The sequence below is a fragment of the Desulfopila sp. IMCC35008 genome (assembly GCF_010646885.2).
Taxonomy (GTDB): domain Bacteria; phylum Desulfobacterota; class Desulfobulbia; order Desulfobulbales; family Desulfocapsaceae; genus Desulfopila.
The window spans coordinates 1,247,501-1,305,171 of the sequence record NZ_CP050700.1 but is presented as its reverse complement, the minus strand read 5'-3'; the positions used below and the strand labels follow the sequence as shown (position 1 = coordinate 1,305,171).

Sequence of the window (57,671 nt, the reverse complement as noted above, 5' to 3'; positions counted from 1 at the left end):
TTCAATATCTATAGGCAGAGATTCCAGCGGTGTACCCGGCTGCAGCTCCTCGATCATTGCTTCAAACAGTTCCAGTGCTGCAATGCGTTCTTTAAAGTGAAGTTCACCTACGGCCCCTAGCGGCCATCGTCCTTCTGACTGTAACCTCTTCAACAGGAAAGAAGCGCTCACCCCACGGGCCCTGTCTTCAAGCAACTCCCTGTCGATAATATATTTTTCCAGAGCGTTATGGGTGAAAGTTTCACTCTCGGGGACAACCGTTATCTCATCCCTTACCCTGACACCGAGACAATCCCGCAGGAACCACTCTTGAGGATGGTTAAAGAACTTCTGGAAATCAAGCCAACCCACCCCATCAATTTCAACATCCCGCCTGCCCCGCCACCACGATTGAGCCGCCCGTGGAGGCTGCCGAAGTTGTTCAGCCACCCGACAATAATCGGAATCGTAGCTAAAAAGGGTAGGTTCCTCACCGGTAAAATATTTTGGGCTATATGGCTGCAACGGATGGTGAATCACCAATTTGGTTGCCTTGTATGACCCGGCCAGAACATCAAGAAGTTCAGCCAATACCACCGAAGGCGGAATCTCCTCATTACTTTTTATTGATTGTCCCACATAACTTAAATAGAGGCGCTCGCGTGCAGCCAGTATTGTTTCAAGGAACTGGTAACGATCGTCTTTTCGCCTCGACCTGTCACCAGGCCGATGGGCTATGCGCATCAAATCAAAGGTCGGCCGGTAATCATTTCCCGGAAAACGGCCTTCGTGCAACCCGAGCAGGCAAACATTTTTAAAGGGAATGGAGCGCATGGGCAGCATGGAACAAAAGGTAAGTTGCCCCCTCAGGAAGCCGGAGCTGGAACGGGTCTCACGAGTAACGCTCTCCAGCCAGGCCCGGATAACAGAAAACTCCACCTCACCATGGTGCAGCCCCTTTACATTCTCACCAAGCCCACTCAAAATCTCCTGTAGATCAAGAAATTCCCTAGTCCCATCACGGTCTGATATGAAAAGCAAATTGCTGTACAAGACCAGCAGTTCAGACCAGCGCGCCAGATCGTACGTGTTACTGAAATCGACCACGGCCTGCTCAATAATTGAGATAAAGCGGCACAGCCCCCCAAGTGCGGCACCATTGCTCCCCTCAATATCTCCGAACGGGATAATATCGTCGACAATCCCGCTACTGCCTGTGGCATACCCCATGAGCATTCGCTCCAACCCGTCCTTCCAGGTCGACTCATCAAAAACCGGCAAGCCTGAGGCCTCTTTCTGGGCTCCGGACAACCCCCAGCGGATACCGGAACCAAGTACCCAGTTACGGATATTGTCCAGGTCCCCAGCTGACAGCTGCATCTTCTCTGCCACCGCCGGTTCTTTCAGCAGATCGAAAAGTTCATCCCAACCGAACCTGCCTCCAAAAAGGCCCAGAAAGGTACTGAAAGCCTTAATCATGCTGTTACGTCGACGCAGACTGCGATCGGCTATAGAGTGCTGGATATCGTGAAAAACAGCTGGAATCAACGTGCTGTATTCCTGGATATCAGGGGCCATGACAATAATATCACGTAACTCAAGCTCTGGATTGTCATACAGCCACTTGAGGATCTGGTTTTTCAATACTCCCAACTCGCGTATTTTCGAGTGACATGAGACGATACAGATAGAATCATCGTCCTCCGGCCAATCAGTATCACATGGTTCCACCTCCCCTTTTAAAAGGTCGGATTGAAGCCGTGTGAGCAAACTCATACCAGCATCAGCAGCAGGATCCTGGTAACTGGAAAAGTCCTGTTCATAGCTCACATCGTCATAAAGAAGATTTTGAAAATCCCTGCCCTGCTCTCCCATTGAGACAAGGAGCGGATGCCCTTGCACCGACTGTTCCTGTCCCCGTCGTCTAGCCATATCTCCCCAGTACAAGCTGCAAGGGGAGAGTACATACAGGTGGACCTGGCAATGACCTGCCAATCCCTGCAGGAAACGGAGAAAAAGAGGTACCATGGTGGTGAGCCCAAAAACATTGAGCCGGGCAGGGAGCGATGCCGAAAGATTAGTGCCATCGGACAATTTACCGATAACCCTTGTCAGAAGTTCCCCCCGGTGAGGGACCTCCGGGCACTGTTCCTGAAGTCGCAGCCAAAGGGCCATCTGCCACGGCTCTGCGGCTTCTTCTGTTACCGTCCTTCCCCTCTGCCAGGAAGCAATCATCTCCGGTCGTGACACTTGATACTGATCGAACAGGTTTGCCAACTGCCCAGCAAGTTGAAATCGTTTGAGAGGCCCATCCCCACCGGCCAGATAATGATGCAGTTGTCGGTAAACCTCTTCATCAATGCTACGAAGTACTACCTCGATCCTCCAGAGCATCACACTTCGTTCATAGACCTCAGCAGCAGTTTCCAATTCCAGTTTTCTGGAACAGTAGTCCAAAAACTGCATGGGCAACATGAACCGGAAATTACACCAGCTGGTGAAATGATCCGCCATAGTCTGGGAAATAATCCGTTCCATACCCTGGCTCTGGACAAGAAAGAACTCCGGGTCGAAAGGATGTCGTCTGCCTGATGAGCGGATTACCTCGGCCAGGTGCTGCAAAAGGTTCTCGGTGCGATTTGAGACGTGGAGGAACAACATTATATAGATGTGTTGTCGGCTCTTAGGATATTAAAGTAAAACAACACTTCCCCGTTTACAGCAGGGAAGGCTGTATGTATTATTGGAGACCGGGGCCTTGACCGGCATATTCATAAATTGCCTGCACCAAGGCAGCCATGATCCCGATTGCAAAGAATAAGCGTAAACGGCGGTCCCAGGGCACTTTATGTCCATCAGCCATATATTGCAGCAAGGAAATGACAAAAAAGGTTCCACCGGCAACATACGGCGCCGTCTGTAATAGCTGCCAGCCAGTTGCTTTCAACGTTCCCATAAGATCGTTTTCAACAGGCCGCATGTTGAAAACAAAATACAGAACAGCGGATAAATAGAATGTTACATTCTCTCTAATTGTTGACATATGAATACACTCGAAGCGTTATATTTTCCAGGAACAGAGATTTACTCCGCAAGCCAGTTTCCGGTTTTCCTGCTGTTTGGCAAGCTCCACCTGATCAAACCGGTCGAAGAGCCCGAACAAGGAGACGATACGGCAGATATATTCACAACAGCAGGACTCTGTCAAGCACATACGCCCTGCCCCCTTGGCGATCAACGAGAACGATTTGAGCACCTGATCCGTGATATCCGCGAGCGCAAGGACGATTACGCAGCCCAACTGAGTAATCTGACCGTTTCCTCGTTTTCGGCAAAGAAAAAGTCGGTGGACGATTCAAGTCGCTCTATTGTTTCTACCCTGCTTGGTAAAACTGAAACAAAAGAGGATGAAGACGATATCAGGAACAATGAATTATGGCAATCACGGCTTATCCTTAAAATTGGCGAACAACTGGATCGCGAAGAGGAAGAGGTTGCCGTCCGCATGGCCCTTCTGGATGATGATGAACAGGGACTCTTTAAAACCCTGCAGGGTGAACTTGATGAAGAAGAGGAAACCCTGTTTGGTGAATTACTTGACCTGAAAAGCAGGCTGAACAAACCGAGTGCCACATCAGTAGCCACCCGACTCAAGGCCTGGAGTAGGATTTACAGGGAAAGCACGGCATCCCTTCCAACGATATATCTTACCCACCTGGAAGACGCTGCAGATCACCTGCTTGAAGAATATGAAAATAAAATGCAGCTTCCCCCTGTGGAACTTCTCCATCTTCTCCTACCAGGGAATATTGGGTGGGATACAGAAACAGCGATAAGCAGCTTCCGTGATTTTCAGGAAAAGGAACCCGAACTTCTTGAAAAAGTAGCCACTTTTATTACTGGAATGGATCCACAGCTTCAACGTGAATCCCTGGAAGATGAATGGTCAAAGTCTCTGGAGAGTCATTTTCCAGCCGCCGATACAGGCCGCTTGAACCTGCACTTCCATACCATGAGCACCATTACTTGTGCGAAGATGCTGGGCGGAAAGACAAACGGAGCCTCCGATATACTCGCAGTTGTACGCTGGCCGGAATAAAAGTTTGAAACTCCTGCCAGCGCACAGCCTGGTTGGCACTATTTTACAGGAACCTACTCTCGACCATCTTCTTCAGTGCAACAGGTGTATGGGTTGATGGTCAATACGGGGCAGTGGGCAGCACGGACAACTTTATCGGCAACACTACCGAACATGATTTTCTCCAAACCTTTATAGCCATGGGTGCCCATGATAATAAGATCACCTTGGATTTCAGCTGCGAAATCAACGATCTGCTCGGCGACATCACCCATAAAAACCCGATGTTCCAGGCTGACAACCCCGGCAGCGTCACAAATCGGCTCAAGCTCTTTACAGAAACTGGTCATTTTATCTTCGGCTCCCTCAACCAGTTCCCCTTCGAGGTTTGGCATACTCATCTGCGGCACGAAAAAACCAGAGTAATCCTCAAAATTCTGAACCACAAAGACGAGGTACATACCCGCACCGAACTTTCCCGCCATATAGGCGGCAGACTCAGCAATGAGCCTTGAATTATCTGAAAAATCAATCGGAGTGATAACACGCTGCACTTCATGTAGTTTCCGCATACAGACCTCCTATGTTGAAGATAACTCTTTACTCCTGCTTAAATTTTGTCACAGGAAAGTTGAATAATCAAGGGAATCTCTACAGGCTCAAAACGCACCGGATACAGGGAAATACAAACTGAATACCTGCAGGACACATGTCTGCCCGGTAACAAAAAGGCAGGTTGATTATCACCAGGCAGGGTTTCACCTTGCAATAATATCAAGAACCCCTATTTTTGTTGCAGGAAATCGAAGTACGGCGGAGTATCACACCATAACGGTATACGGAGAATCAACATGCCGCATATAAAAGCTATTTCAATCAGCGACCGGAAAGGGATTCGCAAGAAAAACATAGAAAGTGTCAACCTTATCGAGAATTTTGGTCTGGAAAACGACGCCCACGGTGGCAAATGGCACCGGCAGGTCAGCTTTCTTGCAGAAGAATCGATCGAAAGCATGCGCCAAAAGGGGTTGCAGGTCGTAGCCGGGAACTTTGCTGAAAATATTACAACAGAGGGCATTAACCTGTGCAGCCTCACGGTCGGCACCCATATCCGTGTCGGCAGCACCGAATTGATTATTTCTCAACTGGGGAAGGTCTGTCATTCGCCCTGTGCAATTTATCATCAGGCCGGGGATTGTGTGATGCCGCGGGAGGGTATTTTCGGAGTTGTCAAAAAAGGCGGCTTAATTCGGGTAGGGGACCCAATAGAGGTCCTTGATGAACACTCGGATTCCGTGGCAATCATCGGCTCACAATCAACAGAAAAGGAATTGGGCGAAGAACTGGTGAAGTTGGTGGCTGAGAAGTGGCAACCCGGTTTTATCCGCTTTGATACCCTTAAGACCAAAGAAGATAACCTGCTGCCCGTACTTGATGATTTAATCGACGCCCAACATGTCTCCAGAATTATCCTGTTCGATCCTTCAGGAAAACACGCACTGGCCATGGCCGGAAAAAGTTCCGGGAGTTGCGACCTCTTCTATTGCAAAACAATTGAAGAACTCAAGGCAACCTGAGAACTCCTTATTTACACAAATAAGAGAAAAACTTTCATTATTTACAAATAAACGGGTTGCAAGCTACAGGGGACAGCCATTACAATCATGCTGTTTTCATTACTGTTTTCAACACTACTAAAGACAACTTCTCGATTTATATACAGGTTTCAAACATATGGCTGTTTACCGCGTACACTTTACCTGGAAGGAAAAGGAATATACTCTGAAATCCACGAGCCTGGATATGACCCATCCCTATTTCGTGGCCATCAAGGATCTTGTCCTTCCACAAGAAAAAAGCTACCTGATCAATCCGGCAGATGACGAAATCCGCAAAAACTTCGAAGGGGTTCGCCAGTTAATGCTGCCGTTTCAGTCTGTCTCCCTTATTGAAGAGTATCGTGAAGATCCGGACAATAGGGAAAATGATGACGAAGTGCCACGAGGCAAGATCATTTCAAACACCATCTTCAACAAACCATGAGACCCCTATTTAACACTGTCCCGGTATAAGGGTACCCTATTATGCAACGATTCCTCGTCATATCTCTAGCCGCAGCCATTGGAACCGGTTTCTATTTCTGGTTTTCCCAGATGGTCAAGAAAGAATCTTTTCGGAATTACATCCACTCGCACCTTTGGCTGCTGCACCCGAACGCTATCTGCTATTGGCGTGGGGGGGTGGCGATTATTGCATTTTTTATGTACTTCTTTTCACCGTATCAGTCGATACCGATCCTTTTTTTCACCTTTGCTGCGATTATGGATGGGGTTGACGGTGTTGTGGCACGAAGCTGTAATCTCGGGACCAAGTGGGGAGAATGGCTTGACCCGATGTGCGACAAACTGACGTATCTTCCGCCGATGCTCGGGTTTGCCTACACCGGTCTTTTGGACATACGTCTTGTATGGATACTGGTCGTTATAGAATTTGCCGGACAGTTCTTTGCAAGACATATCCTCAAGCTGCTGAAGACCTCAGGCGCCGCGAATAATTTCGGCAAGATAAAGGCGATCATGTGTTTTGCTCTTGTCATCTTCTGCGCCCTGATTCAGGAAAACCCATGGATAACAGATTTAAGCAACGAGGTGTTGACCGCCTGTATCATCCTGGCCGCCGCTTCTATCGTTTTTAAGTTCATACCCAACAGGCTGTATGCAGATTTACTCTCCACCCTCAATTTCATCTGTGGGGTTACCAGCCTGATACTCACCCATCAGCATCGTTTTGCCTGGGCGATCTGCATCATTATCGTGGGGCAGCTTTTCGATCTTTTTGATGGCAGGATGGCGGAAAAGCATGGAGGAACCAAGTTTGGGCCATACCTCGATGATGTTGCAGATTTTGTCAGTTTTGGGCTGGCGCCTGCATATGTGGTCATCCAGTCGGGTGGAAACCTGGCCTGGATATTCGGCGCGATTTTTGTAGCCGGCGTGGCGTGGAGGTTAATACGTTTTGTGACGGTCGATAAGAAGAGAACGGATCTCCCGGATGGAGTTTTCAACGGCTTACCAAGCCCGGCCGGAGCTCTCATTGTGTTAGGATCTGCATTGATCGTTTCTCCTAACCTGCTCTCTTTTGTTGCTGTTTTTTCAGCAGCCATCATGGTAAGCCATATACGCTTCGCTCACTTCGGCAGGATCATACTACGGCAGACTCCACGTCCTCTCTTTTTCGTGATAAGCTCAGCGATTATCGTAACACTTGCTTTTGTACTGAAGACGAAAAATGCAGAACTCTTCGGTTATTTCATCCTGACTTCGGTAGCACTCTACTTTATATTGGGCAGAAAACTTATCCCAAAGCCAGAAGAGGGACCTGTTGAAGGCTAAACCTGTTTTTGATTGAAACAGGTTTAATGCAGCAAATCGTTGATAAGCTTTTTGTAGTTTTTTTCGATGACATGACGTTTCTTTTTCAGGGTATTCGTTAACTCCTCCCCGAGTTTGAACTCTCTTTCGAGAAAGGCGATTCCCTGCAGTTTTTCATACGGTTTGAATCCCTGCTTCGGCATAAGAAGCCGGTTAATTTCCTTCCTGATGTGATCCAGAACGTGGGAATCGGCCAGCAATTCACCTTTTTCTTTTTTGAGATCGCTGAACCGCTTTCCAAGATGTTCCTTTAACTCCTCAATATTAGGTACAACAAGAGCTCCAAGACCCTTTTTGTCCTGACCCACCAGAATGGCATCCTGAACGAAGGGGAACATAGTTATCGTATTCTCGATCCTGGTAGGGTCAATATTCTCACCACTTGCAAGAACAATAATCTCTTTAGCCCGGCCGGTAATAACGAGCTCTCCTCCCGTGGTCATCTTGCCCAGATCACCCGTCCTGAAAAAACCGTCTTCAGTGAAAGCTTTCTCGTTCTCTTCCTCATTATGATAGTACCCCTTGGTCACCTGGGGTCCCCGCACCTCGATAAGACCTTCTACACCTGTCTGCTGCTCCACACCCTGCTCCGATACGATACGTACATCCGTATTAGGAACCGGTGGCCCCAGAGTGCCGTAGACACGGCAGGTAAGTCCTCTTCCGGCAATAGCAGGCGAACATTCCGTCATGCCATAAGCATTAACAATTCGGATCCCTACAGCATCTATCCACTCTTCAAGATACTCGGCCAAGGTACCTCCGCCACTGACGGCAAGCCGCAAGCGCCCGCCAAAACGCTCCTGCACCGCTGATAGCTTTCTGGAGGCAAGCAGATATAATGGAGACAGCAGAACGACCTTGCAGGTAGCAACCATTTTCTGTAACCAGGCAGCACCAAACCATGGATCGCTATAACGGGGGAGCCGATCCAGCATCTTCCGTTTATTCCGCCGAAAAGAACTTGATATCCAGACCAGGGAGCTAAAAATACGTGCTGCCGCCGGTCCTTTTTTACGAATTGTTCCCTGAACCCGGGAATAAAGTGATTCCCAAACCCTTGGCACAGTTGCAACAACAGTGGGACGATAGTTCTCCAGATCCTGGGCAAAGGTTTTCACCGAGGAATAGACAAGAGTTGTCCCCTTCGATAAAGCAACATATTCAGCAGTGCGTTCAAAAATATGCCAGCTGGGCAGTATGGAAAGCCACGAATCCTGCTCTGTCAGCTTGATTATGTCCGGTATCACCCGTACGTTATGCATGATGTTCCCGTGGGAGAGCTGCACCCCCTTAGGCCTGCCGGTGGTCCCGGAAGTATAAATCAGGGTCAACAGGTCGCTTGCTCCGATATACTCACCCAACCCGCGAAACCACTCGACATCTTTGAGGCTGTACTTGCGATTTTCAAGAAGATCCGTGTAGGAAAACGTCCGACTGAAGAGAGTATGCATGGACGGTCCTGTCATAACAAAAATCTCTTTGATCTGTTTCGCCCCTTTTATGTACTCGTTGTGATAATCGAGCAACTCAGGAGTTTCTACGACCAGGTAGGAACTCTCTGAATGACTGATAATATATTCCAGTTCCTGGGTCGGAGTATCTGCCCCTCTCGGCACATTCACCGCACCAAGGGCCATGACAGCCAGATCAGTAACAATCCAGGCATAGCGGTTGTCCGATAACAACATAACCTTGTCACCCCGACTGACACCTCGCTGCCTGAAGGCACGCGCAAGCAGCAGGACATCCTCAAACAGCTTGGCATACGTTACCGTCTGCTCCTCATCTCCCGCCCGATATCCGGATCGATAGATAAATGCGGTATGATCCCAGTAAACATCTGTTACTTCGATGAAAAGTTCAAAAATAGTATGCAAGCGGGATAAATCTGAATTGGTTCTCCGGCTACTTTCCCGTCTTACAGCCGGTACATCTTGTTTCTCCTTGTTCACTTTTTCCCCCAGTGTACACCAATGGTTCCCATCATGAACTTCCTGTACCCGACATCAATCAACCCTGCCTGCTCGAACAGTTCAGCCAGCTGATCGGCAGAGTGAAAATCCATCGTTGATCCTGTCAGGTAGGCATACGCTGCCTCATCATCCGCAATCATGCGTCCCAATAATGGTATACCAAAACGAAAATAAAACCGAATAAAAGGATACAACAGATTTTTCCTGGGGGGAGTTGTATCAAGGCAGACAACGCGGCCTCCCGGCTTTAGCACGCGGTAAACCTCATTCAGCACCGCCTGGCTGTCGTCAACATTACGCAGCAGGTACCCGAATGTCACTGACTCAAAACTGTTGTCGGGATAGGGCAGGTGGTTGGCGTCACACACCTGCCAGTGAATATGCCTATCCTGAAAACGAGTACCCGCCTCCCGCAACATATTATGGGAAAAATCTCCGCCAATGACGTTGGCATTAGGGTACACCTCATATGTAAGGGCGGCAATATCACCGGTTCCGGTTGCCAGATCCAAAACCCAGCCATTATCAGGATTTCCTGCCTTCTCAACCACAAAACGCCGCCATTTCTGGTCCTGCCCCATAGTCATGACCCTGTTCATCAGGTCATAACGACCGGCGATGGCATCAAACATCTTCCTGACACCGGGGCCTTTACCGGTTGGAGTACCCGCTTCCATTCTCTATCCTTCCATAAATATATAGTTGGTCTCTGACCCGAATACCCTGGTTAGCAGGGGGCTGACCCAGGTGTCCTTGGGAACGGTATTACCTCACGGATATTTGCCATGCCTGTTGCAAACTGAACCAATCGCTCAAAACCCAGCCCAAAACCGGAATGAGGCACGGTCCCGTATTTTCGCAAATCGAGATACCACTCGTATTCATCGATCTCGATTCCGGCTGCAACCATTCTCTCTTTTAAAATATCATAACGTTCTTCACGCTGACTTCCGCCGACAATTTCCCCGATTCCAGGAACCAGGATATCCATTGCCGCAACCGTCTTGCCATCCTCATTCACCCGCATGTAAAAAGGTTTAATGGATGCCGGATAGTCGGTTACAATCAGGGGGCACTTGTACAACTCCTCGGACAGGTATCTCTCGTGTTCTGATTGCAGGTCAATTCCCCACTCCACCGGGAATTCAAATTTTTGCTTGGCCGCCAGTAAATTCTCAACAGCCTCGGTATACGTGATATGGGCAAAATCTTTTTCAATCACGCCCTTTAGTTTGGCGATAATACCTTTCTCAATAAATTTATCGAATAAGACCATATCTTCCCCACAATTCTCGAGGATATCGGCAAGAACAAATTTCAACATATCTTCTGCAAGCTGCATATTGCATTCCAGATCGCAGAAGGCCATTTCCGGCTCAATCATCCAGAACTCTGCAAGATGACGGGAGGTATGTGAATTTTCCGCCCTGAATGTAGGTCCAAAGGTATAGACATTGCCAAGTGCAAGTGCATACACCTCGGCCTGTAACTGCCCCGACACGGTGAGACCTGCCGTCTTACCAAAAAAAGCATCTTCGGGTTTGACGTTGCCTGCACTTTCCTCGACAGTCATCACCTGAAACATTTCTCCCGCACCCTCGCAATCGCTGGTGGTAATTATCGGAGTATGAACCTGATGAAACCCTCTCTCATTAAAAAATCGGTGGATACCAAACGACAGTCGTGAGCGGACTCTGGAGACAGCGCCTAAAGCATTTGTACGTGGCCTGAGATGACTCATGTCCCGCAGGAACTCAAAAGAATGCCTCTTTTTTTGCAAAGGATAGGTTTCTGGCTCTGACCAGCCGACAACCTGAACTTTTGTGCAGTGTAACTCTACTTTCTGCCCTTTAGCCGGAGATTCCCTCAACTCCCCTTCAACAGAGATACTGCAACCGGTCGTGAGGTTTTTAATCTCACTCTCGTAATTTTCCAGTTCCTTATCCGCAATCAACTGCAGGTTCCCCAGACACGAACCATCATTTAATTCCAAAAATGAGAAAGATCCTGTATCACGCCTGGTACGTACCCATCCATCCACCTGTACTTTTTGCCCTGCAGGTTGCTCCTTCATCAGGAGATTTATTCGCTGTTTCATATAGCCACCTCTTAAAAACACAATAGAATAGTTTCCTGGTACTTTCCTTTGGGTCGAGCACTCCGGTTGTTAAGAGCCGCCGGAATAGTACACCACCATTTCCCCCTTGCCGGCTACCACATTTTCTTTCACACCGGCAATCTCCGCGAGATGTTTACCTACCACGTTGCACTTTACTGTCAAGAGAAAGAATATATCCCTGTTTACCTCAGAGAGCGTCTCAAAATTCCCCTGCCCCTTGGATATAACCAGATCGGCAGAGAAGAAATGTTCCTTAAACTCTTCAGAACACTGATCAAGAGGACTACCCGGACAAACCACACCGCTCCTGATTAAACTGGCAGCCCTGTCCAGACCGGCAACTTGGGCATCTTCGAGTAATGCATCATTAATTATCGCATCTTCACGAACCGCGACAGTCACCTGCAACCCCTTTTGGGCTAATAGCTCAACCAGCAGAGAGTCATAGATGATTTCACCACAGTTATCAGCGAGGTAAAAAACACTATCTCCCTCAACTAACTCGTTTATCGCCGCTTCAAGCTGCTGATAGTGATCGAGGCTATACTGGAATTCGTCCGGACTTGACAGGGCTTCCTCGATCATTCCCTGGGAAAATGCACCGTAATCAATAATATTACCGGCTATGGCGTATCCGCAGGCTACCCGCAATGGCTCAGTGCTCTCTCTCACCTCTTTCCTGAGAGTCTCAATACGCCCTAAAGCCCTCCTGTTTTCCATTCTCTTGACATCGAAATAGGGATCCTTACAACCGATGATTCTATTAATGGTTTGATAGACAGGCATGGAGTTGGCCGGCGGCGTCGCTTCCATATCGAGTTGCGGCAGCAGTCGTCCCAGCTCCTGAACAACCTCACGCTGGACGGTTTCACTGCATCCATACATTCGAGCCACTCGCAATCCCTGTCTCACAAAACAGACCAGACAATCCACGGAGGTTTTCACAACAGGTATCCTTCCCTCACGTTTGACAGGGAAGCGAATATGGATTTTTTTGCCTCCGGTTCCTGCTTGTAAATGCCTTCGAGTATTTTTCGCACCTTCTTCCGCCTTGTCTTATCTTCAAGGGGACAAAGATTTGCAACCGCCTTGAGCCCCTGTTTATTCCCAATCACCATCACCTCACTCTTTTCCAGGTAGGCAAGGGGGCGTATGATGTGAAGATTACCGTCAAACAACTCCTGCCTCGGAACCATGGTTGAAATGTTTCCGCTATACAACATATTGAGGAATAAAGTCTCTACAAGGTCGTCACGATGGTGACCAAAAGCAATTTTGTTATAATCATGTTGCCGGGCATATTCAAACAGCTGGCTTCGTCGATTTCTGGCACATTGATAACAGGTTCTTTCCTCCTCAGCCAGTTCCCAACTCTTCTCCACATGATATTCGACCTGCATCCCCTCAACCTGGCTGCCGATTGATTCCTGCGGGCCAACACCATTTTCCACCTCTCTCCAGAACTCGTGGTCAATAGTTATAGCGCTAAGTGAATAGCTAATCGGGGCCTTTTTCTGCCAACCGGCAAGTACAGAGGTCAGTACCAGGCTGTCAATCCCACCCGACAGACCAATCAGTACCCTATCTCCATCGGCAAGCATCTGATAATCATGCATAGCCTGGCCGATACGACGATTCATTGTTGCCGGTATTTCCAGCGTAACGGTGTTCTTCAACAAACAGTACCTTGGTGCAAGTGAAAAAAGAACGCCCGCTGATATGCCTTTGGGGCACAATCACGGGCGTTGTAAAAAAACTGATAGCAAGACTGGCAATACCAAACTACATATATGGAAATTCAGCCAAACGCTCCTTTATTCCCTGGGTCATCAACTCTTCAACTGTAATCCATTTAAAGCCTCTACTCTGAGCCTTCCCAAAAGAAAAAATATTCTCCATAAGCGACTCTTGGGTTTCGTTAAAATCAGCCACCCAAAGAACGCGCTGGTCATCGGTTGAGATGAGTGTCATCTTAAAAGAGACAGAAGCGGGAGCATCAACGGCATACTCCCCACCCTGCCGCTCTTTGTATCTTCTCAGAGTGGTAACGAGAACCCCATCACAGCCAAGCTGTCTGCCCAATTCTGCAATTGTGGCACCGAGCCCACCCGTCACACCACTGCCAATTTTATTGAGTTGAGCAGTGCTAACCACCTGTATCGTAGCTTTTCCACCAAGTTCGTCACGTAGCAGGCTATTTGCAATCATCGCACCTTTTTGCAGTTGCTCACCACCACTATCAGTTCCTTCCTCGGCAAGAATTCTGACAGGTAACAGGGCTATTGCGGACAGCGGCGCAACTTGTTGGGGACTATCGCCGCTCGCAACTGGCTGTTTGGAGGAACATGATACAAGCGCAAGAAGCAGGCAGCACGACAGGCAGACTGACAATATCGGTTTCACGGAGAACTCCTCCTCATGTGTTAAGTATAAAAAAGACTCGTTTATTATTTTATTCCGGAAAGGGTCAGTTCCACTTGAAGCAGGTACAGGCAGGAGTAGCCTCACTTGCAGTCCCCGGCCAAATGACCAAATCCGGTTTTTTTCATTACCTTCAACTACGTCTACAAACACCCTTTAGAGGACATCACACCAATCCCGATAGTCTGGGTCGCTTCATTCATTGCCCGTCCCAAAGCCTTGAAGAGCGCCTCTATAATATGATGGGCGTTCTCTCCATGGAGCATATCCACATGCAGCGTTACTCCGGCATGCAGGGCAAAGGCACGGACAAACTCCTTTGCCAGGCAGGTGTCGAAACTACCGATTTTCTGGTCTCCCGGATCAAGCTCATAATGAATGTAGGGCCTGTTGGATAAATCAACAACCACGCGCACCAGAGTCTCATCCATGGGCATGTAACAGCTGCCATACCTTTTGATACCTTTCTTATCTCCCAGTGACTTGGCGAAAGCCTGTCCGAGACAGATGCCTATATCTTCCACCGTGTGGTGGTCATCCACCTCCGTGTCACCATCGGCTTCCACTATAATATTGAAAAAACCGTGAACAGCAAAAAGAGTTAACATGTGGTCGAGGAAGGGAACTCCCGAATCAATTTTATAATCGCCCTTACCATCAAGCACCAGGTCAAGTTGGATATCGGTTTCCCCTGTTTTCCTATTAACGGTCCCCTGTCGGATGCTGGTAACTGGATCTGTCATAAAAAAGTGATCTCCACCTCAAAAAAAATATGCGTTAAACGTAAGTGCTGAATCCACTTAACCGCAGGAAATAAATATTCTATACTGCTGACCAGAACATTTAAACATACCCTATTAATTATAATCGTACTCTATTTTTCGTGACAGATGCAGACAAAAAAAATATAATCAAATTTTGGATGAATCTGAATTTTTTATTGACACAGCCATCCCGAACTTGTATATATGCCGCTGTTTTGGCTTTTACTAAACACATGAGCGGGAATAACTCAGTGGTAGAGTGCAACCTTGCCAAGGTTGACGTCGCGAGTTCGAATCTCGTTTCCCGCTCCATCAGTGACTATAAAAGGTTCGGCACTGCTGAACCTTTTTTTATTAATTGACAGTTATTTCGAGGGACACAATGAAAACCTATCTTGCTCCAGTCAACGAGATCGAAAAAAAGTGGTACGTTGTCGACGCAGAGAACAAGGTACTTGGGCGACTGGCAAGTGAGATAGCCGCCCGCCTGCGTGGTAAACACAAACCGACTTTTTCTACGTTTATCGATAACGGCGATTTTATCGTCGTAACCAATGCGGACAAAATCCAGCTGACCGGGAATAAGTGGGACGACAAAAAGTATTTCCGTCACACCGGTTACATAGGCGGCATCAAGGAAACCAGCGCCAAGGAACTCCTTGAGAAGCATCCAACGGATCTCGTCATGAAAGCTGTAAAAGGCATGCTGCCGAAGAACAAGCTTGGCCGTGCCCAGCTGAAAAAGTTGAAAGTGTACACCGGAACGAAGCATCCGCATGAGGCACAGCAACCCGAAGTACTAGATATATAACCCTGGAGATTTAATAACATGGCTCAAGATCGTTTTTACGCCACCGGCAAGAGGAAAAATGCCATCGCCCGTGTATGGCTCACCCCTGGAAGCGGCAAGGTTGTTGTAAATAAGATGGATGCAGACGCCTACTTCGGCGGCACCTTCAAAACCCAGAAAATTGAAAAACCTTTTAAGATCACCGAGACTGCGGAGCAGTTTGACGTCATGGCGACCCTTAAAGGTGGCGGTAAATCTGCTCAGGTCGATGCGTTGTCCCACGGTATCTCCCGCGCCCTCCTTGAGGTGAACAGTGAGAATCGTCTGCCGCTTAAAAGATCCGGTCTCCTGACTCGCGACCCGCGTGTCAAAGAGCGTAAAAAATACGGACAGAAAGGCGCTCGCGCCAAGTTCCAGTTTTCCAAGCGTTAATCTCCGAATTCCAGCTCTCGACTTTCTGCTCCAGGGAGGTTATGTTACAGAGCTGTTATTACCACGGAATCGCTTTATAAAGGGAATAGCAGCCTATGCTGCTATTCCCTTTTTCTATTTGCTTATCTGAGTATGCACAGGGAGACTCATCCATGATCAAAGCTGCTATCATCGGTGCCTCAGGATATACGGGAGTCGAACTCTCCCGAATTCTGGTAAACCACCCCCACATTGAATTATGCGCCGTTACATCCAGGCAATTTGCAGGCAAACCAATATCAGAAGTTTTCCCAAATCTCCGTTCAAGGGTTGATCTGGTCTGTGAAAATCTGAGTGTCGACGAAATTTGTCAGCGAGCTGATATCGTTTTTACTGCCGTACCGCATAAAACAGCGATGGACCTGGTCCCCCAACTGCTTAAAAACAACAAAAAGGTTATCGATCTGTCCGCAGATTTCAGGTTACGCGATGTCAAGACCTACGAAGAATGGTACCAACCTCATTCGTCGCCCGATTATATCACCCGGGCAGTATACGGATTACCGGAACTGTATCGTGAACAAATCAAGTCAGCAGATCTGGTCGCCAATCCGGGCTGCTACCCCACATCCATTATCCTTGGCCTGATGCCACTGTTGAAGAACAAGGTAATTGACCCTGCCTCTATTATCGCTGACTCCAAATCCGGCACCTCCGGGGCAGGAAGGGCAGCACAACTGGGAACCCTGTTCTGTGAAGTTCACGACGGTTTCAAGGCATATAAAGTAGGAGGAACCCACCGTCATACCCCCGAGATCGAGCAGGAGCTAAGTACCCTGGCCGCACAAGATATAACCATATCCTTCACCCCGCACCTCCTCCCGATAGCACGGGGTATACTGAGCACCATCTACGCACCGCTCCAACCAGGCTTCGACCACGACGATGTCCGCATATTGTATAACCGGGCCTATGATAATGAGCATTTTGTCAGACTCCTCCCCGAAGGAAGTTTCCCGGCAACGCAATATGTTCGCGGTTCAAACTTCTGCGATATAAATTTCACAATCGACAAGCGCACCAACCGGATTATTGTTATTGCCGCCATTGACAATGTGGTAAAAGGTGCGGCGGGTCAGGCTGTCCAGAATATGAACCTCATGCTTGGCTATCAGGAGTCTACCGGACTCGATATCGTTCCTCTCTTTCCGTAAAATAAATCTCAGGCATGACCGCAGAAAGAAAGATACGGCTTCTCATCGCGTTTGATGGAACACCCTTTAACGGCTGGCAGCGCCAAAAGCATGATGTCTCCATACAGGAGGAGATCGAAAAGTGTCTCACTGTTATGACGACAAAAGAAGTTGCACTGCACGGTGCCGGCAGAACCGATGCCGGCGTCCATGCAGAAGGCATGGTCGCACACTTTTCTACTCTCTCCTCGATTTCCTGCCCGGCTTTTCACAAGGGGCTCAACTCAATGCTCCCCTACTCCATTAGAATACTCAACGTGCAGGAAACCGAGAGAGATTTTCATTCACGATTTTCGGCACAAGGCAAGAGATATGAATACACCATATACAATGGTGCGATCATGCCGCCTTGCAAAAGGCTCTATTGTGTTCACATCCCCTATCGTCTCAACTTCCCGGCCATAGACAACTGCTTGCAACTCCTGCAAGGCACCCATGACTTTTCTTCATTTGAGAATGCAGGTTCACGGGATAAGAATTGTGTAAGCCGAAAAGGAGCTGTCCGCACTATCTTTACCGCTGAAAGAAAGAAGACAGGTGATTATCATTCCTTCACTTTCATAGGGGACGGGTTTCTCCGTCAAATGGTACGCAATATGGTTGGCACCCTGCTTACCGCCGGACGCGGACAAATTACAATTGATCAATTCCGGCAGACACTCGAGGCATGTGACAGAAATGCAGGGGGGCCCACCGCCCCTGCTCATGGCTTGACATTAAAAGAAGTTCTCTATTAAGAATATCAACCATGCCCCCTACTATGCCCAAATAAAAAAGGCATCCTCAGTCGAGGATGCCTTTTTTATTTGGGAAAATCGTTTTGAATACTATTTCTTCTGGGCAGAGTGACGCGCCAGCAGTGATTGAAGTTTCCATGGTGAAGAGAGACAGACACGGTCCTCATTACAGGTGGTCATCACGTCACAGAAGTTGATGAATTCAGCAAGTTCGTCGCTAATGTCCTTATCTTTACGCTGGATGACCCGAAGTTGCCGTTTCATATCGAGTCCTTTTACAGGTAAGGCCTTTATCCACCCATGCTCTGTCTCCCTGCAGACACTGAGTGTTGAAAGACAGGCAATGCCTGCCCCTGATTCAACAGCTCTTTTAATGGCCTCGGGGTGCCCCATTTCCATGACAACATTGATCTGCTCGAGGTAATCCCGCATCTTTTCCCTGAAAGTTGCATTAGTACCGGATCCCTGCTCCCGCATAATCCACTTTTTGTCCTTGAAATCCTTTTCGATATCAAAATAATCGTTGTGGGCGAGTGGATCTGTTGGGCCGCACAAGACGACCAACTCATCTTGAAACCAAGGGCGGATTTTCAGGTCAATGGTGTTTTTGCCCAATAGGCCCTCCACGTAGCCTATATCGCTCAATCCATCGATAACCATCTTTTCTGCCATTTTTGTATTGTAGACAAGTAGGTTTACGTGGACTTTAGGGTGAACCCGCTTAAATGCCCCAACAAGGTATGGAAGTATGTAGTTACCTAGTGTTGTGCTTGCCACTACGTCAATATGCCCAACGAGTGTGTCATTTCGCTCCGACATGATGGATTCGATGTTGGAAACCTGACAGGTGATATCTTTAGCTAGCGGGAGAAGGTAACGCCCCCTCGCATTGAGCAATAAACTCCTGCCATGTCTGTCAAAAAGTGACCCACCAAGCTGGTTTTCCAGTTCGGCCAGGGCCATGCTGACTGCAGACTGGGTAACAAACAGCTTCTTGCTCGCTTTGGTGACTTGCGCAGTTTCAGCGACTGCAATGAATATTTCTAACTGCCTTAATGTAATTGACATCTTCTATTTTTTTATTCAGTTAAATTGATGGAGATCATATATAAAACTTCACAACCACTTCTGCCAATCATATCATGAATTCAAAGTTTCTCAAGTTTTTTCAACTTGTAAGGCCAGGAAAATAGCGACTTTCAGGGCTCACAGAGCTGAAGTAAGACTGTTGAAAAAAAAATATTATTGACAGCTCTCTAGCAATTTTCTAAGGTTGGTCATCAGATTATTTGATGTAAATCAATGCTGTCCCACCCAGTTCTACCTAGAAAGCAGTTCGCTACAATAGAAGTTTTAAGCAAAAGGACTCGATTATGGATTATCAGTTTGCTGACTTCATGTACCAAGACAATGTTCTATGGGTAACCGCTTTTACCCTCGGCGGCCTGGCATTCGCGCTTGGCCCCATCGCTATTGTCTACCTTCTCATGCCCCAGAAGACCCGCCAAATTGAAAACAGGGCAAAACAATACATCGAGTGCGGTATGGACCCGATCGGCGATAGCTGGATCAGGTACGGTGTCGTGTTCTATCTGTACGCTCTGATATTTCTCGCGTTCGATGTCGATGTCCTGTTTCTGTTCCCGGTAGCCGTTGCCTATGATTCCGGTATCTTCGAATCATCCATCCGGGACTTTGTTGAAGTCGTCATATTTGTCGGAATCTTAACACTTGCCGTAGTTTACGCATGGATAAAGGGAGTCTTTAAGTGGGAACGGAAAACATACCTTCAGTAACAGAGCCGGTTCCGGATTCAATAGTTCAGTTTGCCGTAGCTGACAAACTGATCAATATCTGCAGGGCTAACTCGCTCTGGCCGCTTACCTTCGGTATTGCTTGTTGTGCTATTGAAATGATGGCCACTGGTTGTGCCCGTTTTGACATGTCGCGCTTCGGTGCAGAGGTCTTCCGACCCTCGCCTCGCCAGAGCGATGTCATGATTGTTGCCGGAACGATTACCAAGAAGATGCAACCCGGTATAAAAACGCTGTACGACCAGATGCCTGAGCCCAAATGGGTTATGGCCCTCGGTAACTGTGCTATCTCCGGCGGGCCGTTTGCCTTTGAGGGACAATATTCGATTGTTCTTGGAGCGGATGAGTTCCTGCCAGTTGACATTTATGTTCCGGGCTGTCCTCCACGTCCGGAGGCCCTGCTTCAGGGTATCATTGAACTTGAACACAAGCTGTCAGACTGGAAACGCTGGAAAAATCCCGAACAACCCGAGCAGGTATAGGGCATAAGGCAGTTGTACCTTTGCTGTTGATTATCAGCACTTCGGAGTAACACGACATGATTGCAGAACAGACGAAAGCGGCCCTCCAGGCCCTTTTTCCAGAGCCAGATGCCGTCCCAGAACCTCCTGTTGCAGAAGAACAGGTTGAAGCTTCACCTGAGACTGATGAACAGCCCGCCGAAGGAGATCAGCCTGTAGAGACCCCGGCTGAGCCTGTAGAAACAGAGGTTGAAGAGGGGCCACGTGAAAACGGTGTTCTTGAACGCGACTACAGTGTCCACGGGTACCATCTCGACGCACAGGTTGATCCGGACCAACTCATCGAAGCCGTCACCATTCTGGATAAGGCGGAATTTTTTATCGAAACCATCACCGGTGTCGACTGGATAGAAGATGACCAGTATGAAATCATCTATGATTTCAGCCGCTATGATTTCGATCTCTGCCGCGTCGTTATACGCACCCGCGTATCGAGGCAAGAGCCGGTAGTTCCGACAATTACACCTGTTTATGCCGGAGCCAACTGGCACGAAAGAGAAACACACGATTTTTTCGGAATTAAATTCTCCGGGCACCCGCACCTTATCCCCCTGTTACTCCCGGAAGATGCGGATTTTCACCCACTTCGAAAGGATTTCAAAGCATGAGCACACCGATACAACTCGGGCCGGACGAGACTTTTGTACTTAACGTCGGACCACAGCATCCTGCAACCCACGGTGTCCTTCGGGTCAAGATGAAGATGGACGGTGAATACATAGTCGATGCGGAAACCGTCATAGGGTACATCCATCGAATGCACGAAAAGATGGGTGAAGTTAAAACCTATCCGCAATTTCTGATGAACCTGAGCAGGATGGATTACCTTGGCGCCCTCGGTTACTCACACGGTCATGTTCTCTGTGTAGAAAAGGCTGCAGGAATCGAGGTTCCTGAAAGGGCGGAATACCTGCGCGCCATCATGGTAGAGTTGAACCGTATCGCCTCCCACCTCTTCTGGTTCGGTGCGTTCGTCATGGATCTCGGCGGTTTTAGTCCGTTAATGTATGCCCTGCAGGATAGGGAATATATTCTCGATATGCTCGAGTCGGTAACAGGCTCCAGGCTGACTTATTGTTACTTCCGTTTCGGGGGGCTCTATAACGATGTGGACGATGAGTTTATCGATGCCGCCAAGAGATTTATTCCCCGCATGCGGAAGTCCCTGAAAAAATACGACACTTTGGTGACTGGGAACATCATCTTCCGAAAGCGTCTTGAAGGAAACATCCCGCTCTCCAAGGAAACCTGCAGAAAATATGGTGCTTCAAGTGCCGTTGCCCGTGGCTCAGGTATCAATTTTGACGTTCGAAAAAACGAGCCGTACTCTGTATATCCCGAATTTGACTTCGACATACCCGTGTACCATGAATGTGATTCCATGGCGCGCTATAAGGTGCGTATGGCAGAGATGGAACAGTCACTCCGAATAATCGAGCAAGGACTCGATAAACTTCCCGGTGGCCCTATCATGCCGAAAAAAGCTCCAAAAATCATCAAGCCGCCAGCAGGTGATTATTATCAAGCGGTGGAGACAGCTCGCGGCTCCTTCGGAGTCCGCCTGGTAAGCGATGGTACCAAAGTACCCTATAGATTGAAATTACGCTCACCCACCTATTCGAACATGCATCTTTTTGATGAGTCGTGCAGGGGGTATATGATCATGGACGCTCTGGCATTCATGGGAAGCCTCGACCTCGTCATTCCGGAGATTGATAGATAAGGAAATCATTATGAGCACAACATTGATCAATGTGATAGCCGCCGTCATCATCGCTATAGCTTTTGCGGCTCTTAATGCCGCTTACCTTGTGTGGTGTGAGCGAAGGGGTGCCGCGCGTATCCAGCGTAGACCAGGTCCCAACATTAACGGTCCGTTTGGTTTATTCCAGCCGCCACTCGACGGTGTTAAACTGATGGCCAAACAGCTGCTCATTCCTGGCGGCGCTGACAAACTCCTTTTTATGACAGCGCCGGTTCTGGCCATGTTCCCGGCAATTATGAGCTTTGTGACGATCCCGTTCAGTGAGGTCATCGTGGCACGTAACATGAATATCGGACTTATCATGATATTCGCTTTTGCCTCCAGCGGGTCCATGGCACTGCTTTTTGCAGGTTGGAGTTCTCGTAACAAGTATGCGATGATGTCCGCAGTCCGATCCGTATCGCAATGTGTCGCCTACGAGATCCCGATGCTTATCACCGCCATGACCGTTGTATTCATAACCGGCTCACTGGACCTGATGGAAATTGTCCGGAGTCAGAGCGGCTCTTTCCTCAACTGGAATGTTTTCCCGCTGTTTGGAGAAGGCCACAATATTCTGATGCCTTTTTCCTTCCTGATCTTTTTCACCTGTACACTGGCAGAAACCAACCGGGCACCGTTTGATCTCGGCGAGGCTGAAAGTGAACTCGTCGCCGGCTTTCACATTGAATATGGTTCTATGGGTTTTGGCCTCTTCTTCATGGCTGAGTACGCCAACATTGTTATCGGCGCCTGCCTTACGACCATTCTTTTCCTTGGTGGCTGGTACGCACCGTTTCCATTTTTAAACTTTATACCCGGCGTCTTCTGGTTCCTACTGAAAATCTACATCCTTATCGCCACATTTATCTGGATCCGCTGGACCTTCCCCAGAACAACCATTTACGGCCTGTTGAATCTCTCCTGGAAGATTCTTATTCCGCTTTCACTTTTTAACCTGCTCTTCACTGCAGGATTACTCAAGGTCTTTTAAACATGGGTACCTATTTCAGCGAAATATTCCAAGGACTCTGGAGCCTCCTGCAGGGTATGGCCATTACCTTCAAGGAGTTTTTCAAACCGGTCGTAACGGTCTCCTACCCCTATGAGACGATCCCAATGCCCAAGCGGTATCGCGGGCATGTGGAACTTATAGAAGACGATGATGGAAAACCGAAATGTATTGTCTGCATGGCCTGTCAACGCGCCTGCCCATCCGATTGTATCTCCCTGAAAGGCGAAAAGGTCGAAGGGTCTAAAAAGAAGGCACTGACAGTCTATAAACTTGATTTCACCAAATGCTCTCTTTGCGGCTCCTGTGTTGAGGCATGCAAATTTGACGCGCTCGACTTTTCCAAGGAGTACAACCTGGCAAGTACCCGCAAGGAAGACTTCTATTTTGATCTCCTGAAACGACTGGAGGACCGTAACAGATGAATCCATCCCTGTTCAGTGGTGACGGCCTTGTAGGGCTGATTTTCATTATCACCATCGGCATCACCATCACCGGTGGCATGATCGCCTGTAATGCCGAACGGCTTGTCCGGGCGGTGGCCGGTCTCATAACCTGCTTTATTGGGGTCGGCGCCCTCTATTATTATCTCAACTCTCCTTTTGTAGCTATGATGCAGGTGCTGATCTACGTTGGAGCCGTAGCTGTCACCATCTCGTTTGCCATCATGCTCGCTGCCCCTGAAGAACAGTCAACACCCAGCCGAATTAAGGCCATCGCCGGTCCCATTGGCTTTATCACAGCGGCATTGCTGACTACAGGCTTGTCTTTAGTCGCCCTGAAAAGCCCCTGGATCAACGAGCCAAAAATCAACGACGGTTCGGTTGAGGTCATCGGTACCCAGTTGCTCACCAACTACTCCATGGTCTTTGAGCTTATTTCCATTGTCCTGCTCATTGCCATTATCGGAGCTATTGTTATTGCACGTGAAGGGAGGAAAAGTTGATGGCTATCTGGAATCTGCATAACTCCATGACCGCATACCTGCTCGTTGCCGCTGTTCTGTTCGGCATGGGCGTATATGGACTGATTACCCGGCGTACGTTGATTGGGATGCTTATTGCGGCAGAGATGATTCTGGTCGGTGCCTCGCTCAACTTCATGACCTTTAACCGCTTCGCGGCACCCGACCCGGCTACCGGGCAGATATTTGCCCTGTTTATCATGGCAATAGCGGCAGCAGAAGCTGCCATCGGCCTCAGTATAGTTATTGCAATCTATCGGCACTACAGATCAATTGATGCCGAAGATGTTGTAAATCTCAAAGGCTAAAAGGATTATCCGGCATGGAATATAACACCGTTCATTCCCCGCTCCTGCTTGTTGCCCTGCTCATACCCCTGATTGGAACCTTGGGGGTCATGTTCCGGGGCAAAGAAGAAAATATTCGTGAGGGCATCTCATCGGTTTCCTCCATATTGCTTCTTGGTACTGTCTGCTTCATGATCAAACCCGTTTTGAACGGACAGACCCTCGTCTTCCAAATGTTTTCCCTGTTGCCCGGCGTCTCCGTCACTCTGCGTGCCGACGCGATGTCCATGATATTTGCCTTGGTAGCATCTTCGCTGTGGACCATCGCAGTTTTTTACTCCATGGGCTATATGAGAGGTTTGAAGGAACATGCCCAGACCCGATTCAATGCCTGTTTCGCCCTGGCGATTTTTGGTGCCATCGGTGTTGCCTTCTCAGACAATCTCTTCACCCTGTACCTGTTCTACGAAGTTGTCTCGGTCTGCACCTACCCGCTTGTTGCCCATCACCAGGACAAGGAAGGATATGACGGTGCAAGAAAATATATTGTTTACCTGACAACGACCGCCAAGATGTTCCTGCTTCCAGCCATGATACTTATCTATGTGCTGACAGGCACTTTGGACTTCCCACATAACATCCACGAAGGTGTTTTCAGTGGTGATGCCAACCGGGCTCTTGTGACCATGCTCTATGTTTTCTGCCTGTTCGGGTTTGCCAAGAACGGCATTATGCCCTTCCATCACTGGCTGCCGGGTGCCATGGTTGCACCAACACCGGTTTCTGCTTTGCTCCACGCTGTTGCCGTTGTGAAGGTCGGCGTGTTCTGCACAACCAGGACAATGCTTTACGTATTCGGTGTTGACCTGATGGAGGCCTTTAATCTTGGTATACCGACGGCCTATTTTGTCGGGTTCACCATTATTATGGCCTCGGTGATCGCGCTTTCAAAAGATAACCTCAAATCACGACTCGCCTACTCCACGGTCAGCCAGCTTTCCTACATTATCCTTGGTGTAGCCCTGCTCTCTGTCCCCGGCATTCAAGGCGGATTGATACATATTGTCAACCACGCATTCTCCAAGATCACCCTCTTCTTCTGTGCCGGTGCTATCTACGTGGTTACTCACAAGAAGTACATCTCAGAGATGGAGGGGCTCGGTAAGGCCATGCCGTTTACTTTCGGTGCATTTGGTATAGCTTCACTCTCTATGATCGGAGCACCGCCGGTTGCCGGTTTCATCACCAAATGGAATTTGCTCGTCGGTTCCGTCGAGGCACATCAGCTCGGCATCCTCTTTATATTGCTGGCAAGTACTATCCTGAACGCTGCGTACTTCGCACCGGTCACATACAAGGCTTTTTTTGGTAAACCGCCATCAGGCACGGAATATACAAAAGTAAAGGAAGCACCCTTATCCATGCTTATCCCGATCCTGATCGCATGTTTCATATCCGTTTTAATCGGCATATTCCCTCAATACATGTTGCAATTCGTAAAGGCGGTGACAGGATGATTGTGAATTTCATCGATTACCTGAAAGAACGTCCACAAACGGTGAAGCAGGTCTTCGTCGGCATGATCATACTGATCATCTTGTGGAGCGCTGTATTTGTTGACACACACCATGCACACACCTGGATGGAGAAGATCCCCGGTTTCTGGTCCTTCTTCGGCCTCATTGCCTGTGTGGTGCTTATCTATGTCGCAAGCTGGATCGGGAAGAGCGGCATCATGACCAGGGAGGACTACTATGACAACTAGTTTTATCCATCCTGCCCTGATCCTGATAGTGGGTGCGATACTCCTGCCATTCATCAAGGATCCGTTCAGGAAAATCTATCTTTTTATGGTACCTCTGACCACATTTTGCGATGTGCTATGGCTCGGTACAATGAAAGGAACGTATGGTGTGTTCACCTTCATGGGGAACTGGACACTGACTTTTGGTCGTGTCGATGATCTCTCCTTTGTGTTCCTGTTTATCATGGCACTAATGTGCGTGATCGGGACACTCTACGGTATTCATGTCAAGAATGACTGGCATCATATCGCCGCCTGGTTTTATGTGGCGGGTTCCCTTGGGGTTATCCTGTGCGGTGACTATCTGGTGCTGTTCCTGTTCTGGGAAATGATGGCCTTTGCCTCTACCTTCCTGGTCTGGTTCAATAAAGAGGACGGGGCTCTTGCCGCCGGCTACAGATACCTGCTGGTACATACCTTCGGTGGCCTTGTCCTGCTGCTCGGATTTGTACTCAGGTACCAGGCAACCGGAGATCTCTCTTTCGTCCACATGGATGAAGGCAACATGCAGACGTATAGCTGGCTGATCATGATCGGACTGATGCTGAACGCTGCTGTACCTCCCCTGCACTCCTGGCTACCTGATGCATATAGCAAGGCGACTATCACCGGCGCCGTCTTCATGTGCGCGTTTACTACCAAAACTGCGATTTACACCTTAGCCAGAGCCTGTGCAGGATTCGACATACTGATCGTGCTCGGTGTTATCATGGCCATTCTTGGTATCATCTACGCCCTGTTCGAAAACGATATCAGAAGACTTCTCGGTTGGGAGATCGTCAGCCAGGTAGGCTACATGGTAACCGGTGTCGGCATCGGTACAGCACTTGCCATAAACGGTACCGCCGCGCATGCCTTCGCCCATATATTATATAAGGGACTCCTTTTCATGGCGGTAGGTTCGGTCGTTTATTCGACCGGCAAATCAAAATTTACGGAACTTGGTGGGCTCTATAAAAAGATGCCCCTCACATTCCTGTTCCTGTTGATAGGATCGCTTTCTGTTTCTGCTTTCCCGTTCCTTTCCGGGTTCGTTTCGAAATCGATGATCATCTCCGCCAGTTTTGAAGAGCACATGCTCCTGGCCGGATTTTTGTTGACCATGGTCTCTGCCGGAACATTTCTTGTGGCCGGTCTGCGACTTCCCTACCTGCTCTTTTTCGGAGAAAGTCGTTGTTCGGAAGAGACGTGGGAGAAAGCCTGCGATCCTCCCGGAAATATGCTCGCGGCCATGGCGACCTCCTCCTTTTTCTGTTTGCTGGTCGGTTGCTACCTACCGTTTCTCTACGACATGCTGCCGTTTCACGATGTGCAGTACCATCCGTACTCCAGTTACCACTTAAGTGAGACGTTGCAGATACTTGCCCTTACAGTAGTAGGCTTCTACTTCTTTAAGGATAAACTCATTGCCCGTCCCACAATCAGCCTCGATCTCGACTGGTTTTACCGCAAGGGCGGCAAGGGTTTTCTCTGGCTCGCAAGTAAACCTATCCAGGCGATTGATAACGCCTGGGGCGAAGTATACCGTGTCGTCGGTCTTGTCTCACTAATGACCACTGCCAAGTTCTGGGGCTGGTTTGACTGGCATGGCATTGACGGGGTTGTCGACGGAATCGCCCGTCTGGTACGAAGCTTTGGCGGTTTTGTAAGCCGCACCCTGCAGCGGGGGCAGATCCAGCACACCCTCTGTATTACGATAACGTTTGCAGCTATCGCTCTGTTTGCGTTTGCCTGGCTCTAATTCAACCGATTAAGGACTACTGGTAATGGATCAGCTTATACTCAATACGGGTGCTCCCTATCTCAGCATCCTTATTTTCCTGCCGATAGCAGGTGCACTTCTCCTGCTGCTGGTGAACAATGAGGATTTCGCCCGCTGGTGGAGCCTTGCCATCACCACGGTGATCGCCGGAATCTCCCTGCCTGTCCTCATAGGTTTTGACCGGACGACCACCAACTTCCAGTTTGTCGAAAAACATAGTTGGATTGAGTCACTCAATATTCAATATGTCATAGGTGTTGATGGTATCTCCATCCTGCTGCTCATCATGACCACCTTCATTATGCCGTTTTGTGTGCTGGCGTCATGGGCTTACATCAAAACCAGGGTACAATCATTTATGATTTGCCTGCTGATCATGGAAGCTGCGATGATAGGTGTCTTTGTGGCACTCGACTTCGTACTGTTTTACATCCTGTGGGAAGCGATGCTGATACCTATGTACTTACTCATTGGTATCTGGGGCGGTCCGCGTAAAATTTATGCTTCTATCAAGTTCTTTCTCTATACCCTTGCAGGGTCAGTGCTCCTGCTGGTTGGTATAATCTGGCTTTACATTACCAACGACTACAGCTTTTTTATCCCGGACATGATGTGGAAGGGATACAGCTCAACAGCCCAGATCCTGCTCTTTATTGCCTTCTTTCTGGCATTTGCTATCAAGGTTCCCATGTTTCCATTCCATACATGGTTACCGGCAGCTCACGTTGAAGCACCGACCGCCGGTTCCGTGGTGCTTGCCTCCATCCTACTTAAAATGGGAACCTACGGCTTCCTCCGTTTTGCTCTGCCCATTACGCCAGAGGCTACCATGACGATGATGCCGTTTGTGCTCTGGCTCTCTATCGCGGGCATTATCTACGGGGGTTTTACAGCCCTTGCCCAGACCGACATGAAGAAACTGATAGCATACTCATCTGTCGGTCACATGGGGTTTGTAACCCTTGGTATCTTCGTTCTTAATGTAGAGGGTATTGAGGGTGCCATCCTGCAAATGGTCAATCACGGTATAACCACCGGCGCCCTCTTCATCTGTGTCGGTATGATTTATGAAAGAACCCACAGCCGGGAATTACGTGACGCCACAGGTGTCGGCCAGTATATGCCTGTTTATGTCACCTTCCTCGGTTTCTTTTCCCTGTCCTCTTTCGGCTTCCCAGGCACCAACAGTTTCATCGGTGAATTCATGATTCTCGCCGGTACTTTCAGGCACAGCGTACTTATAGCCCTTGCAGCGATCCCCGGTGCGGTCCTTGCCGCAGCCTACATGCTGAGGATGCTGCAGAAAGTTGTCTGGGGCGGCACAGATAATCCTGACCAATCCTGGCTCAAAGATCTCAATGCCAGGGAAATTGTGACCCTTGCCCCGTTCCTCTTTTTTGTACTATGGATCGGGCTTGGACCGAAACCGTTTATTAACTTAATGCATACCAGCGTTGTCGGCCTGATAAACGATTTTCAGGCATACTCCAGTCAGGCCCTGGCAATCGCTGAAACCATCGTTCGATAACGAGATACTAAAGGTACACAGATGCTATTTTTACCTGAGTTAATGCTACTGGGCGCCGGTCTGATATTCTTTGGTCTCAGCCTTGGATCTTACCCGGCTGAAACTATCCGCAATACCGCGATCGTTTGTTTCACTGTTGCACTGGCCGCAACACTCGCCACTCTTAATAATAGTGGTGAGCTCTTTTTCAGCGCATACAACGTGGACCTCTTCTCACAGACGTTCAAGGCCCTCATCATCCTGGCAACCCTGTTTGTCGTCATTTTCACTGATAAACTTCCCGGCATAAAGGCCAAGGTACGGGCCGAATATTATATTTTCCTGAGCATGTCCGTACTCGGTCTGGTCATGCTCGTCTCCAGCGTTGAACTCCTGGCAATCTTTGTGGCGCTTGAGCTGTCCTCTTTTGCTGTTTATGTCATGGTTCCTATGAGAGACGAACGTTTCGGCTCAAAAGGGCAGATGGAAGCTGGCATCAAGTATCTGCTTTTTGGTGTGGCAGCCACCGGTTTCATGCTTTTTGGTATGAGCTACCTGTTTGGACTTACCGGTACTACCAGGCTTGCAGATATTGTTGTTAAACTATCGGATATTTACACTGAGCCCGCTGTTGTCGTTGCCTCCACCATGGTATTAGCCGGCTTCTTCTATAAACTGGCCCTGTTTCCCATGCACTTCTGGGTACCGGACGTTTATGAGGGTGCTTCTAACGAGACAACAGCCTTTATAGCTGCTGTACCCAAGATTGCAGCCGTGGCCATGTTAATACGTTTCGTCATACTGGCAAGCGGCAGTGGCGACGCTATCGTAAATGTGCTTATGGTCTGTGCCGTACTTTCAATGTTTTACGGCAACCTCTCAGCGCTAGTACAAAAAGACTTCAAGCGCATGCTGGGTTTCTCCGGTATTGCTCATGCCGGTTTTGTGCTACTCGGTCTGATAACCTTCCATGCAACAGGATATGCAACTTCTCTATACTATATAACAGGTTATGCTTTCATGAACCTCGCCTGTTTTCTGGTTATATGTTCTGTGGCACCACAAGGTGAAAATCTTGCTATCGAAGATCTCACCGGTCTTCACAAAAGATCACCACTTTTGGCCATCACCCTCACGGTCGGTTTATTTTCTCTGGCCGGTATTCCGCCTTTTGTTGGATTTACCGGAAAATTTATGCTCCTGGTCGGTGCCTTAAAGGAAGATTATCTCCTGTTAGTCATTCTGGCTGCTATTAATACCGCTATTGCTATCTATTATTATCTCTCAGTGGTACGGCTTACATTCTGTACCGACCCTGAAGGACGTGAAGCGGTGAATGGCAACTTCCTGACCAATATCGCATCGGTGCTCCTCATCCTGGTGATCATCATAATGGGTGTTGTACCTTCACAGTTCCTTGAGATAGCTCAAAGCACCATGAAAACGATTATGTAAGCGTCAGTTCTCGATCATACTTCTTCATAAACAGATCCGGCGGAATCAATCCGCCGGATCTTTCTTTTTCCACAGGTAGAAAATCTGTGGTATAAACATCTCCTAAAACAGACTCATAATTCTCATCTCCAGACCAGACAATTACTATGAACAGTTGGCTTATTGCTATCCTTCTCATTATCATTATCGGCTTTCTACTTGACAGCTGCATCTCCCTGCTCAACCTGAAGGCGCTTGACCCGGCTCTCCCTGAGGAGTTCAGCAGCGTATACAATCAGGATGAGTATGCAAAATCCCAGGAATATACAAGAGTCACCACAAAGTTTTCCCTCGTTAGTTCGACAGTAAGTACTCTACTCACCCTCGCATTTCTCCTTTTGGGAGGTTTTAATGCGGTTGATATCTTTGCCCGGAGTTTTGAATTCAATGAGATTCTCACCGGACTTGTTTATGCTGGATGTCTGATGTTGCTCAGTTATATCGTCAGCCTGCCCTTCTCTATCTATTCGACCTTTGTTATTGAAGAACGATTCGGTTTTAACCGTACCACCGTTAAAACCTTCATCCTCGACACCATCAAGGGTACGCTTCTTGCCATAGCACTTGGAGGCCCCCTGCTGGCTTTGATACTCTGGTTCTTTAATGCCACCGGCTCAATGGCCTGGATCTATTGCTGGGCTGGTGTAGTTGTTTTTTCCATTATCATCCAGTTTCTTGCTCCCGTACTCATTATGCCGCTGTTCAACAAGTTTTCTCCACTTGGTGAAGGTGAACTCAAGACACGCATCATGAATTACGCAGAGCAGGAGAGGTTTAAGCTCCAGGGAATTTTCACCATGGACGGCTCAAAACGTTCCACCAAACTGAACGCCTTTTTCACCGGTTTCGGAAAATTCAGAAAGATTGTCTTTTTTGACACCCTGGTAGACAAACTTGAGACAGATGAGATAGTTGCGGTCCTTGCCCACGAAATGGGACATTTCAAATTAAAACATGTCCTCAAGATGATGGCAGGATCTATTTTGCAGACGGGATTTATTTTTTTCCTTCTATCTCTGGTACTCGGTAACGAACAACTCTTCGAAGCTTTTTCAATGGAGTATGTTTCTGTTTATGCAGGCTTATTCTTTTTTGGCTTTCTCTATTCCCCTGTCAACTTGCTGGTGTCTGTGCTCTTCAACGCCCTTTCCCGAAAACACGAATACCAGGCCGACGCCTATGCTGTTCGAACAACCGGTGAAAAAGATTACCTTATCAGTGGCTTAAAAAAATTATGCCAGGCCAATCTCTCCAATCTTACACCACATCCGGCGGCTGTTTTCCTGGAGTATACACACCCTCCTGTCCTGGTACGTATTAAGGCCATTCGGGAACTAATTATTAAAGAATGAAACAACTCCAAACAATCAGCTTGACAGCAGAGCCATTTCACGTTTGACTGTATGGGTAGGTTTCTTTATTTGTTCCCACTTTTTGGATATTGATTTTTGTTTATGAGTCGTTATTTTTTGCGAAACTGTAATTTACCCACCATTTTTGTGCGAGTCCGATTTTAGGAGAAAAAAATGAAAAAAAGTGAGTTTCGTGCCCCATTAATCCAATCGGGTGCTATTCTTCTGGCAGTTGTCCTGGTCTTCTCCCTTGTACCTTCAGGAGATTCCATGACCGTAGGCAGTATTATTGGCTTTGTGATTGGCGGATTTTTTAAATTCCTACTGTTCCTGATTGCTCTAGGTCTCGGGTTAGGTATATGCATATCTGTACTGGTAGGAATCTTCTTTGCCGCTGTTGCTTTGCAGGATTCTGAAAAAGCGAACAGTATGTGGGCAGAATTCAAGGTGAAACTTTCAGGACTTTTCTGTCAAACTGACAGCGCCTGTTGTGCACAAAGCGAAACGACTGTATGTGAGCCAGCCATTTCCCAGGAGGAGTATGACAAAATGAAGAGTGAGCTTTCATCCCTGCAGCAGACGAACCAGAAATTACAGAGCGATGTGACTGCACTGTCCGCGGACAACGATAAATTCAAGCAGGACATTCAGGGTCTCAACTCCATGGTTGAAGAATTAAAAGCTTCTGAAGAAAAAATTACTGCCACCCTTGCAGAACTCTCCGAGAAAGTAGAAAAAGAGCCCGATACCGGACTGCAGGATCAAGTGACCAAATTAGAGGAAATGTACAAAGCCACCACAGCCTCTATTGAGGAACTTGTGGGAAAGTTGCAAGCCTTGGAGAAGCAGGAAGCTGAGACCGCTTCCTCCAAGGCTGATTTAGAAGGTGGAATTTTTTCTTACATAGAGAGTGAAGACGACAAGGACCTTTTTGTCATTACTGTTGAGGAAGCGGTCAGCAAAGATATGACCTACGCCCAGATCGATGAGTTCCTTACAGAAAACCTCTCAGCAGAACTTGACCAGATCATCAAGGACCATCCCTCGCTGACCAAGGACTTCATCCGAAGTAAGCGTAGCTAACCAACTGGGATCTGATCAAATAGTTGACCGAAGGGGCAATGGTGTTAAAACTCCATTGCCCCTTTTTTCTTTTCTTTCTCGCACCTTATCAAACCCACTGCTACAATCACCTGATTCTCAGTAAGGTTTTTGTAACCAAATCAAACAGGCACTCTTTAGCAGGAATTCATAAACTAACGCTCACGAATAAACGGCACACCAAGATCTGCAGGAGAAGCGGATTTTTTTCGTTTGCCAGAGGCAGAAACCAAAACCCCATACCTGGGATTGACAAGGATTCTTAAAGCTCCTGAGAATAAATGTAATCCGCTCAAAACTACTCCATAAAGGACCTGCCGTACCGTTTCCAAATGCGAAGAGCAATCCCCAGCGGTTTCATCATTGGGACCGTATACGTACGGAGTTTCTTGGCCGCCATGTAGGTTCGGCAGCGATCAACATATTGCGAAAACCCTCGGGGGGAAACGATCAACGGTTTGGTCAGCTCATCATTTAGTTCAACAAGCCTTTCCGGAAGGTACTCCGAAAGAAGCGGTACCTGCAGATAGACCCCGGCAACGATGACATCCGTTTCAGTATCCTCATCAATAATCCTCAGGGCAGCCAGCAATCTTTCATCATTACAGTTACCAAACAAATCAAGAGGATTATTACCAATATTGTCGAGTACCGATTCGTCTTGCGGCTGGTTTTTTCGGTGAAGATCTTCACCGATCAAAGCCTGTAACTTTCGTCTGGTTTCCTGGCTGAATTCTGCAAGGCGCATGCCCTCCCCGGTCACCTGGTCAGCAAGCAGGATACCAGCGCCACCACCGACACTGACCACGGCCACCCTATCATTCCCTGTCTGCGGCTGGCTTGTGAGGATCGAAAGTATATTGACGAGAATTTTTGGATCTTCGGTGAGGTCTTCAACAAGATAAAACCCCGCCTGCTCACAACATGCCCGAAACGCTTCATGGCTTCCGGCGAGAGAGGCGGTATGGGAGAGGGCAGCCTCAGCACCTCCACCGGTTCCCCCCTTAATAATAATTACAGGCTTTTTAGCGGTCACCTCACGCCCGACCTTCATCAGCTTGAGGCCGTCGGCGACACCTTCAAGATAGATCGCAATAATTGAGATCCTGGGGTCATCCCCCATCTGGGCCAGCATTTCCGGGACACCCGCACAGCTCGCATTACCAATTGAAACCCACCTGCCAAGATTCTGGTGATCGGCACGAAACATCTCCAATAACTCAAGTCCGATCCCACCACTTTGGGAGATAACGCCTATGCCACTGGGTTGTTCCACAGTCACCGAACGCTGTTCCGGGATGTAATTTGTGTTGAGGCCGGAAAAGCTATCGATAACCCCCATGCAATTGGGGCCGATATAAGCGACCTTATACTCTTCGCTAATTTGAAGCAGCTGTTCTTCAAGCTCATTCCTGCCCATCTCGGCGAAACCATCACTGAAGATTATGGCTCCCTTGCCGCCAAGCCTGCAAAAATCCCTGAAAATGGAAACCGTCCTTTCAGAATTTACGGCAAAGACTCCGACCTCAGGCACTTCCGGCAACTCAGCAAGCGACTTGTAACACGAAATGCCGTGAATCTTCTCCAGCTTGGGGTGGACCGGATACAACCTTTTGATGCCGATACAATTTTTTAAAATCACACCGCCCTGTGTACCGGGTCGCGAGGCTCCGATCACGGCGACTGATTCGGCCCTGAATATCGCATTGATGCTATTCATTACCCAGGGTTTGACATCCTCGGCCACCGGGTCAATGCTGGAATCATCACTGATTATCCGTGCATCAACGATTGAACAACCGGTCTCATGTACAATCACCGGATTGAGATCCAACTCACTTATAGTCGGGTTTTCATGCATCAGGCGGGAAATCTTTATTGCCACATCAATGACCGCTTCACGGTCATACCTTTTGCCGCGATATCCCTCAAGGACAGTTCCAACCTGGGTATTGGCAAGCATCCCCAGAACATCATCCCGATTGAGCACGCCGATCCCCATGGCGACATCGGAATACAGTTCCACGAAAATACCCCCGATGCCAATCATGGTTACCGCACCGAACCCAGGGTCCCGTTTTGCTCCGATCAGTATCTCCAGTCCTTTGGCCACCATCCGCTGAACGAGTATCCCGTCTCCTTCATCCCGGGAAAAACCGCCCATCAACTTTTTCAACGTAGTGCACGCCCGGTGCAGATCGTGGTCATTTTGAACATCGAGGAAGACAGCTCCCTCATCAGTTTTGTGGATGATCTTTTGCGAAACAGACTTAACGACAACCGGATACCCCAGTTTCGCAGCCTGGACTACAGCGTCGTCTTCAGAGAAGACATACTCACCTTGAGCCTGTATTCCATACTGTCTCAGCAACCGGCTACTTTGGCGAAAATCGAGTTGTTCTTTGCTCATCTCTTATCCGTTTCTATCTTTCATTATCCTTCAGCAATGCGGGGATGATAAATATTTTTAAAGAAGATTCCGGCGACCAGGTACATGACAACCGCTACCAGCACTGTCGCCCTAAAACCGATCTGTACCGAGAGTATTACGCTGAGAAAACCACCAATAACGGTAAAAAGTCCATTCATGGCCCAGGCCCAGGCAATGGTTCCCGGCACTTGATGGCGCACACTTAAAACTCCCAGGGGAAAAGGCATACCCAGAAAGAGCCCCAGGGGGAAAATCAATACAGAAGCAGCTACAATCCTGACTGAGATATGCATGGTCAGAAAGGTATCAAAATACCAGGTCTGTACAGCCATTATAAAAAGTGCAGAGACGGCGATTCCGCCAAACACAATAGGCCACCGCCGGGGTGCGTACATGTCAAACTTCTCCGACATCATACTTCCTACGCCAGCACTGAACAGAAAGATAAAGATCACGGTGGAATAGGTGTAGAGTGGATACCCGATTAACTTCATGAATATCTGGACAAAGACAAGCTCCAACAAAATGAAGCCAGCCCCGAGGCAACCAAAATAAGCGAGAAAGCTTCTTTTACTCTCCCATTTCGCCTTGCCCACAGGTGAAAACAGCAGCGGCACAAAAAGGAAAACAGCGGCAAACAATAGTGAGGCAACAGCCGTCACATAAAGATGAATAGTATCCCTGGGTACCCCATCCTGCAACCTGGAGTTTAAAAGCTTTGCGACAGATGCATTAGTAAACGTCTCCGGCTGGATATCAACTTGTGATACACCTTTACGGATAAAGTTAAAGTAGGGTTTATCATCAACTGACGGTCCTATACGGTAATTGGCCTTTTGTTCCAACTCCTTGGGAAAATCACCTGAAAAGAAATCATCGGAAAGAAAACTCTTCTCCGGGTCCAATGGGTTGACAACCAGCTCATTGGCGCTGGTCATGAATGCCATAAGATCCTGCAATTCCTGCTCAGTCCATGGAGACATCTTTATCAATAATGTCGGAAGATTATCCTGGACTCCGGGCACCTCAAATACGACTACGTGTTTGCGAAAATCACTCCTGCCCAATCGCTTCCAGGCTAGCGCAGCTGTTGCCACCATCTTAGGATAGATATGGTGGTTGATATGCAGGATACCATCTTCCTTGAGGTGGGTAAAATACTCAGTGTACGCCTCAGCGGTCTGCAGATAAGTGGTGTTGAGCGAGCCACTGCCGGCGGCTATACTGGAACTACTGTGGTTGCTCATCATCTGAATGATATCGTACTTGTTATGGGTGGAACGCAAAAAACTCCGTCCCTCGCCTTTGCGCGCATTTACCCTGGGATCGTTCATGATCCCACCTATATATTTATCAAACTTCCCCCTCCCCAACTCAACTACAGCACCCACCAGCTCTATCGCATCAACGTGGGAGGCACCATAGGCCAGGGCAGCCTTCGTCTCCTGCCCACCGGCGCTGCCAATAATCAGAACTTCCTGCCGAGTATTCTGCTTCAGGTAGTGAGAGGGTAAAACCACCTTTCCCCAGAAATGTCGATGAGGTTTGGTTTTAACATCTTCAAGTAACTGTCCGTAATCACCATCAAAACTGTAATAATAACTGGTTTGGGTACCACCATCATAGGCAATCCACTTAAAATTTCGCCGATAGGTGACAATATCGATCTTCGATATCGGATCCCAGACGGAATACTCATGGGTGCCTTTGTTACTTAATGTAGAAAACCCCCTTTTATTAATATGAGGCTTGAATTCTATATACTCACCCCTGAAAAATGGATAGGCAATTATCCCAATACCAATGAGTACGGCAACACCTTTAAAAACCCTCTGTTGAAAAAAGATGGCCGCAATCAAAAACCCGAGTCCGCAGGCTACAAATAGAAGCCCCGCAGCGCCTACCAGCGGTAAGAGGGGGATGAGAACTATACAGCCCAGGGCAGCGCCAGTCAGGTCACAGAAGTATAAACTCTGGATACGGGAAGAATACTTGGAGAAGATAGAAGTGAGAATGACCCCGCCCAAAAAAAAAGGTACTGTAATAAAGAGATATATTATACCGAAGTGAATTGCAGACTCTTGGGTTTTCCGGCCAATTTCCTTAAAGTCGAACGGACAGTGATCAAGAACAGGAATCAACAGGACAGCAAACAATCCACCGAGAATAGCAAGACAGGCAATCTTGTTATTGAGTTTTGAGGTCTCATCGACAGGCCTCAGTGATGAATAAACCCCGGCAAGACCAAAAGCAAACATACTGAGAGTGATGACGAGGTAAGCTATGTTCGGATACCACAATACATCAAAGACCCGTATCAAGGTGAGCTCAACCAGCAACGTACTTAAAGCAACCAGAAAAACGCCTATCGCAATGCCATTCATACCATAAATTCCTAACGCCATGATAATAGCGGGGAGATGGGGAGAGTATGATAGGTTATCCTCTTGCGATGAGGTCACTTGTCAAACAGGCCGTAAAAAGCCAGCTCAGACCCACCTATAATCAATTCTGGTGGTATCCTAGTCAATTATCGTATCATTGGCAATAGTTTCTAATCACAGTTTTTCCCCTGTGAATGAGTGAAAATTCCGTTTTATCAACATCTTTGAATTAGCCCTGAATTGAACCGAGAGGCTAACACTGAAAATTCACGAGTCGAGATAATTAGTTAAGGCGCACAGTGAATTGTATTGCTCAGGTAGGCACTTCCCTGTTGTAAAAAAACCCTCAATAACCGGCTGATATGTGCTAACAATAAAAGACTATTGGTTTTTTCTAATGAGATATCCTTGCAAAATATATTGCTCGATTTGAGCCAAGGTGCACCTTAAATGATATTCCTGTTTTTTTAGGTGAATTTCAATTGGATAACTAACAAAGACACTGGTGTATTTAAATCGTAATTCATTGTGAATAGAACTGCAGGTGCATCATAGGAAAACAGACATAGCACCATTAATCTGATAGGCTTATTTGAAAAAAATCCTCCGTCCTCAGCAATTTGCCAACAATCAATTCAGTGAGGAACAATTCATTTAGAGGCAGAAATTAGATCCTTTTTTTTTCAGTACGTGACTTAGGTGGGTTCCCATAATCATAATACCTCAACTTTCCAGGTTGGTTGCCCAAACTGGAAAGTTGGTCCCTAATAATACCAAGCGCCAATGCAATTAAAACAACGATCTGCTTTCCACTCCATGCAACTTCCATAAAACATTGATATTGCATTTTTTAATCATTTTATCGGGTTTTGGCACTTCATACAGTCGGAATGTCACTCAACGCCATAAACTACAACTTTACTTAAAATTACTTCCCCATATTTTTTCCAATACTCATCCCATTTTTCTTCAGTGGTCTCAAATGTGACGATATTCATAAAATCCTCTTTCTCGGAAACTTGGAAGTATTTATGAACAATTATGGGAGTCATGTTCTGTGGTGCATTTCTGTATCTGTATACAATCGTTTCAAGGTTATCGTGTTTATTAAAATTGATAAATATCTTCCGATTTTCTTTCAGCTTCTCGATGTCATTGATCAGCACCCCAGCCGCAAGTGCTGCTGACACGTTCTTATTTTTTTGTGTATCCCTGATGATCTGTATCGTGACTCCTGTTTGAAAAATGCCATTTTGTTGGACAGATTCGACAGATGAACAATATGTCCCTCCTTGTGAATATTCATTCCAATTGACTGGGCGCTGGATGGCAACACCCTTGAAGAGGGACCAAGAAAACCCTTCTACCGGTTCAGGAAGCATTTGAAGTACTTCGTCCTTCAAGTCAGAAACTTTTCCTGCTTCATTCTTTGACTTTTTTGCTTTTTCGGCAGGTGATTCCAGTTCGCGATTAAGATCCCCATTGTTTACCGAAACCTGTTTTTCAACACACCCTGAGAGCAGACAAACAACAACTGTGAGTCCAATCAACTTCATGATTCTTTCCATCGTCTTTTCCTTGAATTAAGATTTTTAGAATTTATGCTCAAAAAAACGAAATAGGAGATCAGTACGTTGTTCAACTTAGCCATGATTCTCCCGCATCTTATCTTTTCTTTTGAGAGCACTGTCTGTAACTACAGCAGGACCGGGAGCCCTACCTTTGCGGAACAATTATGCAACTTACGTTTTCAAAACATACTTCCAGTCCTCAGTAGTTTTTTACAAATAGACAGAGGTTGTCTGATAGTGTAAGGGAGAATTCGTAATATATAATTATTTTCAATCCCCACAAAATCCCAACTACTGTCATATAGAGTGGTTGGGGTCTGTCTGTGGCATGGACATACACAGACAAGCTTCCATGGTTTATGGGACCTCATGACCAGGTTGAGCCCACTCAGGCTGCTTCTATCACACGAAGGGAAATCAGAGTTTTATTTACCGTTTTCAACCAATAAACGGCGCTTCTGCATCCGCAACATCATCCGGAACAATCGGAATTTCAAGCCCTTCACCCAGTGTTGTCAACTCAGGCTCGCCGATCTGGCTGTCCCCGTGAATACTGGTTGCCATGTCAGAACAGAGCTGGCCAGCTATATGATTGATCTCTGCCTCACCCATCACGAGTACCGTATTCCCTATCTCATCTGTAGTTTCAGGGCTCAGACCCTCATAACAATTATTCACGAGGTCTAAGTGGCCTGATGTTTCCTGATCAACGGTATCTGATTCCAGATCGATTTGTTGTATTCCTTCTTTTGCGCCAACATTTTCACCCAACCCATGAAAGTTCCCATCCTCACTCACGGTCTCTGCTGAGATCAGGGGTGCTGTCAAACCCGTTACTGTTGAAGAATTTTCCGGAAGTTGATCTGCCATTGGCTCTGAGACATATTCCAGTGCAAGATCAATCTCTTCTCCGACAAGACCTACATCTGCCGCTTCATGGATTTTACCATCTGACGTTTCATAGGTCGTTGATCCATAAACAATATTTCCATGATCCTCATGGTATTGATCGTCACTTTGCAAATTGATAATGGATACAGCGGCCTCATCCAACGTTTTATATTCGTCTTCATCGGTAACACCGTCACTGTCTTTATCCTGCCATACTCCAAAATCACACCACCTCTCATCATCTTTTGAGAAACAACCGTCTTTGTTGGTGTCAAAGGCGATCAAACCTTCAAGATCTGTTGCCGCATTTCGATCATATTCAGTTAATACCAGCTCATTGGCATATTGGACTGTTCGGTCTTGGTCATAATCATAAACAAGAATTCCATCATCGCATCCCACCCAACCAGTTCTCTCAGTCTCACCATCCAAATTCCAGTCAAAGCCAACCCCTGTGTCGAGACCAACAAGTTCTACACCGTCACCGTCGAGATCGAAAATAACAGGGCTATAAACGTAGGAAGCACTCCCCTTTCCATATTTCCCGTCAAACCTTACCATTGCTGTACCTGTAGCCCCTGCCCTGTCCGTTGCCGTTACAGTCCATGATGCTTCCCAATCCTTGCCTGAAGAGATGTTGCCCCCGCCCAGATGGCCTGAATATTCGGATGTTCCATGAAACGTGATATGGCCACCACTTGCTTCAAGCTTCGTCCACTTAAAATTCGACCTAAACCCAGCCGGAGCCACTGACACGATATCGCTACTTCCATTCCTATCAGAAGCTACAAAATCAAACACCACGGCCTCTCGCTGAACATAGCGTGTAGTATCGTTGTTATCGTTATCATACTCCCTGACCTGTCTTGAGTGTGATACGACCTTTACGCTCTGGAACACAGGGGCAAAATTATGCTCGCGAATATCATTGAGGGTCAGCCGGCTCTCCACATTACCTCCGTTGCCATCTGATACCATATAACCAACGACAACCTTATCTTCGCGAAACCCTGGTTTAACCATAAGATCTCCACCGGATACATTGACACTGGCAACCCCTGAAATCACATAGGGATTAACGATATTGAGCGTGTCGCCATCAACATCATAGTCGTTTGATAACAGATTGGAGCGATTAAACTTGTTCCAGACACTGTCCTCAGCACCATGACTCACATCATATTCAACAACGGGAAGGTCATTGACCGGCAATACATATATTTGAGAAGTATCAACAGTTGCCGCGCCATAGGAATCAACAATTTTATAACGGAATGTCTCGACCCCACAGAAATTCGCATCAGGTACATAGAACACTGTATCAGTTTGCGAATTATAAGAGATACGACCATGATCGGCCCCAACAATCCCCGCAAAAGTGATAGAATCCTCTTCATAGGGTGAGGCCATTTCCACATCTGTATCATTGGCCATCAAATCCGCTGCCTGGAAAGAAAAAGAATTATCTTCAACAGCACCGGATATACGCTCACTGCGAATAATCGGTTTGTCATTTACCGGGTCGATATCAAAAAAGGCCACTGCGGAGACCGGATCGCTGATTCCATCGCTGACCGTATACCGAAAACTTGCCTGCCCTGGATAGTGATTATTATAATTTAGTTCAGGTGTGAACTTAGCCGAACTATCAGAGAGCAGTTGAACCGAACAGTGCTCCGCCTGATCCACCCCAATTATGTGCATTACATCGCCATCAACATCGGAATCGTTTGCAAGCAGTTCATCTTCTGTGAGAATCGAGATGAAATCTTCCCGGGTAAAAATCACTTCTGAATACACATCCGGGGAAGTATTTATTTTAACATCAAGCTGAGCTGTTGCTTCTGCAATACCGCCATGCCCATCCGATATACTATAACTAAAACTATCAACCCCAACCCAATCGTCGGAAGGTGCGACATAGTGGATATTCCCATTGGCGTCAACGGTTACAGACCCATACTCAGTATCACAGGCAGAAACGATTCTCAGCTGGTCCCCGTCCACATCGACATCATTTGCGAGAAATGTAAAAGCAGGAAACACGTTCTCATACGACTTATTCGACCAGGCCACAAAGCGTTCATCATCCATCGCTACCGGATTATCATTCTCACCGGCAATCTCTATGCCCACATACCCCTGGCTCGCCCCACCTTCGCTATCCAATACGTTATAGCGGAAAAAGGCATTTCCAAAGTAATCATCATCGGGCAGGAAGTGCAGTACACCCATATTGTCGACAAAGACATCACCATGAACTGAGCTCTCAATTCCTCCATAGCGAAGGTTGTCGCCATCCTCTATGTCCGCGGCACCTTCCATAAGCGTTTCCACCTTCATGGTGATTTCGGAATCCTCTACTCCGGCACAATGCAAAAACGTTGTCGCGGGTAAATCGTTTACCGGGGTAAGAGCCAAATGGAGGCCCCCGAAAACCTCCTCTCCACTTTCATTACTGGCGGTATAATCAAACGAAGCCTCTCCGTAATAGTCCTCATCCGGAATAAAGGTATACACACCATTTTTTACTTCAATACGGCCCCCTTCCACGTTGGCAACCATATCAAGTTTAAACAGTTCACCGTCCGCATCAGAGATGAATTTAGCAATTTCATCTGCTGTAAACGCCAGGCTTTCATCTTCATCAAGATGTAACCTGTTACCGGTAATAACCGGTACATCGTTGACGTTTTCTATTGATATGGAGACCCATCCACTGGATTCATTGCCCTCATCATCGCAAACATTGTAGGAAAAGCCAGCATCATCGCCAAAATAATCCATGGTGGGAATAAACTCTATAGAACCATCAGTAGCCAGAGTAACCAAACCATTCCGACTTGTTCCCAACCCAACGAACTCGACTTTACCCGAACCGTCCAGATCACTGTCGTTGGCTAACAGCTCGGCAACGCTTGTAAAAACGCTTTGTTCTTCCATACCTGATAGATGATCATCCCCAAAGTCGGTTGCATCATCTACCGCAAGGAGTTCAAGATCAAGCTTGCCAGAAACTTCTGCACCGCTCGGATCTTCTGCCTTGTAAGAAAGTGTCGCCTTTCCATGGTAGTTTGCCTGAGGAGTAAATGTATATACACCACCTTCTTTTATTACATCACCACCTGTAACATTTGTAACTTCCGTTATTTTAACCTCATCTCCGTCTACATCAGAAATAATGGTAGCGATAAACTCCTTGGTAAAGACTATCGGGCTATCCTCTAAAACCGTTCTTAAGCCAGCTACTATTATTGGAGCATCATTTTCATTGCTGACCTGCACTGTAGCCCAGCCGAAAGACTCAATCCCTTCGCTATCCGCCACTACATATTCAAAACCAGCAGGACCGTAATAATCAGTATTCGGTGTAAAGGTGATATTTCCATCGCCATCAATGGCAACAGAACCGTTTTTCTCCTCACCCAGCCGGACAAAATCGAGGCTCGAGTCCACATCCCTGTCGTTTGCCATAAGTGCGGCAACCGTTGTTGTGATAGATTGTTCTTCAATAGTTGTAAATGAATCTTCACTAATTTTTGCAGGATCGTTTACCCTTTGAATATTTAGTTGTATTTCAGAAGTAACAGTTGCCCCACCCTCCTCCTGAACCGTTATTCGTACAGCTCCGGTACCACTAAACTCGGCCTCCGGGGTAAAAGTAAATATCCCGCCGTTCTCGTTTACGGTTCCACCACGAACGACTTCAACCTTGGATATAGTCAGCTCATCCCCATCACTATCTTTCATGACAGATGCTAAAATTGCATCATCGAAAACAAGGGGTTGGTCTTCTTTTATCGAAATGGAATCGTTAATCACTTGAGGTGCATCATTCACATTCTCAACTTGAATAAGAACTGAGCCGATAGATTCAACACCGTCACTATCCACGACACGATAATCGAAACCGGCCTCATCACCTGCATAATCCTGATCTGGTTGAAAGGTAATCACGTCACCATCAACCGATACCGTTCCATTTTTTGATTCACCAAGCCCTGAGAATGAAAGAACAGAACCATCAATATCACTATCATTTATCAGAAGATCTGCAACCTTAAACGTTACTGCCTGCTCCTCGATAGTCGTGCCGCTATCCTCACCAGTTATAATGGGATCATTTTCCGGTAACACCTCAAACTCAAGATGTCCGTCAACGATCCCCCGATGATTATCATTGGCCCTGTAATCAAACGATGCCTTCCCAGAATAATTGGCATCTGGAAGAAAGCTGTAGTACCCGTTTCGGGTAATGATTGCCCCCCCGGTAACATTGGAGATCATCTCAAGATGTAGAACATCGCCATCGGCATCATATATAAATTCCGATAACTTCTGGGGGGTGAAAGTCAGCAGTTCGTCTTCAGCGAGCGGATCAATGGTATCTGCGATAACTACAGGTGCCTCCCGGGTGTCGAGCACTTCAACACCGACCCAGGCAGAACTGCTATTGCCGGACTCGTCTTTTACGTGATAATAAAACCCTGCTTCCGTACCAACATAATTCGCATCCGGTATAAACTCGATACTACCATCAGGTCTTTGTGACACTACCCCATGTCTGGCACTACTGAGTCCATCGAAAATAAGAGATTCACCATCGTGCTCTTCATCATTGGCTAGGAGTTTATCAGCAGTCGTTATCAGAGCTGTATCTTCAAGTACAAGAAATCTGTCATTTCCAGCTTGGGGTCCCAGATTTCGATCCATGACAGATATATTGGCAACAGCCATCACCGGATATGAATCAGCATGATCTCGAACCCAGTAACTGAACTCAACATCTCCGTAATACCCTTCCTCAGGGATAAAAGCGAGTCGGCCATTTACCATGACCACCTCACCATGCTCCACCCCTCGGAGATGATCAATTAGCAGACCATCCCCTTCCGGGTCATGATCATTTCCTAGTAGCCTGTCGAGATAAAGCACTTCACCCTCATGAAGGGTAATAGTATCATCAACAAGCTCAGGAGCATCATTAACATTTTCTACCAGCACTGTAGCGCTCTTCTCAATGCGCTGGCCGGACGGACTTTGCAGGTAGTAAGTAAAGGAGCTAACACCGGCAAAATCAGGAGACGGTTCAAAACGTATATCCCCTCCATCTTCCTGCCAGACACGCCCGTTAACGGCCTTGCCAAGGCCGGCGAACACATATTGTTCTGCCATAACCGAGTATTGTTCTGATAGTGTATCCTCCGCCAGGTCAACGGGCAACAGACGTAATACACTATCTTCGGCCATTTTAAACATGCAGGTGACCGTTGCATACGGTGACGATGAATTCGATACATGTGAGAGAGTATGATCAACAATATCGTCATTGGCTGGTACAGCAACCTTCTGGCCGGTAAAACTCCTTTTCTCACCGTCCATAAATTCCAGGGAAACAATACCATCATTCTTGAGTGAGATTAAAAATTCATCACCCAATTCACGGCTAAACCATGTGGGGCGTGTACCATCACTGAGCAGGGTATCGTATCCTGTCTCTTCGCGGACCTGATATACTCGATCAGCGTCAAGTCCGGGTATATTCTCAACACCACTTATGATAGTTTTCCAGTTTTCAGTTAGGAACATTTTCATTTCAACCGGATCATCAAGAATAGGTATCGACACCTCAACCGAAACAGCACTTGCTGCTATTTCTTGTTGGGCTATTTTTAAGTCCCCTGTCAAGTATGCGGCAATCTCAAAACCTCCCAGAGGTACAATTGCATCTCCGTTAAAAGGAGGATAAACAGACTCACCACCAAATGCACTCTCGGGTAATGCAGCTAGTCCACCCGGTAGAATCAATGCCATTGCCAGTAATTCAGACCCTACTCCGGAAAATATGCTATTGAGGTTAATGATTTTAAGGATATCACCCATTTTCTGGTTTGGAAGCTGATCGGGTCGTAATGGCAGCGACTTAAAATCACTTGATTTTGCCACAAAATGCTTTCCTTCCGGCCCATCGTTCCCGCCACCATTAAATATCCCGGTGCCGACAGCATATCCCTGGCGTGTACAGTTGTCTTCACCAGAGGTGTAGGTAAAACCCTTTTTCACAAACCCATGGCCAGACATTACAGTGTCGACTTTATCGAAATCTACTTCACCTGAATCATTTGTGGCAATTCTTACAGCATCACCAAGTCTATCTCCCCGATCCCTGGCATAGAGCACACCCCGCATATCCATCATGGGGTTAGAATCATCATCCAAAATAACTGACATCTTGCCGCCATATTCACTTTTGTAGCAAATCTTGGGGTCTACGCCAGCCTCAACCTTTATATAGGGAATCCTGCCATCAATCTCCAGGCGATTCCCATCATCCTTGAACTGCTGCATCATAGACTTCATCATATTCCCATATGAATCGGCCATGTCCTGCATTTCTCTGTCCCCTTGAACATGTAGGACAACAGTTCCTTTTTCATCCAGAGAAAAAACAGCATGAGCGGTTGGCGGACCATCTTCCAGGGCCTTGCTTGCCATCATGATAACAATGCCTGCAATTGCACCGACACCCGTTGCCATAAGGCCCTGAACAACCATATAAGAAACAGCGCATGATGCTGCACTCAAGGCAGCCCCTTCAACATTACCTTGAGCAAGTTGCATGGCTGCTGTAGCATAACCTAAATATGCGACATAGGGCGTTGGTATAGAAGGTAGTGTCTCAAAACAGTTAGCTACATAATTGTAACTCTGAACAGAATCATTGGCAAAACGTGCAGAGGCAGAACCAATTGCAGCTGCATCTCCGGAATCAAAGGAATCACATAAATTTTCATAACTCTTATAGGTATCGAGCCCAATAGAGACAGGTTCTAAAATACCAACATAATTATCAGACAGATTGGTCACTAAATCTAATGTGGCTATAGCCTTATCCACATCGTCGCCGAATTCAAATGCACTTGCTACACCCAGGACTGAGCAGGATATACGAGCAACATACTCCTGATGTTCGGACAAACCCACCTTGTCTGGATCAAATGCTTGTTCGTTATCGTATTTTGCACGTTTTTCTAGGTAATTATCAATACTCAACAGTAAAGATGCTGTCGACTGTAGAGCCTCTATTTCATTCCCATCCTTACAAGATTGTAATATTGATAATCCACCCGAAACAACACCTATAAGTTTCTCTTTTGTCTCATCAAAAAAACCTGCCCTTTCGATATCTTCTTTTTTGTTTCGAACATTGTAACTATTGGCAGGATCATATTTATCTGAAAGAGCATCCAGCTTGAGAGAAAAATCGATAATTCCTGCACCGATATCTAAAACATCATCACTTTTAAAAGCATGAGATAAAGTTGAAAAACTATCTAAGAAATCTAATTGAGCATTGCAAATTTCCTTGGCAATAGTTTCGTCGGTTAAGTTTCGAATCTCTTCAAACTCTTCACTATTTCTTTTTTCGTAGTAGTTTAGACGTGTTTCTAATAGTTCAAAAGTGTCGTATATTGTAGATTGGAGATTATCATCAGAGTTACTTTTACTCGTATTTATATTTACAATATCATTTTTAGTATTTGTGATTAATTCTTTAAGCTGATCTATAGATTGCTGAACTCCATCCTCAGAATCCATTACTTCTAGTGAATAATCTATTGATTTAACACTTTCTTCGAATTGTTTAACAATACTTTCCAGTTCAGCAGGTAATTTGACATTTTCTTTAATAAATGAAATCTGCGAGTAGCCCTGTTGCGCTATAGTAGAAACCTGAACATCTCCTGCAGTGTAATTTTCAGCCACTTTTTTCGCAGAGGTATACTTTTCATTATAATAGTTACTATCGAATATTTGCCTGATTCCATCAGAAACATCACTTGCAATTTTTGTAATATAATCTGCTGACAATGCATTACGCTCTCTCTCAACATGGCGACCGTCATCAGGATTATCAAATTCGCCATTATCTGACTTCTCTTCTGCAGTAAATTGTTCGTTTATACTTTTTACATTGCCGTCGTCATCTAACAATACGCCAGGTCTTGCTAGATCTTCCGATTTTACACGTGAATCCGTAATAAGAGCCCTAACGAGAAACGGATTTTCAATTATCGCATTGTACATCCTCATTTTCATGAGATCTTCGACAGTGATTTTCTTTAAATCCACTTCTATGCCGGAGTCTTTCGCCCAATGTTCAATTGCAAGACCCAGGTTTCCTGCAGCAAGAATATCATTTGCGTACCCTCCACCTGCCTGTGCATGGGCACCAGGTTGCAGGCTGTGACTAACGGAATCATGAAGATACGGATTTAAAGCAAATGAATCTTTTCTATATTCATTCCCTGCAATTATTTCATGAATTGTCGTATTCTCATCCGCAATTTCAGGATAACTGAGATCTTTCCCCATGTGTGTCTCATCCTTGCCATAACCATATGCCGCAACTGGATCAAACAGGACTGCGTTATTCAGTTTAATATTATTATCGCCGGGAAATTCTTGAGCTATTTTGTTAAGGAAATCCTTTATTGCTGTAGATCCTCTACTAAAGCCCATTGCATTAAGATCGATCTCAGCATCTGGAAACTGTTGCCGAATTTGCCGAATTGCATCTATCATCTTATTTACACGCAACTCTGTACCTAATCCGGTAGCGCCTTCAGTTCCAGCAATTAACGAATTTTGATCTTTCTGAGACCCAACACCATCATGATATATTTTTAATGAAAGTGTTTCTTCAGTACTAGAGATGGCCAAACTTTTACTCTTCTTTAAATACTCTTGATAGGCTTCACTTGTCCCAGTTAGTCCCCTTTCATAACTAGGCACGGCAGCAGTTCCGTTCTCTGAAAAATCAAATGCCGCATCTGCTTTTTGTAGTTCAAATATTTTTGCTACATTCGTTGTTTTACCCCTTGAGGCATCATTATTATTATTTCCGGTCCCGTCTATAAATAATGATAGCTTAATTTTTTTAATCATTTTGACACCTCTCAACTCCACTTTCTATACGTCGTTTTAATTCATCTGCAAAGTGTCTGTATTCTTCAATTCTTATTTTATTTTGAAAACTCTTGTTCGTTATTTCCAGATATCGCCCATCTAACAAATTGTGATAACATTCATATATAATATTTTTCTGGTATACCTTTTTAATATCTTCAATAAATTTTCTCGAGTAGCATTGTGAAATATATTTATATACTCTATCAGAATAATTCTCAGATATTTTACGACGCTGTATTGAATTTAGCATGTGTTTATAACTAAACAGTGCTTCCGCTGAAGAACGAAAAGCAACTTCACTGTAAAAAGTCGCCAGATCTTCAAACACTCTTCTTCTAGTTTTTTCATCTTCATATTTTTCCAAATAGTAATATGTCAAAACATACTCACCAAAAGAAGACTCATAAGCCCATCTAAATTGGCCTGCAACTTTTGATGAAATTCCAGCAGCCAAATCTCTTATCGCAGCATCTTTTATTAATTCAGTCGATAGTATGTAATCTCTAAAGCTATTTTCACTATTTTTCTCTTCCGCTAAATGCGATATAAAACTTGCAGAGAAATAAGAACAAGGTGTTCGAATTTTTCCAAAAAGTTGCTCTCCCTCTAAATATACAGGATAAACAATCCCCTTTCGTCCGGATTGAGAAACATATCTCTTAGATACAGCTAAAAGATTTTCTTTAATTTCTCCTGCATATTTAACATCAAATTGATTTTCTTTATTCTGGTAGCATTCAACATATCTTTTTTCTTTCTCGGACATATCAAGATCTTCTTCAAAAACTTGCTTTAGCCCTATGTCACCACCAAAGGAAATTGAATAACCAGCACCATGCTTTCCATACAGCATCTTTCGATCTGTATCATAGTTAACGGCAATTGGTCTTTTTCTCGGCCCTGGAAATTGCTTATCAAAATCAAAAACGCAGGTTTCCAACATCGATTCACTATGAGGAAATGATTTTACCGAACATGAAGATAAACAGGAAATGAACAGTAATCCTAAAATGACCAATGTTGTTTTCATTGTTAGTCCAAAGTGATGGTTGACGATCCAGATTATGCAACCGGTAAATACTACCTATTTACCGGCTGCAATCAGCTGTTTTCTATATATTTGCCAGCAAATACTGATGGGAAATATTAGCTATATAATCGAGAATATTTTTATCCGTTACACCTTCACTACCACGCATCCAGGTGCCCTTAGTAATCTCTTGAGTGGCTATAGTTTCACCTGTTTCCTGGTCGATAAGATGTAAGTTTATGCCAACAGATGACTGGCCTGCCATTAGTCCAGCTAACATGCGCGTTGCAGTACTGATGATTCTGAGATGTACAACCTCAGGCTGAATAATTAACTCACCATGATCCGGACTATTTGACGGCCAATTTATTAGCAGCTCTTTTAATTGCAGATCCAGCTTTTGATCCAACTCTTTCGCCTTTGCCAGCTTTGCATCATCAACTTTTAATTTTTCATCTATCTTGAGTGGTAAGAGCTTTGCTGAAGCAAATTTTGACAGGGGAACTAAGCTTTTATCCATTGCTAAACTATCCAGTTTAGCATCTCTGACTATCATTTCTGGTGTTGGTGCACAACCAACAATAAAGAATGGGAGAATCGCTAAAAGTAAAAAAATCCGTTTCATTACAATTCCTTTGTATAATTATTTTTTAAATCACAAGTGACATTTCTACCTATCGAGCTTATCAAATTTGCATAAAGGTCTTTTCACTGCCTACAACCTGCTTAAATCTCTGCAATAAAATCAGGTACTCGTACTTCGTTGTTTTGTACTGCCCTAATGCCCGGTAATAATCCTGCTGGGCATTCAAAACATCCAACAAGGTTTTAACCCCTTCTGTGTATGATGATTTTGTCGCAATCAAGGAGTTTTCGTTTGCCTCGACTGCCAACTGGTATGCATCCATAAGCAGAACAGTATTGTTTAGAGATCCCCAAAGTGAGCTGACAGATCTCTCCATGGTTCTCATGGCAGCATTTACTCTCTCGCGGGCCTCGAGTTTTCTCTTGGAGGCTGCCACAGTCGCTGCAGCATCAGTTCCGCCAGCCAGAAGGTTCAGATCCAGGCGTACACCAACATCGAACTCAGTTCGTTCTTCTCCGTAACCAAAAAGACCGTCATCCGAATCCCGTTCGGTATAATCTGCAAATGCTGACATGGTAGGTAAAAATCGACTTTGCTTGGCTCGATAATCAGCCTTGGCAGCCTCATACTGAAACCTCTTTATAGAAAGATCGGTATTATTCTCTGTTGCACTGAGTAACCACGTTTCAAGATCACCTTCCAAACTAGACAATGGGCTGTCTTGATCCACCTCATCAAGTAACTGCACCGGTTGACCGACTGTTTCTTCAAGAGCCTTTATTGCGTTGTCATAGGACGTCTTATTTGATATTTCTGTAGCCTGAGATACACGATACCTTGCCTGCGCATCATACTGATCAGTTATTGTTCCGAAACCCAAGGTAATTCTGTCTTTGGCATGTTCGACCTGCTGACGCAATGCATCGCTCTCTGACTGTGAGATTCTCAGTTTTTCTTTTGCTGAGAGTGCATTATAAAAACGCTCATGTACCAACAAGAGCAGGTCTTCCTGCGCCCTCTTTTCAAGAAGTTTGGCCACATCCATTTCGCTTACACCCTTGGCAGCGATTGACGCCTTTTCCAGATCGACCAATGGCTGCCGAAACGAAACAGTGAGCTCCGTTTCATTAAAATCGGTCTTTCGGGCTTCTGTTTCCTCCTCATTGTCTGGATATAACTCATCGCTACTGCTCATATAGCTGCCAGATACAGATAACTGAGGGCCATACCCAGTTAAGGCCCCCAGCCCATCAGCATGTTGCGCTTTAGCCGCATAAATCTCTGCTTTGGTATTTGCATCACTTTCAAATGCCAGCTCAATGGCCTCTTCCAGAGTGAGAGCAGAAGATGATTGTGCCCCGAGTAAGCTGAACATCCCCCCACAAACACACATTACAAAAACTGATTTTCCTACAATCATAAAATGCAACGAACTCAAATTGCGTCTCATTCTTTAATACCTCTAAAAATCTCAATGAACCTTACTGACATCATCACCGTTATCATTCTGTTCCTGCTGTTCTTTAATTGGCGGGATCTCACGTGGCACAATCCCTCCCGTCTTAGGGTCTGGAGCAATCAACCGTACCGTCTGGCCCGGAAATTCATTTTTACGTATATCGGTCAGCATATTCTCCACCCCGCCAAACGGGGCAACGATATCAATGATCCAAAGCCTGTCTCCCGACTTCCAGTCCTCCGGTCGCAACTTTCCTCCATTCTGGACCAGCCAATTTTCGACTTCTTCGCTGATAAAGGCCCAGCTGATAAAAGAAATCGGATACTCTTTTTTCATATAGAGTTTACACTGCCCGATCACGAGAGGTGGCATCAGCAACCATTCAAGGTCGCTAATAAAATTAAATCGCCTATGGGCCGATTGCATATACAGCATGAGAACTGGCCCCATGGCAGGTAGTCTTTTCAGCACGTTAAGTGACTGGGCATGAATATGCTCTTTTAAGGCTTCGCTATCCTCAGCCTCACTCGTTTTGACGTCCTGATCAGTATCTAATGTATCTGCTTTCTCATTCATCCTTGTTAAATCTCCCGTAAACTTTCGTCTTTATAGCGCATGATCGGGCCTAGAAAATATTCAATAACCCTTCTTCGCCCGACTTTCACATCTGTCGTAACCGTCATTCCCGGCGCAATAACTCCTTGTCTTCCATTGATGACGTTCGGCAGATAGTATTGGTTAACCGCCACCCTGATCGGATAACTTGGTCCAACCTTCTCATCTACAACAGCATCCCGGGCGACCCATTCAATCCGCCCTTTAATATCGCCATGCCTGGTATACGGATAGGCGGTTACTTTTACCGACACCTCCTGTTTCTCTGAGATAAAACCGATATCTTTATCGAGCACTTTGGCTTCTATCTCCAGATCACAATCCGTTGGCACAATTACCATCAAAGGCTGTGCGGCCGTAACGACCCCCCCAATAGTATTGACTGATAATTGTTGAACAATACCGTCTATTGGAGCTTTCAACTCGAAATGTGTTTGCTGATTCTCCGCTTTGGCCAGTTGATGGTGCAACTGTGCTTTTTCATTCTTTGCATCAGTTAACTGACGTAGGATATCTCGATGATATTCTGAATTGGCGAGTTCCTTTTCCTCCCTCGCCTTGGCCAACCTTGCCTCCACCTCTGTCAAGCTGCTCTCTGCTGTTAGGAGGTTATGTTTGAGATCATTCATCTCAATCTTAGCCTGGAGCAATTCGGCATTGGATATTAATTTTTTCTGCGCCAGAACCTTCTTTTTGTTAAACAGTTCCTTCGATAGTGGCAGGGACATTGTGAGTCTTTCAAGATTGGACTGAATGGAATCACGTTCAGCAAGACAACGTTCTATTTCCCTTTCCAGTGTTACTAACCGCTCATCTTGTGCGTTTATTGACTTTTCGAGTAGGCGTCTGTGCAATTGCAAATTCTGATTATCAAAATCTGCTTGGACATGGAACATGCCGGGATCACGATGCAATTCAGCTTGGAGTCGTTTAATTTTCAACTCTGCCGTCGCAACTTCTTTTCGCACGGTTTTGATATCAGCCAGGCTGTCAGTATTATCCATTGATATCAACGATTCGCCCTTTTTCACAATTTGACCGTCCCGCACATGGATTGCGGTAACTATACCTGGTTCTAGTGGCTGTATGACCTTTACCTTCCCCTTCGGCCTAACAACCCCGGATCCACTTACCACAATATCCATCCGGGCCAACGAGGCCCAACCGACAGCAAAAGCAGTAAGTACGACAATGGAAATCAACATCACCCGGGAAAAAGGTGCTGGCGGGCGTTCTAAAACCTCAAGTGTGGCAGGCATGAATTCATAGTCAAGGCGTGCCTCTCGTTGTCTCCTGTACTCCAGGTATTTTTCCCGGGCACCTGTTTTCTCAACCACTTTCTTGAAGACTTGGAGACGGTCTTTACCCTCATCGGTCTCGCCTTGCTCAACGGGCTCCGCTTTTTTCCTATTGCCTGATCTCAAATTAAGCATAACGACCCTCCTGAATATTATGAAAAGCGGCATAACGACCACCAGCTCTCAAAAGGATCTCCGGTCTATCATTTTCTACTAATTGGCCTTTATCCAAGGTGATGATCCGATCAGCATGACGAATGGTTGACAGTCGATGTGCAATTATTACGGCCGTCCGCCCCTGGCAGATTTGTTTCATATTTTTCTGAATGAGAAGCTCCGACTCATAATCAAGTGAGCTGGTAGCCTCATCAAATATCAACATCCTAGGATTTCCAGCAAGTGCCCTCGCAATAGCTAGCCGCTGACGCTGTCCAGTGGAAAGCTTGATACCTCTCTCCCCTACAGGCGTATCGTATCCGTTTGGCAGTTGCATGATAAACTCATGAGCTCCTGCCAACTCAGCCGCTTCCATCACAGATTTAATATCCAGGTCCGGAATATTCAGCGTAATATTGTCTCGAATAGATGTATTAAAGAGAACACCATCCTGGACAACAACACCGATCTGTCTCCGAAACCACGACGAGTCTGCCATTGACAAGTCAACCCCATCGACGAGTATCCGCCCTCTTTCCGGGATGTAAAGGCGCTGGAGTAATTTGGCTAATGTGGTTTTGCCTGATCCCGTAGAACCAACAACACCAACAACTTCACCAGGGTGAACATTAAAAGATATATTTTGGAGAACATCTACACCTTCGGGTTGATGTCGAAATGAGACCTTTTCGAATTGTATAGCCCCCTTAATAGAAGGGAGCGAAACTCGTCCAGGTCTAAAACCGGGTTCTGAAGGACAGTTAAATATATCTGCAATACGTGACACGGATATCTTCACCTGTTGAAATTCCTTCCAAATCTGTGATAAGCGAATAATCGGAGCTATCACCCTGGACGACAGCATATTAAATGCTATCAATTGACCAACAGTTAAGTTGCCAGCCAGGACCTCACGAGCACCGAACCAGAGCAACAAGATTGACAATGTCTTACTTATGGTTGCGGTTGATTGCTGGATCAGATTGGCAAAATGACCACCTTTAAAACCGTTCTTTACATGATGAGTCAGTTTTTCTTCCCAACGTTGTTGTGAGCGTGGTTCTGCGGCATTGGACTTAATCGTCTCAATCCCGGAAATTGTTTCCACCAGAAAGGATTGATTGCTGGCGTTACTAGAATATCTATCCTCTAGTTTATTCTTTAAGAAAGGAGTAATGACAAATGAAGCTCCAAACAAAAACGGAAGCGCAATAAGAACCAAGAAAGAGAGGAACGGACTGAACAGAAACATCACGACAATAAACAGAACCAAGAAGAAAAGATCTATAAACAGCATCAACCCTGCACCTGTAATGAAGTGCCGTACCGTCTCTAGTTCTTTCACCCTTGCTATTGTATCGCCAACCTGACGGCTTTCAAAATAACTAAGAGGTAATGCCATCAGGTGTTTAAAAAGTCGAATTCCGAGCATCAGGTCTATCCTATTTGCCGTATGGGAAAGAAGATAGGTCCTAAGTGCGTTTAATATGATTTCAAAGGCCGAGACCACAACCAGTGCGAAAACGAGAACATCCAAGGTAGAAAGACTGTTATTGCCTAGTACTTTATCGATCACAATCATGAAAACGAGAGGAGACAGCAGGGCAAAAACCTGTACAAACATGGATGCCAAGATACAATCAAATAGGATTGATCTATATTTAAGGGCAGCATTAAAGAACCACTTCAAGCCAAACTCAGTCGATGAAGATTGTGCCTGATCAGGTCGTCGTACCAAAATGAATGTACCCGAAATTTTCTCCTGCAACTCCTCGAACGTTACCCAGGTGGCCCTTTGAGACGACATTTCCTGCACCAGCACTTTCCGGCCAACTTGATCGTATTTGGCAAATATCTCGAATCCACCGTCCTCAAGTTCTCCAATGAGAGGGAAAAGTGCAGGCTGGATATCGGTGAGCTCTTTTGTGACAACTGTCGATTTGCACCCCAATTCATTCAGTGTCCTTGAGAGATGTAACGACGGTGTGGAATTACCCCCTGTCGAAAACAGATGCGTCATCTGTTTAGCCTCAACAGGAACCCCGAACATTTTCATGAGGATCGTTATGCAATAGAGACCGCTCTGGTCGTTCATTATATTACGTTTCATTTTTGTGGCTGTTAATAGGGTTAATATGCCGATCTAATTGAAAGATCAGGTCCGCTTGCTTAGTGGGGTATATAAAAGCTGTTTACCAAGATTATCTTACATTTCAAACCGGACATGCTCCCAGGCAACTAGATCTAACAGTTTATAAATTCTATATTTTTCCCAAAACACCCAGCATAACCACACTGCTTGAGCAATAAGGATTCGATTAATATATTTTTTGAAATATTTTGAAATATTCTTTACAGAGACATTCCTCATAGACTTACCGATCAATTGGCGACAACTATCCTTATCACTATGAAGTTCCGTTCGACTGACTATTTCGACATTTAATCTTCACAAATCTATTGACAGGGAGGGTGTGATCCAGTAGTTTGCCGCGGTCTTTGAGACACGGGAAATCACTCGTCGACTTCGAGTCACGCAGACTGATTGAACGCTGGTTAAAAAGATGGGCTACGCAGAAAAAAGTGGTTGACTCGAAAGGGCAAACATTTTAGCATAGCCGCCCTGCCGAATCGGATAAAAACGATCAAGCAGGGGCAAGAAAGTGGTTGACATTAATCATCAAACACTTTATGTTGCACGGCCCGCTGGGCAGCGTCAAAAACGCACGGCGGACAAAATAAGCTGTTGACACAATCCTGGCGATTGATTAGAATAAACAGCTCGTCGCGGACATTACGCCGCGCCGCAGTTCTTCGTGAGCTGCAGGTAAACGATCCTTGAAAACTGAATAACAACCAAATAAGCAAACGGGCCCAACGTGAATTTTTAATTCACATTGAGCAAGTTTTCGTAATTCAAGTAAACGAGCTCATATATATTTAAGCACTATATATG

Annotated in this window: 44 protein-coding genes and 1 tRNA gene (1 of these 45 cut by a window edge); 24 read left to right on the top strand and 21 right to left on the bottom strand. The window is 46.4% G+C overall.

The annotated features are described in order from the left end of the window. Both recC and GA520_RS05945 read right to left on the bottom strand, forming a co-directional pair. A protein-coding gene (gene recC, locus GA520_RS05950) for an exodeoxyribonuclease V subunit gamma (RefSeq protein ID WP_163339111.1) crosses the window boundary here: on the bottom strand, positions 1 to 2,640 show its 5' portion. The gene continues 483 nt to the left of window position 1, outside the view; only the first 2,640 of its 3,123 coding nucleotides appear in the window; its start codon is at positions 2,638 to 2,640; its stop codon lies off the left edge, out of view. Positions 2,641 to 2,719: 79 nt separating this feature from the next. After that, a complete protein-coding gene (locus GA520_RS05945; protein ID WP_163339112.1) occupies positions 2,720 to 3,022 on the bottom strand; it encodes a hypothetical protein in 303 nt (100 codons plus the stop codon). Here GA520_RS05945 and GA520_RS05940 point away from each other — a divergent pair, their 5' ends adjacent. Further along, positions 3,023 to 4,078, top strand: a complete 1,056-nt coding sequence (locus tag GA520_RS05940) for a hypothetical protein (protein ID WP_163339113.1) — start codon at positions 3,023 to 3,025, stop codon at positions 4,076 to 4,078. 53 nt (positions 4,079 to 4,131) lie between these two features. Here GA520_RS05940 and GA520_RS05935 read toward each other — a convergent pair whose 3' ends face one another. Continuing rightward, positions 4,132 to 4,629 (bottom strand): universal stress protein, encoded by a 498-nt coding sequence (locus GA520_RS05935; RefSeq protein WP_163339114.1) that lies wholly within the window; start codon positions 4,627 to 4,629, stop codon positions 4,132 to 4,134. Between the two features lie 279 nt (positions 4,630 to 4,908). Here GA520_RS05935 and GA520_RS05930 point away from each other — a divergent pair, with 279 nt between their 5' ends. From GA520_RS05930 to GA520_RS05920, 3 genes are all read left to right on the top strand, one after another. Continuing rightward, positions 4,909 to 5,634, top strand: coding sequence for an MOSC domain-containing protein (locus GA520_RS05930; protein WP_163339115.1), 726 nt, complete (start codon positions 4,909 to 4,911; stop codon positions 5,632 to 5,634). A 157-nt stretch (positions 5,635 to 5,791) separates the two neighbouring features. Next, positions 5,792 to 6,100, top strand: a complete 309-nt coding sequence (locus GA520_RS05925; RefSeq protein WP_163339116.1) for a DUF1820 family protein — start codon at positions 5,792 to 5,794, stop codon at positions 6,098 to 6,100. Positions 6,101 to 6,141: 41 nt separating this feature from the next. Continuing rightward, positions 6,142 to 7,449, top strand: coding sequence for a CDP-alcohol phosphatidyltransferase family protein (locus tag GA520_RS05920; RefSeq protein WP_163339117.1), 1,308 nt, complete (start codon positions 6,142 to 6,144; stop codon positions 7,447 to 7,449). Between the two features lie 23 nt (positions 7,450 to 7,472). Here GA520_RS05920 and GA520_RS05915 read toward each other — a convergent pair whose 3' ends face one another. The 7 genes from GA520_RS05915 to hisB form a co-directional block, all read right to left on the bottom strand. Further along, complete coding sequence (locus tag GA520_RS05915; RefSeq protein ID WP_240910198.1) at positions 7,473 to 9,443, bottom strand: long-chain fatty acid--CoA ligase; 1,971 nt, start codon at positions 9,441 to 9,443, stop codon at positions 7,473 to 7,475. Next, positions 9,440 to 10,141, bottom strand: a complete 702-nt coding sequence (gene ubiE / locus GA520_RS05910) for a bifunctional demethylmenaquinone methyltransferase/2-methoxy-6-polyprenyl-1,4-benzoquinol methylase UbiE (RefSeq protein WP_163339118.1) — start codon at positions 10,139 to 10,141, stop codon at positions 9,440 to 9,442. Before ubiE ends, GA520_RS05915 begins: the two co-directional genes overlap by 4 nt. A gap of 50 nt (positions 10,142 to 10,191) precedes the next feature. Beyond that, the gene (asnS, locus tag GA520_RS05905; RefSeq protein ID WP_163339119.1) at positions 10,192 to 11,562 is read right to left on the bottom strand and encodes an asparagine--tRNA ligase; all 1,371 of its coding nucleotides are present in this window, start codon (positions 11,560 to 11,562) and stop codon (positions 10,192 to 10,194) included. 69 nt (positions 11,563 to 11,631) lie between these two features. Then, complete coding sequence (locus GA520_RS05900; RefSeq protein WP_163339120.1) at positions 11,632 to 12,528, bottom strand: DUF89 domain-containing protein; 897 nt, start codon at positions 12,526 to 12,528, stop codon at positions 11,632 to 11,634. Further along, positions 12,525 to 13,259, bottom strand: a complete 735-nt coding sequence (locus GA520_RS05895; RefSeq protein ID WP_240910199.1) for an ATP-binding protein — start codon at positions 13,257 to 13,259, stop codon at positions 12,525 to 12,527. Before GA520_RS05895 ends, GA520_RS05900 begins: the two co-directional genes overlap by 4 nt. Before the next feature lie 106 nt (positions 13,260 to 13,365). Further along, a complete protein-coding gene (locus GA520_RS05890) occupies positions 13,366 to 13,986 on the bottom strand; it encodes a hypothetical protein (RefSeq protein ID WP_163339121.1) in 621 nt (206 codons plus the stop codon). 161 nt (positions 13,987 to 14,147) lie between these two features. Continuing rightward, entirely contained in the window at positions 14,148 to 14,747 is a 600-nt protein-coding gene (gene hisB, locus GA520_RS05885; RefSeq protein ID WP_304511302.1) for an imidazoleglycerol-phosphate dehydratase HisB, read from the bottom strand. A 258-nt stretch (positions 14,748 to 15,005) separates the two neighbouring features. On the opposite strand from hisB, the gene GA520_RS05880 reads away from it, so the two are divergent. From GA520_RS05880 to truA, 5 genes are all read left to right on the top strand, one after another. Then, positions 15,006 to 15,080: transfer RNA gene (locus GA520_RS05880), tRNA-Gly, on the top strand. Positions 15,081 to 15,150: 70 nt separating this feature from the next. Continuing rightward, positions 15,151 to 15,579, top strand: coding sequence for a 50S ribosomal protein L13 (rplM, locus tag GA520_RS05875; RefSeq protein ID WP_163339122.1), 429 nt, complete (start codon positions 15,151 to 15,153; stop codon positions 15,577 to 15,579). An 18-nt stretch (positions 15,580 to 15,597) separates the two neighbouring features. After that, positions 15,598 to 15,990: a 30S ribosomal protein S9 gene (rpsI, locus tag GA520_RS05870; RefSeq protein WP_163339123.1), complete on the top strand. Its 393-nt coding sequence runs from the start codon at positions 15,598 to 15,600 to the stop codon at positions 15,988 to 15,990. Between the two features lie 152 nt (positions 15,991 to 16,142). Further along, positions 16,143 to 17,183, top strand: a complete 1,041-nt coding sequence (gene argC / locus GA520_RS05865) for an N-acetyl-gamma-glutamyl-phosphate reductase (protein ID WP_163339124.1) — start codon at positions 16,143 to 16,145, stop codon at positions 17,181 to 17,183. A 14-nt stretch (positions 17,184 to 17,197) separates the two neighbouring features. After that, positions 17,198 to 17,959 (top strand): tRNA pseudouridine(38-40) synthase TruA, encoded by a 762-nt coding sequence (gene truA, locus GA520_RS05860; RefSeq protein WP_163339125.1) that lies wholly within the window; start codon positions 17,198 to 17,200, stop codon positions 17,957 to 17,959. A gap of 90 nt (positions 17,960 to 18,049) precedes the next feature. Here truA and GA520_RS05855 read toward each other — a convergent pair whose 3' ends face one another. Beyond that, a complete protein-coding gene (locus tag GA520_RS05855) occupies positions 18,050 to 19,027 on the bottom strand; it encodes a LysR substrate-binding domain-containing protein (RefSeq protein ID WP_163339126.1) in 978 nt (325 codons plus the stop codon). Positions 19,028 to 19,332: 305 nt separating this feature from the next. Here GA520_RS05855 and GA520_RS05850 point away from each other — a divergent pair, with 305 nt between their 5' ends. From GA520_RS05850 to GA520_RS05780, 15 genes are all read left to right on the top strand, one after another. Continuing rightward, positions 19,333 to 19,755, top strand: coding sequence for an NADH-quinone oxidoreductase subunit A (locus tag GA520_RS05850; protein WP_163339127.1), 423 nt, complete (start codon positions 19,333 to 19,335; stop codon positions 19,753 to 19,755). Beyond that, complete coding sequence (locus GA520_RS05845; RefSeq protein ID WP_163339128.1) at positions 19,728 to 20,255, top strand: NADH-quinone oxidoreductase subunit NuoB; 528 nt, start codon at positions 19,728 to 19,730, stop codon at positions 20,253 to 20,255. Before GA520_RS05850 ends, GA520_RS05845 begins: the two co-directional genes overlap by 28 nt. A 56-nt stretch (positions 20,256 to 20,311) precedes the next feature. Further along, complete coding sequence (locus tag GA520_RS05840; RefSeq protein WP_163339129.1) at positions 20,312 to 20,902, top strand: NADH-quinone oxidoreductase subunit C; 591 nt, start codon at positions 20,312 to 20,314, stop codon at positions 20,900 to 20,902. Next, positions 20,899 to 22,017, top strand: a complete 1,119-nt coding sequence (locus GA520_RS05835; RefSeq protein ID WP_163339130.1) for an NADH-quinone oxidoreductase subunit D — start codon at positions 20,899 to 20,901, stop codon at positions 22,015 to 22,017. Before GA520_RS05840 ends, GA520_RS05835 begins: the two co-directional genes overlap by 4 nt. Before the next feature lie 10 nt (positions 22,018 to 22,027). Then, on the top strand, positions 22,028 to 23,032 hold the full coding sequence (locus GA520_RS05830) for a complex I subunit 1 family protein (RefSeq protein WP_163339131.1): 1,005 nt from the start codon (positions 22,028 to 22,030) through the stop codon (positions 23,030 to 23,032). A gap of 2 nt (positions 23,033 to 23,034) precedes the next feature. Next, complete coding sequence (locus tag GA520_RS05825) at positions 23,035 to 23,475, top strand: NADH-quinone oxidoreductase subunit I (RefSeq protein WP_163339132.1); 441 nt, start codon at positions 23,035 to 23,037, stop codon at positions 23,473 to 23,475. Continuing rightward, on the top strand, positions 23,472 to 23,996 hold the full coding sequence (locus GA520_RS05820; RefSeq protein ID WP_163339133.1) for an NADH-quinone oxidoreductase subunit J: 525 nt from the start codon (positions 23,472 to 23,474) through the stop codon (positions 23,994 to 23,996). The genes GA520_RS05825 and GA520_RS05820 overlap by 4 nt, the downstream gene beginning before the upstream one ends. Beyond that, positions 23,996 to 24,322 (top strand): NADH-quinone oxidoreductase subunit NuoK, encoded by a 327-nt coding sequence (nuoK, locus tag GA520_RS05815; protein WP_163339134.1) that lies wholly within the window; start codon positions 23,996 to 23,998, stop codon positions 24,320 to 24,322. Before GA520_RS05820 ends, nuoK begins: the two co-directional genes overlap by 1 nt. Before the next feature lie 14 nt (positions 24,323 to 24,336). Continuing rightward, on the top strand, positions 24,337 to 25,818 hold the full coding sequence (locus tag GA520_RS05810; RefSeq protein ID WP_163339135.1) for a monovalent cation/H+ antiporter subunit D family protein: 1,482 nt from the start codon (positions 24,337 to 24,339) through the stop codon (positions 25,816 to 25,818). After that, entirely contained in the window at positions 25,815 to 26,066 is a 252-nt protein-coding gene (locus GA520_RS05805; RefSeq protein ID WP_163339136.1) for a hypothetical protein, read from the top strand. The genes GA520_RS05810 and GA520_RS05805 overlap by 4 nt, the downstream gene beginning before the upstream one ends. Then, positions 26,056 to 27,846, top strand: a complete 1,791-nt coding sequence (locus GA520_RS05800) for a Na(+)/H(+) antiporter subunit D (RefSeq protein WP_163339137.1) — start codon at positions 26,056 to 26,058, stop codon at positions 27,844 to 27,846. The genes GA520_RS05805 and GA520_RS05800 overlap by 11 nt, the downstream gene beginning before the upstream one ends. Positions 27,847 to 27,871: 25 nt before the next feature. Next, positions 27,872 to 29,395 carry an NADH-quinone oxidoreductase subunit M gene (locus tag GA520_RS05795; protein ID WP_163339138.1) on the top strand — a complete coding sequence of 508 codons (1,524 nt, stop codon included), beginning with the start codon at positions 27,872 to 27,874 and terminating at the stop codon, positions 29,393 to 29,395. A 21-nt stretch (positions 29,396 to 29,416) separates the two neighbouring features. Next, positions 29,417 to 30,829, top strand: coding sequence for an NADH-quinone oxidoreductase subunit N (locus tag GA520_RS05790; RefSeq protein ID WP_163339139.1), 1,413 nt, complete (start codon positions 29,417 to 29,419; stop codon positions 30,827 to 30,829). 146 nt (positions 30,830 to 30,975) lie between these two features. Then, positions 30,976 to 32,220 (top strand): M48 family metallopeptidase, encoded by a 1,245-nt coding sequence (locus tag GA520_RS05785; RefSeq protein WP_163339140.1) that lies wholly within the window; start codon positions 30,976 to 30,978, stop codon positions 32,218 to 32,220. A 174-nt stretch (positions 32,221 to 32,394) separates the two neighbouring features. Continuing rightward, complete coding sequence (locus GA520_RS05780; RefSeq protein ID WP_163339141.1) at positions 32,395 to 33,303, top strand: hypothetical protein; 909 nt, start codon at positions 32,395 to 32,397, stop codon at positions 33,301 to 33,303. Positions 33,304 to 33,619: 316 nt separating this feature from the next. On the opposite strand, the gene GA520_RS05775 is transcribed toward GA520_RS05780, so the two are convergent. The 10 genes from GA520_RS05775 to GA520_RS05730 all read right to left on the bottom strand — a co-directional run bounded on the left by GA520_RS05775 (position 33,620) and on the right by GA520_RS05730 (position 56,825). Continuing rightward, entirely contained in the window at positions 33,620 to 35,731 is a 2,112-nt protein-coding gene (locus GA520_RS05775) for an acetate--CoA ligase family protein (RefSeq protein WP_163339142.1), read from the bottom strand. Positions 35,732 to 35,754: 23 nt separating this feature from the next. After that, complete coding sequence (locus tag GA520_RS05770) at positions 35,755 to 38,136, bottom strand: hypothetical protein (RefSeq protein ID WP_163339143.1); 2,382 nt, start codon at positions 38,134 to 38,136, stop codon at positions 35,755 to 35,757. An 893-nt stretch (positions 38,137 to 39,029) separates the two neighbouring features. After that, positions 39,030 to 39,704 carry a hypothetical protein gene (locus GA520_RS05765; protein ID WP_163339144.1) on the bottom strand — a complete coding sequence of 225 codons (675 nt, stop codon included), beginning with the start codon at positions 39,702 to 39,704 and terminating at the stop codon, positions 39,030 to 39,032. Between the two features lie 441 nt (positions 39,705 to 40,145). Beyond that, positions 40,146 to 49,547, bottom strand: a complete 9,402-nt coding sequence (locus GA520_RS05760; RefSeq protein WP_163339145.1) for a tandem-95 repeat protein — start codon at positions 49,545 to 49,547, stop codon at positions 40,146 to 40,148. After that, complete coding sequence (locus GA520_RS05755; protein ID WP_163339146.1) at positions 49,540 to 50,601, bottom strand: hypothetical protein; 1,062 nt, start codon at positions 50,599 to 50,601, stop codon at positions 49,540 to 49,542. The genes GA520_RS05760 and GA520_RS05755 overlap by 8 nt, the downstream gene beginning before the upstream one ends. 82 nt (positions 50,602 to 50,683) lie before the next feature. Next, entirely contained in the window at positions 50,684 to 51,226 is a 543-nt protein-coding gene (locus GA520_RS05750) for a DUF4410 domain-containing protein (protein WP_163339147.1), read from the bottom strand. 61 nt (positions 51,227 to 51,287) lie between these two features. Next, positions 51,288 to 52,562 (bottom strand): TolC family protein, encoded by a 1,275-nt coding sequence (locus tag GA520_RS05745; RefSeq protein ID WP_163339148.1) that lies wholly within the window; start codon positions 52,560 to 52,562, stop codon positions 51,288 to 51,290. A gap of 96 nt (positions 52,563 to 52,658) precedes the next feature. Next, on the bottom strand, positions 52,659 to 53,222 hold the full coding sequence (locus GA520_RS05740) for a toxin-activating lysine-acyltransferase (RefSeq protein ID WP_163339149.1): 564 nt from the start codon (positions 53,220 to 53,222) through the stop codon (positions 52,659 to 52,661). A 5-nt stretch (positions 53,223 to 53,227) separates the two neighbouring features. Then, the gene (locus GA520_RS05735; protein ID WP_163339150.1) at positions 53,228 to 54,694 is read right to left on the bottom strand and encodes an HlyD family type I secretion periplasmic adaptor subunit; all 1,467 of its coding nucleotides are present in this window, start codon (positions 54,692 to 54,694) and stop codon (positions 53,228 to 53,230) included. Next, positions 54,687 to 56,825, bottom strand: a complete 2,139-nt coding sequence (locus tag GA520_RS05730) for a type I secretion system permease/ATPase (protein WP_163339151.1) — start codon at positions 56,823 to 56,825, stop codon at positions 54,687 to 54,689. Before GA520_RS05730 ends, GA520_RS05735 begins: the two co-directional genes overlap by 8 nt. Positions 56,826 to 57,671: the final 846 nt, after the last annotated feature.

Coding starts and splice junctions, on each gene's coding strand:
- GA520_RS05945 (WP_163339112.1), bottom strand. CDS start 3,022: ATGTCAACAATTAGAGAGAATGTAACATTCTATTTATCCGCTGTTCTG.
- GA520_RS05940 (WP_163339113.1), top strand. CDS start 3,023: ATGAATACACTCGAAGCGTTATATTTTCCAGGAACAGAGATTTACTCC.
- GA520_RS05935 (WP_163339114.1), bottom strand. CDS start 4,629: ATGCGGAAACTACATGAAGTGCAGCGTGTTATCACTCCGATTGATTTT.
- GA520_RS05930 (WP_163339115.1), top strand. CDS start 4,909: ATGCCGCATATAAAAGCTATTTCAATCAGCGACCGGAAAGGGATTCGC.
- GA520_RS05925 (WP_163339116.1), top strand. CDS start 5,792: ATGGCTGTTTACCGCGTACACTTTACCTGGAAGGAAAAGGAATATACT.
- GA520_RS05920 (WP_163339117.1), top strand. CDS start 6,142: ATGCAACGATTCCTCGTCATATCTCTAGCCGCAGCCATTGGAACCGGT.
- ubiE (WP_163339118.1), bottom strand. CDS start 10,141: ATGGAAGCGGGTACTCCAACCGGTAAAGGCCCCGGTGTCAGGAAGATG.
- asnS (WP_163339119.1), bottom strand. CDS start 11,562: ATGAAACAGCGAATAAATCTCCTGATGAAGGAGCAACCTGCAGGGCAA.
- hisB (WP_304511302.1), bottom strand. CDS start 14,747: ATGACAGATCCAGTTACCAGCATCCGACAGGGGACCGTTAATAGGAAA.
- rplM (WP_163339122.1), top strand. CDS start 15,151: ATGAAAACCTATCTTGCTCCAGTCAACGAGATCGAAAAAAAGTGGTAC.
- rpsI (WP_163339123.1), top strand. CDS start 15,598: ATGGCTCAAGATCGTTTTTACGCCACCGGCAAGAGGAAAAATGCCATC.
- argC (WP_163339124.1), top strand. CDS start 16,143: ATGATCAAAGCTGCTATCATCGGTGCCTCAGGATATACGGGAGTCGAA.
- truA (WP_163339125.1), top strand. CDS start 17,198: ATGACCGCAGAAAGAAAGATACGGCTTCTCATCGCGTTTGATGGAACA.
- GA520_RS05855 (WP_163339126.1), bottom strand. CDS start 19,027: ATGTCAATTACATTAAGGCAGTTAGAAATATTCATTGCAGTCGCTGAA.
- GA520_RS05850 (WP_163339127.1), top strand. CDS start 19,333: ATGGATTATCAGTTTGCTGACTTCATGTACCAAGACAATGTTCTATGG.
- GA520_RS05840 (WP_163339129.1), top strand. CDS start 20,312: ATGATTGCAGAACAGACGAAAGCGGCCCTCCAGGCCCTTTTTCCAGAG.
- GA520_RS05835 (WP_163339130.1), top strand. CDS start 20,899: ATGAGCACACCGATACAACTCGGGCCGGACGAGACTTTTGTACTTAAC.
- GA520_RS05830 (WP_163339131.1), top strand. CDS start 22,028: ATGAGCACAACATTGATCAATGTGATAGCCGCCGTCATCATCGCTATA.
- GA520_RS05825 (WP_163339132.1), top strand. CDS start 23,035: ATGGGTACCTATTTCAGCGAAATATTCCAAGGACTCTGGAGCCTCCTG.
- GA520_RS05820 (WP_163339133.1), top strand. CDS start 23,472: ATGAATCCATCCCTGTTCAGTGGTGACGGCCTTGTAGGGCTGATTTTC.
- nuoK (WP_163339134.1), top strand. CDS start 23,996: ATGGCTATCTGGAATCTGCATAACTCCATGACCGCATACCTGCTCGTT.
- GA520_RS05810 (WP_163339135.1), top strand. CDS start 24,337: ATGGAATATAACACCGTTCATTCCCCGCTCCTGCTTGTTGCCCTGCTC.
- GA520_RS05805 (WP_163339136.1), top strand. CDS start 25,815: ATGATTGTGAATTTCATCGATTACCTGAAAGAACGTCCACAAACGGTG.
- GA520_RS05800 (WP_163339137.1), top strand. CDS start 26,056: ATGACAACTAGTTTTATCCATCCTGCCCTGATCCTGATAGTGGGTGCG.
- GA520_RS05795 (WP_163339138.1), top strand. CDS start 27,872: ATGGATCAGCTTATACTCAATACGGGTGCTCCCTATCTCAGCATCCTT.
- GA520_RS05790 (WP_163339139.1), top strand. CDS start 29,417: ATGCTATTTTTACCTGAGTTAATGCTACTGGGCGCCGGTCTGATATTC.
- GA520_RS05785 (WP_163339140.1), top strand. CDS start 30,976: ATGAACAGTTGGCTTATTGCTATCCTTCTCATTATCATTATCGGCTTT.
- GA520_RS05780 (WP_163339141.1), top strand. CDS start 32,395: ATGAAAAAAAGTGAGTTTCGTGCCCCATTAATCCAATCGGGTGCTATT.
- GA520_RS05775 (WP_163339142.1), bottom strand. CDS start 35,731: ATGAGCAAAGAACAACTCGATTTTCGCCAAAGTAGCCGGTTGCTGAGA.
- GA520_RS05770 (WP_163339143.1), bottom strand. CDS start 38,136: ATGAATGGCATTGCGATAGGCGTTTTTCTGGTTGCTTTAAGTACGTTG.
- GA520_RS05765 (WP_163339144.1), bottom strand. CDS start 39,704: ATGGAAAGAATCATGAAGTTGATTGGACTCACAGTTGTTGTTTGTCTG.
- GA520_RS05760 (WP_163339145.1), bottom strand. CDS start 49,547: ATGATTAAAAAAATTAAGCTATCATTATTTATAGACGGGACCGGAAAT.
- GA520_RS05755 (WP_163339146.1), bottom strand. CDS start 50,601: ATGAAAACAACATTGGTCATTTTAGGATTACTGTTCATTTCCTGTTTA.
- GA520_RS05750 (WP_163339147.1), bottom strand. CDS start 51,226: ATGAAACGGATTTTTTTACTTTTAGCGATTCTCCCATTCTTTATTGTT.
- GA520_RS05745 (WP_163339148.1), bottom strand. CDS start 52,562: ATGTTCAGCTTACTCGGGGCACAATCATCTTCTGCTCTCACTCTGGAA.
- GA520_RS05740 (WP_163339149.1), bottom strand. CDS start 53,222: ATGAATGAGAAAGCAGATACATTAGATACTGATCAGGACGTCAAAACG.
- GA520_RS05735 (WP_163339150.1), bottom strand. CDS start 54,694: ATGCTTAATTTGAGATCAGGCAATAGGAAAAAAGCGGAGCCCGTTGAG.
- GA520_RS05730 (WP_163339151.1), bottom strand. CDS start 56,825: ATGAAACGTAATATAATGAACGACCAGAGCGGTCTCTATTGCATAACG.